The organism is Acetobacter sp. KSO5 (assembly GCF_044094635.1).
In the GTDB taxonomy this organism is placed as follows: Bacteria; Pseudomonadota; Alphaproteobacteria; order Acetobacterales; family Acetobacteraceae; genus Acetobacter; species Acetobacter cerevisiae.
In genome coordinates, this window is record NZ_CP172014.1 from 2,653,613 (window position 1) to 2,710,160 (window position 56,548).

The 56,548-nt window shown below is 58.9% G+C and carries 54 protein-coding genes (2 of these 54 cut by a window edge); 34 read left to right on the forward strand and 20 right to left on the reverse strand.

Features of this window, described 5'->3' with window-relative positions; all coding sequences use genetic code 11:
* The 9 genes from ACHQGU_RS11970 to ACHQGU_RS12010 all read left to right on the forward strand — a co-directional run.
* On the forward strand, positions 1–4,057 hold the 3' portion of the coding sequence (locus ACHQGU_RS11970; RefSeq protein ID WP_395495157.1) for a phage tail protein. The gene continues 1,538 nt to the left of window position 1, outside the view; only the last 4,057 of its 5,595 coding nucleotides appear in the window; the start codon falls outside the window, past its left edge; it ends in the stop codon at positions 4,055–4,057.
* 12 nt (positions 4,058–4,069) lie between these two features.
* Positions 4,070–5,683: a hypothetical protein gene (locus ACHQGU_RS11975; protein WP_395495158.1), complete on the forward strand. Its 1,614-nt coding sequence runs from the start codon at positions 4,070–4,072 to the stop codon at positions 5,681–5,683.
* Positions 5,683–6,480, forward strand: a complete 798-nt coding sequence (locus ACHQGU_RS11980) for a hypothetical protein (protein ID WP_395495159.1) — start codon at positions 5,683–5,685, stop codon at positions 6,478–6,480. Before ACHQGU_RS11975 ends, ACHQGU_RS11980 begins: the two co-directional genes overlap by 1 nt.
* Positions 6,481–6,507: 27 nt before the next feature.
* Positions 6,508–6,795, forward strand: coding sequence for a hypothetical protein (locus ACHQGU_RS11985; protein WP_395495160.1), 288 nt, complete (start codon positions 6,508–6,510; stop codon positions 6,793–6,795).
* An 89-nt stretch (positions 6,796–6,884) separates the two neighbouring features.
* Entirely contained in the window at positions 6,885–7,442 is a 558-nt protein-coding gene (locus ACHQGU_RS11990) for a lysozyme (protein WP_395495161.1), read from the forward strand.
* Positions 7,439–7,609 carry a hypothetical protein gene (locus ACHQGU_RS11995; protein ID WP_156478001.1) on the forward strand — a complete coding sequence of 57 codons (171 nt, stop codon included), beginning with the start codon at positions 7,439–7,441 and terminating at the stop codon, positions 7,607–7,609. The genes ACHQGU_RS11990 and ACHQGU_RS11995 overlap by 4 nt, the downstream gene beginning before the upstream one ends.
* A gap of 13 nt (positions 7,610–7,622) precedes the next feature.
* Entirely contained in the window at positions 7,623–8,000 is a 378-nt protein-coding gene (locus tag ACHQGU_RS12000) for a hypothetical protein (protein WP_395495162.1), read from the forward strand.
* A gap of 92 nt (positions 8,001–8,092) precedes the next feature.
* On the forward strand, positions 8,093–8,449 hold the full coding sequence (locus ACHQGU_RS12005) for a hypothetical protein (protein WP_395495163.1): 357 nt from the start codon (positions 8,093–8,095) through the stop codon (positions 8,447–8,449).
* Positions 8,450–8,515: 66 nt separating this feature from the next.
* Positions 8,516–8,704, forward strand: a complete 189-nt coding sequence (locus ACHQGU_RS12010; protein WP_395495164.1) for a hypothetical protein — start codon at positions 8,516–8,518, stop codon at positions 8,702–8,704.
* Positions 8,705–8,726: 22 nt separating this feature from the next.
* Here the strand turns inward: ACHQGU_RS12010 and ACHQGU_RS12015 are convergent, their stop codons facing one another.
* Together ACHQGU_RS12015 and ACHQGU_RS12020 are read right to left on the reverse strand one after the other, a co-directional pair.
* Positions 8,727–9,644 carry a hypothetical protein gene (locus ACHQGU_RS12015; protein WP_395495165.1) on the reverse strand — a complete coding sequence of 306 codons (918 nt, stop codon included), beginning with the start codon at positions 9,642–9,644 and terminating at the stop codon, positions 8,727–8,729.
* A gap of 116 nt (positions 9,645–9,760) precedes the next feature.
* Entirely contained in the window at positions 9,761–10,036 is a 276-nt protein-coding gene (locus tag ACHQGU_RS12020; RefSeq protein WP_395495166.1) for a hypothetical protein, read from the reverse strand.
* Between the two features lie 413 nt (positions 10,037–10,449).
* Between ACHQGU_RS12020 and ACHQGU_RS12025 the strand changes: the two genes are divergently transcribed.
* Entirely contained in the window at positions 10,450–10,659 is a 210-nt protein-coding gene (locus ACHQGU_RS12025; RefSeq protein WP_061505948.1) for a molybdopterin-binding protein, read from the forward strand.
* 71 nt (positions 10,660–10,730) lie between these two features.
* On the opposite strand, the gene ACHQGU_RS12030 is transcribed toward ACHQGU_RS12025, so the two are convergent.
* The 3 genes from ACHQGU_RS12030 to ACHQGU_RS12040 form a co-directional block, all read right to left on the reverse strand.
* Positions 10,731–11,774: a glycosyltransferase gene (locus ACHQGU_RS12030; protein ID WP_395495167.1), complete on the reverse strand. Its 1,044-nt coding sequence runs from the start codon at positions 11,772–11,774 to the stop codon at positions 10,731–10,733.
* A 31-nt stretch (positions 11,775–11,805) separates the two neighbouring features.
* The gene (locus tag ACHQGU_RS12035; protein ID WP_395495168.1) at positions 11,806–12,723 is read right to left on the reverse strand and encodes an ELM1/GtrOC1 family putative glycosyltransferase; all 918 of its coding nucleotides are present in this window, start codon (positions 12,721–12,723) and stop codon (positions 11,806–11,808) included.
* A gap of 153 nt (positions 12,724–12,876) precedes the next feature.
* On the reverse strand, positions 12,877–14,205 hold the full coding sequence (locus ACHQGU_RS12040) for a lipopolysaccharide biosynthesis protein (protein ID WP_395496430.1): 1,329 nt from the start codon (positions 14,203–14,205) through the stop codon (positions 12,877–12,879).
* 296 nt (positions 14,206–14,501) lie between these two features.
* On the opposite strand from ACHQGU_RS12040, the gene pqqA reads away from it, so the two are divergent.
* From pqqA to ACHQGU_RS12070, 6 genes are all read left to right on the forward strand, one after another.
* Positions 14,502–14,582, forward strand: a complete 81-nt coding sequence (gene pqqA / locus ACHQGU_RS12045; protein WP_043550231.1) for a pyrroloquinoline quinone precursor peptide PqqA — start codon at positions 14,502–14,504, stop codon at positions 14,580–14,582.
* A 69-nt stretch (positions 14,583–14,651) separates the two neighbouring features.
* Positions 14,652–15,563, forward strand: coding sequence for a pyrroloquinoline quinone biosynthesis protein PqqB (gene pqqB, locus ACHQGU_RS12050; protein ID WP_395495169.1), 912 nt, complete (start codon positions 14,652–14,654; stop codon positions 15,561–15,563).
* Positions 15,560–16,303: a pyrroloquinoline-quinone synthase PqqC gene (pqqC, locus tag ACHQGU_RS12055; protein ID WP_395495170.1), complete on the forward strand. Its 744-nt coding sequence runs from the start codon at positions 15,560–15,562 to the stop codon at positions 16,301–16,303. Before pqqB ends, pqqC begins: the two co-directional genes overlap by 4 nt.
* The gene (pqqD, locus tag ACHQGU_RS12060) at positions 16,300–16,590 is read left to right on the forward strand and encodes a pyrroloquinoline quinone biosynthesis peptide chaperone PqqD (protein WP_062141737.1); all 291 of its coding nucleotides are present in this window, start codon (positions 16,300–16,302) and stop codon (positions 16,588–16,590) included. The genes pqqC and pqqD overlap by 4 nt, the downstream gene beginning before the upstream one ends.
* An 11-nt stretch (positions 16,591–16,601) precedes the next feature.
* Complete coding sequence (gene pqqE / locus ACHQGU_RS12065) at positions 16,602–17,693, forward strand: pyrroloquinoline quinone biosynthesis protein PqqE (RefSeq protein WP_395496431.1); 1,092 nt, start codon at positions 16,602–16,604, stop codon at positions 17,691–17,693.
* Positions 17,694–17,882: 189 nt separating this feature from the next.
* Positions 17,883–18,536, forward strand: coding sequence for a DUF2987 domain-containing protein (locus ACHQGU_RS12070; protein WP_395495171.1), 654 nt, complete (start codon positions 17,883–17,885; stop codon positions 18,534–18,536).
* An 81-nt stretch (positions 18,537–18,617) separates the two neighbouring features.
* Here ACHQGU_RS12070 and ACHQGU_RS12075 read toward each other — a convergent pair whose 3' ends face one another.
* Both ACHQGU_RS12075 and ACHQGU_RS12080 read right to left on the reverse strand, forming a co-directional pair.
* Positions 18,618–19,622 carry a ferritin-like domain-containing protein gene (locus ACHQGU_RS12075; RefSeq protein WP_062249332.1) on the reverse strand — a complete coding sequence of 335 codons (1,005 nt, stop codon included), beginning with the start codon at positions 19,620–19,622 and terminating at the stop codon, positions 18,618–18,620.
* Between the two features lie 129 nt (positions 19,623–19,751).
* The gene (locus ACHQGU_RS12080) at positions 19,752–20,435 is read right to left on the reverse strand and encodes an ATP-dependent Clp protease proteolytic subunit (protein WP_179193783.1); all 684 of its coding nucleotides are present in this window, start codon (positions 20,433–20,435) and stop codon (positions 19,752–19,754) included.
* Between the two features lie 188 nt (positions 20,436–20,623).
* On the opposite strand from ACHQGU_RS12080, the gene ACHQGU_RS12085 reads away from it, so the two are divergent.
* The 5 genes from ACHQGU_RS12085 (at position 20,624) to recJ (ending at position 27,291) form a co-directional block, all read left to right on the forward strand.
* A complete protein-coding gene (locus ACHQGU_RS12085) occupies positions 20,624–21,688 on the forward strand; it encodes a hypothetical protein (protein WP_395495172.1) in 1,065 nt (354 codons plus the stop codon).
* A 153-nt stretch (positions 21,689–21,841) separates the two neighbouring features.
* A complete protein-coding gene (locus ACHQGU_RS12090; RefSeq protein WP_062141741.1) occupies positions 21,842–23,071 on the forward strand; it encodes an LL-diaminopimelate aminotransferase in 1,230 nt (409 codons plus the stop codon).
* Positions 23,068–24,384 (forward strand): homoserine dehydrogenase, encoded by a 1,317-nt coding sequence (locus tag ACHQGU_RS12095; RefSeq protein ID WP_395495173.1) that lies wholly within the window; start codon positions 23,068–23,070, stop codon positions 24,382–24,384. The genes ACHQGU_RS12090 and ACHQGU_RS12095 overlap by 4 nt, the downstream gene beginning before the upstream one ends.
* 52 nt (positions 24,385–24,436) lie before the next feature.
* Positions 24,437–25,438: a class II fructose-bisphosphatase gene (glpX, locus tag ACHQGU_RS12100; RefSeq protein WP_062249339.1), complete on the forward strand. Its 1,002-nt coding sequence runs from the start codon at positions 24,437–24,439 to the stop codon at positions 25,436–25,438.
* Between the two features lie 59 nt (positions 25,439–25,497).
* Positions 25,498–27,291, forward strand: a complete 1,794-nt coding sequence (gene recJ / locus ACHQGU_RS12105) for a single-stranded-DNA-specific exonuclease RecJ (RefSeq protein ID WP_395495174.1) — start codon at positions 25,498–25,500, stop codon at positions 27,289–27,291.
* A gap of 27 nt (positions 27,292–27,318) precedes the next feature.
* Here the strand turns inward: recJ and ACHQGU_RS12110 are convergent, their stop codons facing one another.
* From ACHQGU_RS12110 to ACHQGU_RS12120, 3 genes are all read right to left on the reverse strand, one after another.
* Positions 27,319–27,936 carry a GNAT family N-acetyltransferase gene (locus ACHQGU_RS12110; protein WP_395495175.1) on the reverse strand — a complete coding sequence of 206 codons (618 nt, stop codon included), beginning with the start codon at positions 27,934–27,936 and terminating at the stop codon, positions 27,319–27,321.
* A 17-nt stretch (positions 27,937–27,953) separates the two neighbouring features.
* On the reverse strand, positions 27,954–28,841 hold the full coding sequence (gene rpoH, locus ACHQGU_RS12115; protein WP_043550246.1) for an RNA polymerase sigma factor RpoH: 888 nt from the start codon (positions 28,839–28,841) through the stop codon (positions 27,954–27,956).
* A 401-nt stretch (positions 28,842–29,242) separates the two neighbouring features.
* Positions 29,243–30,217, reverse strand: coding sequence for an RluA family pseudouridine synthase (locus ACHQGU_RS12120; protein ID WP_395496432.1), 975 nt, complete (start codon positions 30,215–30,217; stop codon positions 29,243–29,245).
* A 200-nt stretch (positions 30,218–30,417) separates the two neighbouring features.
* Here ACHQGU_RS12120 and ACHQGU_RS12125 point away from each other — a divergent pair, with 200 nt between their 5' ends.
* Together ACHQGU_RS12125 and ACHQGU_RS12130 are read left to right on the forward strand one after the other, a co-directional pair.
* Entirely contained in the window at positions 30,418–31,506 is a 1,089-nt protein-coding gene (locus tag ACHQGU_RS12125) for a FecCD family ABC transporter permease (RefSeq protein WP_395495176.1), read from the forward strand.
* Positions 31,503–32,318 carry an ABC transporter ATP-binding protein gene (locus tag ACHQGU_RS12130; protein ID WP_395495177.1) on the forward strand — a complete coding sequence of 272 codons (816 nt, stop codon included), beginning with the start codon at positions 31,503–31,505 and terminating at the stop codon, positions 32,316–32,318. Before ACHQGU_RS12125 ends, ACHQGU_RS12130 begins: the two co-directional genes overlap by 4 nt.
* Before the next feature lie 10 nt (positions 32,319–32,328).
* Here the strand turns inward: ACHQGU_RS12130 and ACHQGU_RS12135 are convergent, their stop codons facing one another.
* On the reverse strand, positions 32,329–33,792 hold the full coding sequence (locus ACHQGU_RS12135) for a YdiU family protein (protein WP_395495178.1): 1,464 nt from the start codon (positions 33,790–33,792) through the stop codon (positions 32,329–32,331).
* Positions 33,793–34,005: 213 nt separating this feature from the next.
* Between ACHQGU_RS12135 and ACHQGU_RS12140 the strand changes: the two genes are divergently transcribed.
* The 6 genes from ACHQGU_RS12140 (at position 34,006) to ACHQGU_RS12165 (ending at position 39,811) form a co-directional block, all read left to right on the forward strand.
* Positions 34,006–35,103, forward strand: a complete 1,098-nt coding sequence (locus ACHQGU_RS12140) for a branched-chain amino acid aminotransferase (protein ID WP_395495179.1) — start codon at positions 34,006–34,008, stop codon at positions 35,101–35,103.
* Between the two features lie 199 nt (positions 35,104–35,302).
* The gene (locus tag ACHQGU_RS12145; RefSeq protein ID WP_395495180.1) at positions 35,303–36,610 is read left to right on the forward strand and encodes a DUF1800 family protein; all 1,308 of its coding nucleotides are present in this window, start codon (positions 35,303–35,305) and stop codon (positions 36,608–36,610) included.
* A 3-nt stretch (positions 36,611–36,613) separates the two neighbouring features.
* Positions 36,614–37,822 (forward strand): DUF1501 domain-containing protein, encoded by a 1,209-nt coding sequence (locus tag ACHQGU_RS12150; protein ID WP_395495181.1) that lies wholly within the window; start codon positions 36,614–36,616, stop codon positions 37,820–37,822.
* 196 nt (positions 37,823–38,018) lie between these two features.
* On the forward strand, positions 38,019–38,423 hold the full coding sequence (locus ACHQGU_RS12155; protein WP_395495182.1) for a PadR family transcriptional regulator: 405 nt from the start codon (positions 38,019–38,021) through the stop codon (positions 38,421–38,423).
* Complete coding sequence (locus ACHQGU_RS12160) at positions 38,420–38,992, forward strand: DUF1700 domain-containing protein (protein WP_395495183.1); 573 nt, start codon at positions 38,420–38,422, stop codon at positions 38,990–38,992. Before ACHQGU_RS12155 ends, ACHQGU_RS12160 begins: the two co-directional genes overlap by 4 nt.
* Before the next feature lie 27 nt (positions 38,993–39,019).
* Entirely contained in the window at positions 39,020–39,811 is a 792-nt protein-coding gene (locus tag ACHQGU_RS12165; RefSeq protein ID WP_395495184.1) for a GIN domain-containing protein, read from the forward strand.
* A gap of 75 nt (positions 39,812–39,886) precedes the next feature.
* Here the strand turns inward: ACHQGU_RS12165 and ACHQGU_RS12170 are convergent, their stop codons facing one another.
* Positions 39,887–40,219, reverse strand: coding sequence for a multidrug efflux SMR transporter (locus ACHQGU_RS12170; protein WP_062141754.1), 333 nt, complete (start codon positions 40,217–40,219; stop codon positions 39,887–39,889).
* 254 nt (positions 40,220–40,473) lie between these two features.
* On the opposite strand from ACHQGU_RS12170, the gene ACHQGU_RS12175 reads away from it, so the two are divergent.
* The 5 genes from ACHQGU_RS12175 (at position 40,474) to ACHQGU_RS12195 (ending at position 48,376) form a co-directional block, all read left to right on the forward strand.
* Positions 40,474–41,889, forward strand: a complete 1,416-nt coding sequence (locus tag ACHQGU_RS12175; protein WP_395495185.1) for a TolC family protein — start codon at positions 40,474–40,476, stop codon at positions 41,887–41,889.
* A 95-nt stretch (positions 41,890–41,984) separates the two neighbouring features.
* The gene (locus ACHQGU_RS12180; protein WP_395495186.1) at positions 41,985–43,145 is read left to right on the forward strand and encodes an efflux RND transporter periplasmic adaptor subunit; all 1,161 of its coding nucleotides are present in this window, start codon (positions 41,985–41,987) and stop codon (positions 43,143–43,145) included.
* On the forward strand, positions 43,135–46,239 hold the full coding sequence (locus ACHQGU_RS12185) for an efflux RND transporter permease subunit (RefSeq protein ID WP_395495187.1): 3,105 nt from the start codon (positions 43,135–43,137) through the stop codon (positions 46,237–46,239). The genes ACHQGU_RS12180 and ACHQGU_RS12185 overlap by 11 nt, the downstream gene beginning before the upstream one ends.
* Positions 46,227–46,895: a response regulator transcription factor gene (locus ACHQGU_RS12190; protein WP_062141757.1), complete on the forward strand. Its 669-nt coding sequence runs from the start codon at positions 46,227–46,229 to the stop codon at positions 46,893–46,895. Before ACHQGU_RS12185 ends, ACHQGU_RS12190 begins: the two co-directional genes overlap by 13 nt.
* The gene (locus ACHQGU_RS12195) at positions 46,892–48,376 is read left to right on the forward strand and encodes a sensor histidine kinase (protein ID WP_395495188.1); all 1,485 of its coding nucleotides are present in this window, start codon (positions 46,892–46,894) and stop codon (positions 48,374–48,376) included. The genes ACHQGU_RS12190 and ACHQGU_RS12195 overlap by 4 nt, the downstream gene beginning before the upstream one ends.
* An 11-nt stretch (positions 48,377–48,387) precedes the next feature.
* On the opposite strand, the gene serS is transcribed toward ACHQGU_RS12195, so the two are convergent.
* From serS to ACHQGU_RS12235, 8 genes are all read right to left on the reverse strand, one after another.
* Positions 48,388–49,656, reverse strand: a complete 1,269-nt coding sequence (serS, locus tag ACHQGU_RS12200; RefSeq protein ID WP_215754574.1) for a serine--tRNA ligase — start codon at positions 49,654–49,656, stop codon at positions 48,388–48,390.
* 3 nt (positions 49,657–49,659) lie between these two features.
* Entirely contained in the window at positions 49,660–50,487 is an 828-nt protein-coding gene (gene tatC, locus ACHQGU_RS12205) for a twin-arginine translocase subunit TatC (protein ID WP_395495189.1), read from the reverse strand.
* Positions 50,484–51,161, reverse strand: a complete 678-nt coding sequence (gene tatB, locus ACHQGU_RS12210; protein ID WP_395495190.1) for a Sec-independent protein translocase protein TatB — start codon at positions 51,159–51,161, stop codon at positions 50,484–50,486. The genes tatC and tatB overlap by 4 nt, the downstream gene beginning before the upstream one ends.
* Positions 51,162–51,293: 132 nt before the next feature.
* Positions 51,294–52,259 (reverse strand): SMC-Scp complex subunit ScpB, encoded by a 966-nt coding sequence (gene scpB, locus ACHQGU_RS12215; protein ID WP_395495191.1) that lies wholly within the window; start codon positions 52,257–52,259, stop codon positions 51,294–51,296.
* Entirely contained in the window at positions 52,256–53,257 is a 1,002-nt protein-coding gene (locus tag ACHQGU_RS12220) for a segregation and condensation protein A (RefSeq protein ID WP_395496433.1), read from the reverse strand. Before ACHQGU_RS12220 ends, scpB begins: the two co-directional genes overlap by 4 nt.
* A gap of 47 nt (positions 53,258–53,304) precedes the next feature.
* Complete coding sequence (locus tag ACHQGU_RS12225) at positions 53,305–54,336, reverse strand: SPOR domain-containing protein (RefSeq protein ID WP_395495192.1); 1,032 nt, start codon at positions 54,334–54,336, stop codon at positions 53,305–53,307.
* Positions 54,336–56,123, reverse strand: coding sequence for an arginine--tRNA ligase (argS, locus tag ACHQGU_RS12230; RefSeq protein ID WP_395495193.1), 1,788 nt, complete (start codon positions 56,121–56,123; stop codon positions 54,336–54,338). Before argS ends, ACHQGU_RS12225 begins: the two co-directional genes overlap by 1 nt.
* Before the next feature lie 39 nt (positions 56,124–56,162).
* On the reverse strand, positions 56,163–56,548 hold the 3' end of the coding sequence (locus tag ACHQGU_RS12235) for a deoxyguanosinetriphosphate triphosphohydrolase (protein WP_395496434.1). It continues 784 nt past the right edge of the window; the window shows 386 of its 1,170 coding nt (coding positions 785–1,170); its start codon lies off the right edge, out of view — the gene reads right to left on this strand; its stop codon occupies positions 56,163–56,165.

Below are 56,548 nucleotides of genomic sequence, written 5' to 3' on the forward strand. Positions count from 1 at the left end.
GGGCGGTCTTGGCCCCTCCATCCAGCGTATCACCGGGCTGCTTTATGGCCCGGTCGGTCTGGCGGCTGCCGCTGCCGGCGCTGGTCTCGCTCTCTATAAAATGGGGGCTTATGCCGAAAGTGAGGAATCAAAGCTCGCTAAGCTGAGCCAGCAGCTGCGCGCTACGCGGTCTGATGCCGCAGACATGGCCGGCACTGTCACGTCCGCTTCCAAAGAGCTGGGCAGTCAGCCCGGCTGGAGCGACGACACGGCCCGCACGGCTGCCACCAGCATCGGCAGCACCTACAATTTTACCGGCACCTCAACGGATATTCAGTCCATTGCGGGCATGGCGCGGGATATTGGCGCCGTATTTGGCTCTCTGGAAGATGGGCTGAAGGCGGTCAACACCGCTATGGAAGATCCGAAGGCCGAGATTGAGGCTCTGTATAAGCAGCATCTGCCCGGTGTGGATCTGGCGCTGGTGGAGCAGGTCAAAAACCTGCAAGCAGCTGGCAAGCAGGGGGAGGCCTATGCCCTGGTCATGGGGGCGCTGACAGCGGCAACCAAAGGAGCTTATGAGCAAGGGCTGACGCCGCTCCAGCAGGCGATGGAGAACCTTAAGAAATCGGCTGATCCGGTGATCGACAAGATCAAGGATTTTTCCGAAGCACTGGGCACCACGCTGTTGAATACGGTCACAACGTATCTCAATATGGCACAGGGGAAAACGACTGATGCCGACTGGCACTATGCGCCGGGAACGGCTCCGGCATCGGCCTCTGGCGACGTCTCCGGAACGTCCCTGACGGTCAACAAGGCCCATCCGGAGATGGTTGGCCTGATGCAGATCAATACGGATTATAAATCTAAGTATGATCCGACAACGCTGGATGGAAATATTGATGAAGGCCTATACCGCCTGAACAATTTCGCGCAGCAGATGAATGGTGATCTCAATAGCGCCGCTGCCCTTTACAACGGTGCAAAGCCGGGGTCGGCTGCGGCCCAGTCTTACCTTAATCTGGTAGGAAAGCAGTCTCTCAGCAATCTGTCTCCGGTGGTATCTGGACACTTCGATACAGAAGGCCAAAAGCTGGGTTACAGTCAGGGACTGGTCAACTTCGCAAAGCTGATCTCTCTGGCTGAAAGCAGCGGCAAACAGTGGCAGGACCAGACATATAGCAACGTCAAGCCAACTTCAGGATCTGCGGCAGATGATCATGCAAAGTCTGCCGCTGTTATTGATGATCAGCGCTCCCTGACGGGTGGGGCTGCAGATGCTGCGGGCAGTTATAGCGCCAGCAGCTGGACAGAAAGCCGCAAGGGAATTGAGGCCTATATTGAGTCTCAGCAAAAGCTGGAAGACTCTCAGAAAAAAGCTGGTGAAGACTGGACGGTAACGGCTGAGCATATCACCACGGCCCGGATTGCCCTGGCTAATACCCTCAGCCCTCAACAGCAGATCACGCAGGGTCTGAAGGATCAGGGGGCAAGTCTTAATTCCCAGACCGGCTACTGGCGCAGCATGGCCGAGGTGGTCGCTCAGTTCGGCACCGAAGCCCGTGGCACCGGGGTCGATCAGACCGCACTCTCTGAGGCGCTGCGGGCCAAACAGCAGCAGCTTGCTGCCGCCTATAATGACGGCACCGTAGCCGTCCAGCGGCAGGCGCAGGCTCAGCAGGCCATTGCATCGGTTGCCGGGGAATCCGCTCAGGATATCCAGCACGCTACCAACTATCAGCAGGCCTATAACGAGGCTCTGGAGGACTTCGACCCCAATTCGCAGCAGTTTGCCGATGCGGTCAAAAAGCGCACCACCGCGCTGAATAGCCTGTCTGATGCGCAACAGAAGGCGCAGCAGGTCCAGCAGAACGCCGCGTTAAAGGATAATCTGTCTCTCATTCAGGCAGAAACTAACAGCATCGGCATGAATTCTGATGCCCGCAAAGTCATGCTGGCGCAGATGCAGGCAGAGCTGGAGAAGCACCGACAATATGGTGCTGTGCTCCCACCGGAGGCGCAGGAATATGTCGATCTGACAACCCAGATTGCGCAGGCCTCTGCCGAGTATGAGCGGCAGCAGCAGGTGCTTCAGGATGTCACGGGCAGCCTGTCTGGCATGGCGGACGAACTGAGCAGCGATATCACGCAGGGCTTTGTCCAGGGCACATCCAGCGGCATGTCTTTCAAGAGCATGCTCAAAGGTGTGGAGACACAGATTGCCTCTCTCCTGGTCAAGTTCGCGCTGATCAATCCGATGCTCAATTCCATTGATGGCGGCACCCGCACCACGCTGACAGACGTGACAAACCTGCTCTCCAGCAGCGGATCGTCCGGCAGTTCGTCTCTGGGTGTTCTGGGGTCTCTGTCCGGCCTGTCGGTCGGGCAGCAGCAGGCCTACCGGAATGAGGTCACGCAGAGTGCGATGCCCAGTTCCGGCTGGGCACCGACCGGGGATGTCATGTCTCTGGCGGGCGTGAAGCAGGCGTCCGCTCTGGATAACCTGTTTTCAGGCAAAGCTGCGGATGGAAGCGGTATTTTCAGCAGTCTGGGCAGCGCTGTGGGCACGATCGGCTCTTATGCCGGGATTGCCGGGGCAGCTGTTGGCATCGGGACGATGATTTACAATGCCTTCAAGGGCCTGTTTGCCAAAAGCCACTATGCCTATACGGACGTGATCGCCACGAATGGTCAGCTTGCCACCGGGGGAACGCGGGTCAAGCGGGCTACCAATGACGTGACGGCCGGACTTGTCCAGGACATTACCACGGTCAATGACGTTCTCGGAGCGGCCGGGATCACTGTGGATGATGGTTCGTTCGGTGCTGTTGGCCATTACAAAAAAGGGAGCAAAACCAGCCAGACGACGCTGGAAGACCTGCTGCCGGACATGAAGCTGAACAGCTCTGACCCGACGCTGAACATGGCCCTGCAACAGCTGATGCCAACGTCTTTTGACAGCGTCAGCACCTACACGCAGGACATTGAAAGCCTGAAAACACTGGCGGATACGCTGGACGGTATGAAAGTCTCCGTCAACCGATTTGATGATGCCAGCCATGTGACCATTGATCACTTCAACGGCTACACGGGGGACATGGCCACGGCCCTGTCCACACTGGACGGCAAGACGCTCAGCACGGACGATCTGCAGAGCAAGTTCGAGGCCATTCAGGAGTTTTTCGGCACCACCATGCCGGGGCTCATGAATGTCACCACGGCCGGATCTGAAAGCCTGCTGCAACAGGTGGCGGACCTGAAGCAGAAATACCAGGACGCGGCCAACACGGCGGCATCTTACGGTGTGGACGCTCAGAACCTGCTGGATAAAGGCAACGCCATTGCCGCCATGATGATCGCCAATGAAAACACGAAACTGGAACAGTCGGACCAGTCCGTGACGGCGCGCTACATGGCTGCAACCGGGGATCAGCAGGGCGCTGACCTGCTCAACCAGCAGGTGAGTTCGGCGCAGGCTATCCAGTCTCTCCAGGAGGAATGGCAGTCCTATCTGGGCGACAACTATGCGGATAACGTGACCTATCAGCAGCAGCTGTCCAACTTGGAGAAAACACAGGCGGCCGAGCGCCTGCAGATCCAGCAGAGCTATGCGGAAAAAGCGGCTGAGGCGACTAGTCAGGCGAACCAGTCTCTGGCCTCTACCTTCAGCAGCCTGACGGAATATGCCAAGGGTCTAAGCACGTCGGATGCGTCGCCACTGTCGGTTGCGGATCAGTACAAGGCAGCCAATGACAATCTGCAAGGGGACTATCAGGCCGCTCTGGGTGGGAACAGCACCGCGCTGGGCTCTGTCCAGAGTGACATGCAGACGTTCCTGTCTCTCAGCAAAACGCTGAACGGCGGGGGTATTGGCTACACGACGGACTATCAGCAGATCGTCACCATGCTTCAGGCCCTGGGCAATCTTGGCACCGGGGATCTGACGGCGGACGCCATGCGCAAGATTGCTGAAGACCAGACGGCCACGCTGGCTGGAAACCAGCAGCTTCTGCTGGCGGCCGTGCGGCAACTTCTCTCTGAAATCCGCTTCCAGAACAGCAAGGCTGCGGCCTGATAAGGGAAAACCATGCAACAGCGTTGCTTTCTGGGGTCACTGGCTTTCGGGCCGGTGGCCTCCCGCACGACCACCTATCTGTCTGATACGGGGTTTGTGGATACGGTCGCGCATATTCCGTATCCGCCGTATCTGTCTGCCTGCCCGGACATGGACCGGGAACTGGATATCACCATTTCCGGCACCGGCCTGACCCAGACTTTCGGGCAGATGACGGTTAATCTGGAGCCGGATGTCGCCACGTCCTGTGACGTCAAAAACTACACGGCCGACATCGCGCTCCATACCGGCCTGCGGACTTACGATCCCGGCCGCGGCTGGTGGCAGGATCCAGCCTTGTCTGACTGTGTGCCGCTTTTTGCCGGCGGTGCCTCAGCATGGCGCACCGGAGACACGCAGGGCACACTAACGCTCTCCGGGCCTGCGGCGCTCAGCCGGTCGCTGCCGCTCAAAACTTACGCCGGCACGGGCGGGGTGGAAGGTGGCACGACGCTGACGGGCAAGGCCAAGCCGAAGCTGCGGGGCTACGCTTACAATATCACGCCTGTCTGTGTGGATAGCGTCAATCAGATCTACCAGATTTCAGATGCGCCGGTGCAGATCGTCAACGTCTCCGGAACGCCCATCCCGAATATAACGGTGATGGAGGGCGGCGTGCCTGGCGCATGGTCCAGCAGTTCAACAGCCGGCAGCTGGTCCTACGCAGGCACTGTGTCGGATATCACCGCCACAGATCCGGCAGCCGGGCATTACGTGGTCGAGACCGGCCAACGCGGCACCTTTTTCCGGCTGGGCGGCACGCCTGTCTATACCATCACGGCGAGCGCCACCGGCCTGTTTCCGGATGGCACACACGTCTCCAGGCTGCACGATCTGGTGCATCAGGCGCTGGTGCAGGATATCGGCATTCCGGCAGCGTCCATTGCATCGGACTGGGCAGACCCGTTTGATGCAGCCGCAGGCAAGGCTGTGGCGAGTGATGCCGGGGCCTACTGGGATGGCAGCAGCAGCTACACCGGGGCCGATATGGTCACGGCACTCCTGCAGGGCACACTGCGCAAACTGACCTATGACCGGGACGGCACCCTGCGGCTGATTGGCATCACGCCCACGTTCCTGACGCTGGTGCCCAACCTGTGGGGCAAGCTGGCCGTGCGGCCGGAAGAAGTGATTGAGATCCGGCAGACAGATCTGCCCTCAGAACTGGTCCTGCCGCTGACCTGCGGGCGCTGCACCTATGCCCGGAATTATACCGTTCTGACGGGCAGCAACGTCAGCCCCAGCGCCATCAGTGCGACCATCAGCACCGAGCGGTCCGCCGTAACCGTGGGCACAGACGCCCCGACGCTGGAGGTTGTCAGCCCGCCAGATGTGCTGACGGCCTTCCAGAGTGCTGCGGCCGCGCAGGTGGTGGCGGACGTAATCAACAGACTTTGGACCTATCCGGACAGGCGGCTGTTTTATGTCACCGTGCCGTTTGCCCGGATCTCCGATTACAAGATAGGCTCTGAGATGATGCTTTTTGCCAATGTGGACGGCCTGCGCGACGGGGTCGGCGGTCTGGTCGTGGGGGAATCCTATCGCGGTTCCAGCCCTGACGAAATCACCTTCACGGTGCTGGTCTGATGGCAAACTGCGCGTTCGGGCTGAATAATCTGCTCAAGATAGCATCCCTGACAGGGTCAGCCTCTTATTACGGGCTGGCGCAGTTTGGCGTCAGTCAGGTGGCGACGGACCAGGGCAATAACACAGCCGCATTCTGGTCCGTGGGTGATACCAACAAAACGGCATGGTTTCAGGCCGGATGGTGGCCTGCCCAGCAGATGCAGGCCTTTTTTGTGGGGCGGACCAATCTTGGGCAGGGTGCCACATGGCAGATCGTCGCCTCAAATGGCGGCAATCAGGTCTATTCGGCATCAGGCAGCTTTGCCACGCTGAGTGGGGTTGGCCCGGCCCAGCTGGTGCATGTGGCTCCGACACCCATCACGGCCGATACGGTCAAAATCACCGTGACGTCCAATGGCACCGTGCCAGAGAGTTACATTGCTATCGCGCTGGCCTATGTCGGGCCGATCTGGCAGCCGGTGCGCAATATGAGCACCAAATCGACCACCGGCATGGATACCGGGCAGACGATCAATACCGGCATGGCGGGGGCTGAGTTTGTGACGACCGGCTACATGCGGCGCAAGGCAGCCGTGGACCATGAATCGCTGGATCTGGCGGACGTGCCAGTGCTGGAGCAAATCGCCTGGCTGGCGGCCAGTGGAACCAACGTGCTCTTTGTGCCGGACCCGGCAGCTGATCCGCCCACGCTGAACATGCGCACCCTGTACGGGCGCATCCAGCGCGGCGACCTGACAAACCCTTACGGGGCAGCGCTGCGGCAGCAGACCTCATTCACCATCACAGAGCGGCTTTGAGCCGCTTTTTTTATGCCTGGGAAAGCAATGCCTGACACAATTTACCCTCCCCCGCAGGACTACATCACGCGGGGGGAGTTTGGTGCGCTGGACTCTCACGTACGCGATTTGCAGGCCGATATGGTCCTGGTTAAAGCCAGCCAGTCAGGCACGCAGACCGACATCAAGAGTATTGATAAGCGGCTGGATGATATCGCGATCAAGCTCAAGGAGCTGATCGGCTGGCGCTCGTTTCTGCTCACTGGTGGTATTGGTGTTGGCTGGGGATTTGCCCAGAGCATCATGCACCTGCTTGGGCTGGGTTCTGCTCCATAGTTTTTATCAGCCGATAAAGCCGAAAACCAGTTTTCAGCCAAACCCAAACGGGCCGCCACGTGCGGCCTTTTTTGCATCTGGAATCCCTAATGAATGACTCCATCACAATCGCGGCGGGTCTCGCCCGCGAATATGAGGGCCTGCGCCTCAAGCCTTATATTTGTCCGGCGGGTTACTGGACCATCGGCTACGGCAACCGCTGCCTGGCCAACGGGTCCGCCGTCACTGCCCATACGCCTGCCATTACAACAGTGCAGGCTGAGTCTCTGCTTATGCTGACCCTGGCAGGACTACGCTACAAACTGCGGCAACTCGTCCATGTGACCCTAACCCCCAATAAAGAGGGTGCGCTGCTGGACTGGCAGTTTAACCTGGGCACATCGGCCATTGCCGGGTCCAGCCTCATCCGTCTGCTCAACAGCGGGCAGGATATTGCTGCCGGTGAGCAACTCCTGCTCTGGGATCATGCCCATAAGAATGGCCACCTGATTACCCTGCCCGGCCTGACAGCCCGCAGGCATGCGGAGTGGCTGGTTTATACCGGGGCAACCAGCGGGCATGTGCCGGCTTCTCCGGCTCCAACTACTCCACCATCAGCAGATCAGCTCAACGCGGCAGAAATGAGCCGTATTAAGGAGACTGCATGACCGAAAAAGAAGGTCTGTCAGACCGCGATATTGAACGCCTGACAGACAAGCTGCTGGCGCGTCTGCTCCCGCAGCTGGCGCGCATGATCGCCCATCACCCTGATGCGCTGATTATTGAGCGCGTGGATATCAACACCCTGCCCGCCTCCCTGCGTGGCGGCCAGTAACAGAAAGAAGGCCATGAACCTTTCCAAAGTCGGCGCATATCTGCGTCAGCCGACCACCCTCTTTGCTGGTGGCATCATCCTTGGCACTGGCGTTGCCTCATGGTTTGGCGTGTTGCCGGACGGCGCTGCTGTCGGTCTGCTGGCAGTCTGTTTGCCGCTCCTGGCGAGCGACAGCAGCGGGCAGACTGTCTCGACAGAATCCACGCTGCTCAACCGTATTGCCGGTGAGCGGGATGATCTGCTCAAGGTTGTCCATGCCCTCAGCACGCATAAAGACATCGGGCCGGCCGCCACGCAGATCATTGCGGATACCGTGCCCGGTGGTGCGCTGCTGGCCACTGCGGCCTCTGTCCTGGCGTCTCAGTCCAGCACAGCAGCTAAGCCGTCCTGAATGGTAGGGCCGGCACTCCCGGCCTCATACGTCCTGCCGTTCCTTTTTTCTGCCGCCCGCTGAGGCGGCTTTTTTTTATGGGAAATGCCCAGATGAAAACCAAATCTCTCCTGCGTAGCGCACTGGCTGGTACGCTGCTTCTGTCCTGCGTCAGCCTGGCTGCCTGCAAAAATGACGCGAATGCCTCGGCTGAGGTCAAGCGCCAGCAGACGGTGCTTGCGCTGGGTGCCTCCTATGATGCCGCTGCGGATCTCGCTGTGGCTTATGAGCGCAACCCGGCAGCAGATCCGGCTGTGGTGTCCAAAGTTAAAGACGGATTCCAGATTGCACACGACAAAATCAAGCCGCTCCAGACCGCAGCTGATGCTGGTGATCCGCTGTCTGAGGCTGAGGTTGAGGCTGCTACGGCAGCGTTTCAGGCTGCGCAGAAGCTGCTGCCGGCCAGCTAATCAGCCGCACTAAGGGTGTCCAGTAATACCGGCATCCTTCTCTTTTCTATTTTTTGGAAGAACGCCATGAACCCCGAATATCTCGCTATCGCCGTCTCCGCCATCGAGCAGCTGGCAGAGGCTGCGCCCAGCATCGTATCCGATATCAAGAGCCTGCTGGCCCCCATCAAAGAGGGCCGCGCCCCCACGCACGAGGAATGGCTGGCAGCTGAGGCTGCGCTTGATGCTGCAAACGCGAAGGTGCAGTCTAACTGACGATTATTGCCTAAGAGATCCATCACTCAAAAATGGATCTCTTATATTGGTATAAAAATGGCAAGCTTACGTGGGGAATATCTATTTCTTCACCATTTTCCTTTGTCATTCTTACAAAAGGGAGAAGTGAGTAAAACCTTACCTCCCTAATATTTGGAAAATGTTTATCGGGAGAATACTTATATAACCTATCATAAGATTTACGTAATGCTTCAAGCATACTCATACAGGTATGCTTATGTGTGGATATACATTCTTTCAAACTCATAGAATTTTTCAAATTTTCAGCTTGTTCAGTCGTAATTCCAAATTTTTCAAAATCATTTGGACCGATCGTCATTTTAAATGCCTCATAATAACTGCCACAACTTGGGATATCCAGAATTGATTGAAAAACATATATGTCAAATTTTCTACATTCTATCTTTAAAATATTTATATCCCTATTATTTATTTTATGTTTATTTTCAACTTTAAAATTTTTATTTGCAGCAATTATACTAAAATAATTTGTATTAAAATATTTGCTGTATGGATTCAAGCGAACTTCTTGTTCTCTTTTAGACTTATAATTTTCTCCGTCCATCGCAGAGCATAACCTTGAATATACATAGCATGCTCCAGAGCCCAGCTTTAATGCTTTCGTCACACCATCTGCTTTTTCATGCTTTTTGCTTCCGTCTTTTTCATTTTCTATAATTTTTTTGTATGTTATTTTACTTTCACCATCCACTCTATATGCATAATGTATAGAAATATGTAGATTCTTTATTATATCATCATTATTTTTTCCAAAATAAACATTATCTTCAAAAATACCATCTCTAGAATCTTTTGGGAATATAATTGTCACATCATCAGAATTTGGTTGGAATACCAATGTGAATAGTTTTTTTCTTTCACCATCAACATCAACAACAACATCTTTTTGATTTGACACTTTAAATTTACTCCTTCTTATTTTCAAAAATATTTGACCTATATCAGATACATAGTGAACTAAAGGTAATAGTTTCTTATGAATCCGATTCTAGGCAATGGGAAATCTAAATTCTGCTAATTAGGCTCAGGACTCATTCTTTGAGGTAGAAGAACCTGTCCCGCAGCGCAGGCGATCACTAGTTGCCCGGATGCCTGCTGGCCAGCCGTGTCCGCTATCAGCACATCACCATCCAGAATCCCGCGCGCGGCGAACGTCGCGCCACGTACGCGAACCGGGTAACGGCTGGGCCTACGCAGATCCAGCACTTCGGATAGGTCAATCGGTCCCTCAATCGCGTCCGCTGCGGGCGATGCGAATCCTGTCGTTCTGTCTCCTGCATATCCTGTCATGCACTGCCTCCATAATGAGAACATAAAGAGAACATTGAGTGTGAGGCAGTCAAGATCAAAGTGATATCTAAGCGCAAAGGGATCTACCCAACGCATCCCTGCTGGAAGGCAAGCGTCAGTTTACAATGGAGGCGTAACTCATTGATATTAAATGGCTCGTTTTTGAAGGCTTTTCCATTCTAACGTATTGTTATGATTGGATTATTCCCCTTCCCTTAGCTCCACCACCCGCCTTTATAACCCACTGATTAAATTGAAGAAAATTGTAAAGAGTGAACACTTTTTACACAAATTTTTCACACCTCCCGCTCTGCGTCTTATCAGGAGTATCTGCCATTCACTAGCAACACCTCCCCGACGAACGGGCAAGCGCTTATAGTCTAAAGAGATAGAAGCCTGAGGAGGATCATCTGATGAAAATTAGCGCACGTAACCAGATTACCGGTAAAATTGTCGCCATTCAGCCAGGGGCCACAACCTCTCATATCAGTCTGGAACTGCCGGGCGGGACGGTCATGATGGCATCCATCACCAATGAAGCCGTGGCAGATCTCGGCCTGAAAATTGGCCAGCAGGCGACAGCACTCATCAAGGCATCTGATGTCATGATTGGTGTTGAATAAACACCTGAATGTTTTTTGACGTCTATCAGCGGCATGTCCCCTCAGGGCCTGCCGCTTTTTTTTCAGGCCAGTTATTGGTCTTTTAAAATCCTGTTTTCAAAGTTGCCTGAAAGACCATCCCGGATTGCGCCGACCAGCAGGCGCCAGCGGCGCACCATTTTAACGGGGTGCTGAAAGTGGTAGAGGACGCCGCGCGGGGTGCGACACAGGACTTTTATAAACAGAAACAGAACCATATTGAGATTATAAATCAGCCTACAATTTCTACTGTTTTGCTCAATAAAAACGCGGTTCCGCAAAGCGAAATAGGGACGAATTATGCCTTGCTGCTCCTGTAGCCAGGGATGAAGGCAAGAAGGGGTCTGTGTCCAGGATTGCTCAAGGTCCCTTAGAACGCTGTCGCGACACATCCACAGCGCCCCTCCGTTACGGGTTATGCGTAATGTATAGTCATAATCATCAAAATAGAGAAAAAAACGTGCATCCGGCAGGCCAATATGCTGCACCCAGTCTTTATGAAACCATAAGCCGCCATAGGCGCCCATTTCCATAGCGCGGCATTCCAGCCCGTCCTTCTTCCAGAGTGCGACCGTTTTTTTCTGAAAAGGAGCCTGAACGGAAAAGCCAAAAAAGGAATTGGGCTGAATGGCGTTGGGTTTGTTGTTTTCAACAAGCTTGATGTAGGTGCGCTTGTCCTGACGAAAGCTGGCCAGACAGCAGGAGGGTTTTCCACCCATAAGCCGCCATGTGCGGGCGAGAGCTTTGAGTGCGTCAGGATGGGGAACGGTGTCATCATCCAGCGCCCAGATATGTTGGGTTTGCGCTCTTTGTGCTGCGGCGGCAAATCCTGCGGCAAACCCTTCCGCCGATCCCCCATTGCGCTCCAGCCGAACAGTCGTCACCTGCTCTGCGCCCCATATGCCCACGCTGGCTTTCAGGTTTTCTGCAACTGCGGGGGCTGTTCCGTTATCCACCAGAACCAGGTGCCCGACACCGGCCTGAAACGCCGCATGCAGAACCTGCTCAACAAAAGCAACCCGATTGCCATAGGTCACAACCACAGCGCAGGTTCCGTTCAGGATCGCCTGTTCTGTGAGGGTTTCTGAATGTGTCACGCTTTTTCCATCGCAGTTGATTGGAGACGCATTACAATAATGCTTTTTTTAGACTAGGGAGCGCCAGAATACGGGTCCGGCATCGCATAAGGTCCTTATCGGCCTGATGCCGCACTGGTGCCCAGCGTAAATCCTGCTCGCTCAGATAAGGGGCGACACAACGGATCGCGCCTGAGCGGATCAGGGCGCGATGCCAGTGTGTGAAGTTGGCCCCACTTCCCAGGATCCCTCGCGTGATGAGCCAATAGCGAAGAGGCCGGAGTCCCAGAGCGTCCACCCCCTGCTGCAATCGGGACATGAGCGTCTGGCGCTGCGGCAAAGGAAACAGCCAGACCGGCGCACAGCTACGCCAGGCCTCTGCCAGCATGGATGCACTATCGGCAGTCACCACAAATCGGTTGCCAGTTTTCAGAAAGCTGCCGAACACATCTTCACCGGGCTGGAAGACATGCAGGATGGCACCGTATGTCTTCACCTGTTCCTGCATCCATGCCACCGCTTCAGGCGGTGTTCGCGGACTGGTGAGGATGTGCAGTGCTTCCTGATTGGCATGCGCCAGTTTGCGGGCAAAAATTAACAGACGGCGGGTTTCCGCAAGCCCCATCCGGAAGTGGCGGGACGGGCCGCCATACATCACAATGGTGCCCGCATGGCGCTGGCATTCCGTGCTCTCAGGTTTTGGTGCGAGCGATGCCCCGTTAAAGGGCCACAAGACTCTCAGAACATTCGGCCCCGGAGGATAATCATCCTGCGGCAGCGGAATAATCAGATCCAGATCCTTGGCGGGAACATGGCTAGGGCGGCCGATATGCACCACCAATGGCCTTACGGCGCAGGACGCCCGTAACGCACACGCCGCCTGCACCGCATTCCCAAAAGACAGAATAAGACGCAGCCCTGCGGTCTCTGGCCACTGGGCTGGCGACGAAAAAGCCGGACCGAGCAGCACTGTCCGGAAGGGGAGCCCCAGCGCCTGCGCCAGCGTCCGACACTGTGCCTGTTCTCCGACCCGCCCTGTATCCAGAATCCAGACTGGCTCGGATAAAACTGATCGGCTCAGGTCACACCTCCGGCTTTTCGCGCTCTGGCTCCCGAACAGGTCTCAGGCTTCGGGTTTGCCCTCAAATGATTTGTTGCGGTTCATAATAAGGTAAGGACCGAGACGTGTCAGCAGAATGGCCAGCTCGCTTAAGAGGGTTGCAAATCCCGCACCGGTCATACCCCATGCGCTGGCCAGCACATAAAGCAACGGGAGCGAGAAACACATCGTCACCATGCGGCCGATCAGAATCTGATGCGCCTTGTTCAGAGACACCAGTAGCGGCTCAAGCGGTACGTCCCACAGGTCCAGAATGGCGGTCACGGTCATCAGCAAAAGCAGCGTGCGGGTGCCTGTCCACGGGACAGTCAGCAGCAGATGCAGCAGCCACGGCCCGACGAACGTAGCCACAACCAGCACCACAGCGGAAAAAATCGCCAGCGCCTGCAAAATACGGTTGGTGACCTGACGGATGGAGGCCCAGTCCCGTTTATCCCGCAATGCCACCAGTTCCGGATACAGAGCTGGCGTGAGCATCTGCGCCGGGCGCGCCATGCCGTCGGAAATCTGCCATGTCACATTGTAAATGGCGGCGTTTTCCGGCCCTAAAACCGCGCCGACAATCAGCACCGTCAGGCGGGAGCCCAGACGTCCGAGCGCCTGATCCAGACTGGTGGAAAAGGTAAAGCGCCAGATCCCTTTAATCGGGCTGAGCCACGGCACATTGACCAGCCGAAACCCTTTCAGCTTGTCAGAACGCGCCATGACCCAGAAGGCCAGTCCATAATCCAGCACAAACGCTACAGCCGTGGAGCAGTACCAAAGCAGCAGAAAAGCCGGCAGCGTCCAGTGCAGGAAAAACCCTGTCACGCACCCTACGAATTTGACGACAGAACTGGCTGTATCCGCCAGAACCGCCAGTTCATACCGGTTGGCCAGCCGCAGGACACCCATGGCGCAGCCCGTGTTCATGAACAGGATGACGGTCATATACCACAGCGGAATATGCCCATAGGCGGCCGCCCAACCGGAAAGATGCGCCAGCCAGATACTGGAGAAAAGCGCTACGGCCAGCCCCATGAGCGCGCCAAGCGCATCCAGCATGGTGCAATGGCGGAAGAGAGTCTGAAACGGTTTTTTCTCGGCAGCTTTGTAAAGAGAGGTGCCGTATTGCAGTAAAGGTTGCCAGGCCTGAAAGCGTGTCGCCACCGCGCAGGACATGACGAAGGAACTCATCAGCAGCAGGATGCCGTAATCCTCCAGCCCGAGCGTACGGACGGCCAGAGCGGTGCTGGCCAGCGCAAGCACGGCCATGGCGCCTCTGCCTGTCAGCAGATAGCCCGTGTTCCGAAACACCCGTCTGAATAACGCCTTGATCTGACTATTCATCAGCCTTCACGCTTCCTTCTCCCGCCTGAAATAGCCTGCGCACGGCACATCATGCCGGGCCGTGTTTAGAAGCCATGCGGCGGAAATAGCAAATCGTCGCGTTTTGGTGTGCCGTCTGTTCAGGAAGCATCCCTGTTCACACTCCCGTGAAAAGGATGAAAAAGACCTCATATTTCTGTGTGCAGGGTTGCACCCTTCTGGCTTTTGCTCACACTCGTTTCTGCGCGGCCAGCCTCCCTCTGGCTCTTTTGCCAGAACAGGAGGCCGCCTGATACATGACCCATTAACGGAGAGTTCTCATGGCCTGGACCACACCGAAAATCACCGAAATCCCGCTTGGCGCTGAAATCAACAGCTACGTTTGCGGCCAGAAGAAATAAGCCTTTCTGCCGCCAGCGCGACCTGCATCAGGTTCGCGCTGGCGGCATTTTTGTTTTAAAAAGCCGCGTATGCTTGATCTTCTTGTTCTAGGCGCTGCCGCAGGTGGCGGCTTTCCTCAGTGGAACTCCAACGCCCCCGGTTGCCAGCGCGCCCGCGCCGGAGACCCAAACGCCCCGGCCCGCACGCAGGCGTCCCTCGCCGTCAGCGGGGATGGTGAGCACTGGTTTATCCTCAATGCCTCGCCCGATCTGCGCGCGCAGATCAACCAGACCCCTGCCCTGCACCCCAAAGACGGTTTGCGTTCTACCCCCATTGCCGGTGTGGTGCTGACGAGTGGCGAGATTGACGCCATTACCGGGCTGCTGACCATGCGGGAACGGCAGGCTTACGGACTCTATGCCACCGCCTCTGTTCTGGCCCAGCTGGACGCCAACCCGATTTTTGATGCGCTGGACCGCACATTGGTGCCACGTCAGACCATGGTGCTTGATCAGCCGCTCTCTCTAATGCCCGGCAATCTGAGCATCACGCCATTTTCCGTCCCCGGTAAAGTCCCGCTTTATGCTGAGCGTGGGGAAAACCCGGCTGAGATCATGAATAACGGAGAAACCATTGGGCTGGACATGACGGATGGCCAGCATCGCGCTCTCTTTATTCCCGGCTGCGCCATGATGACCGATGCCCTGCGTGACCGCCTGAACGGGGCCGATGTGGTATTTTTTGACGGCACGCTCTGGACGGACGACGAGATGGTCCGCGCCGGACTTGGAGCCAAGACAGGCCGCCGTATGGGCCATATGTCCATTGCGGATGAGCCGGATGGTACGATTGCCGCCTTCCGCCCGCTGAACGTAGGCCGCAAGGTGCTCATCCACATCAACAATTCCAACCCCATTCTGTTAGCCGACACGCCTGAACGCAGGCAGGTTGAAGAGGCAGGCTGGGATGTCGCCTATGATGGCATGAGGATAACACTATGACAGACCGGCTGCTTTCCCCCGACGAACTGGAAGCTGCCTTACGGGCTATTGGTGCGGAACGGTATCACAACCTGCACCCTTTCCACCGTGCCTTGCATGATGGAAAGCTGAACAAGGGGCAGGTGCAGGCCTGGGCTCTGAACCGCTATTATTATCAGGCCAGCATTCCCACCAAGGACGCCACACTGCTTGCCCGCCTGCCCACCGCAGAGCTGCGGCGGGAATGGCGGCGGCGGCTGATTGACCATGACGGCACTGAACCCGGCACAGGCGGCGTAGCCCGCTGGCTGAAGCTGACCGATGGTTTGGGGCTTGACCGTGCGTATGTGGAATCGCTGGACGGCCTGCTCCCCGGTACGCGCTTTGCCGTGGAAGCTTATGTGCATTTTGTGCGAGACCGCTCCATTCTGGAGGCCATTGCGTCCTCTCTGACAGAGCTGTTCTCCCCCACCATCATCAGTGAACGTGTGTCCGGCATGCTACGGAACTATGCGTTTATTACGGAAGAAACGCTGGCCTATTTCGCCCCGCGCCTGACGCAGGCCCCGCAGGATTCGGCCTTTGCGCTGGCTTATGTGAAGGAACATGCCCGCACTGTGGCCGAACAGCAGGCCGTGCTTGGCGCGCTCAAGTTCAAATGCGGCGTTCTGTGGTCCATGCTGGATGCGCTGGATTACGCCTATGTCACACCCGCCCGCATTCCGCCGGGGGCTTTCCGTCCGGCTGAGGATGCAGCATGACAGCCGCCACCCTTCTGGCGGAAACCTGTATGCCGCGCTTTGCCCGTGGCACACGGCTGCAATATGACCGCGTGCGGGAACAGTGGTTTGTGCAGGCACCAGAGCGTGCGTTTCTGGCCGATGCCGTTGCGGCAGAAATTCTGCAACTGGTGAACGGAAAACGCTCTCTGGCGAAGATTATTGACCAGCTTGCAGACAAGTTTTCTGCCCCGCGTGATGTCATTGCACAGGATGTTTTGAGCATGACGCAGGAACTGGCCGACAAGCAGGTTCTGCTGCTGGCATGACCCGTTCTGCCATGATCAAAGCCCCGCCCCCCATGAGCCTGCTGGCAGAGCTGACGCATCGCTGCCCGCTGCAATGCCCCTATTGCTCCAACCCGCTCCGGCTGGACCCGCGTGCAGGCGAACTGGATACCGCAACATGGATGCGTGTGCTGGATGAAGCGGCGGCCATGGGCGTGTTGCAGGTGCATTTTTCCGGGGGGGAACCCATGGCCCGGCCTGATCTGGCTGATCTGGTCCGTCATGCGGTATCTCTGGGGCTTTATACCAATCTGATTACCTCCGGCGTGCTGCTGAACCGTGACAGTCTGAAAGTGCTTTCTGACGCCGGGCTGGACCACATCCAACTCTCTTTTCAGGATGCGGACGCGCAGGAAGGCGAGCGGATTGGCGGCATGGCAGGCGCTCAGGCCAAAAAGCTGGAAGCGGCTCGCCTGATTGTAGAAGACGGTTTACCGCTAACACTGAATTTTGTGATCCATCGGCAAAATGCAGAACGTGTTCCGGCCATGCTGGATCTGGCCGAGAAACTTGGCGCACGCCGGGTCGAAATTGCGCATACGCAGTATTATGGCTGGGGCCTGCTCAACAGGGACGCCCTCCTGCCGGATCGTGCGCAATTAGAAGCGACGGAACAGGCTGTTGAGGCTGCACGCACCCGGTTTGGCAACCGACTTGCGGTTGATTTTGTAACCCCGGATTATTACGCCGAACGGCCCAAACCCTGCATGGGCGGGTGGGGGCAGCGTTTCCTCAATATTTCGCCCTCCGGCAAAGTGCTGCCATGCCATGCGGCGGAAAGCATTCCGGGGCTGACCTTCCCCTCCGTCGCAGAAGACTCGCTTGAAGCCATCTGGCAGGACTCGCCGCTGTTCAACCTGTATCGCGGCACGGACTGGATGCCCCAGCCGTGCCAGAGTTGTGCCTTTAAAGAAGATGACTGGGGCGGATGCCGCTGTCAGGCTCTGGCATTGGCCGGACAAGCCAACGCGACGGACCCAGTCTGCCACCGCGCCCCGGCGCATGATCGGATTGAGCAGGCAATTGCAGAGCGCCCTGCAACACCACCAGCGTTTCGTTACCGCCGCTATAGTAATACGGTTTAAAAGGCTTTCCCCAAGTCGTAGATTGTCCATGTTTTGGTAAACAAGAAGCAGTATGATTTGGGGTGTCCCTTTTATACTGCGAGGCGGCTTTTAATGCGCAGACTCAGTCTTTTATCGCTCCTGATGACCTGTTGCGGGGCGTACTTCTCCCCAGCATACGCCCAGACATCGCAGCCTGAAAATATAGAAGTGCATGCCACGCGCACAGTACAAGTTCAGACCTACCGCGCCGTCGCGCGCGTCTTCAACCGCTTTAACGCATTCCCTGAACAAGACCGGGCCAATCTTTCGCTCCATGTGCTAGGACGGCTCCAGCCCGAGGATGCGCCGCTAAAAGCCTCCGGCCTGCACCTGCAAACCCAAAACGGCCCCATCCCGCTATTCAATGCGGATAATGATGAACTGACTGTGCCGCTGACGAAGGCCCTATGGGCCGAAAACCCGCCTTTAATGGCCAACCTGACTGCAAATGAATTTATCGGTTTCACCTTCCAGATTGCCGTCGCAACGCCTCAGCCGGACCAGTTCACAGATGCCGAAGCCCGCCATTGGCTAAAGCAACTCAATAACTGCATGGAAGATGTCGTGGGGGTGGTTGTCGCCTTTATGCTGCCGGATGCGCATCGGCTTATTGTTTCGGTCGCCCCGCATAGCCGACTGGAGGCCGTCAAGAATGACCAGTCCCAGCTTCTTCTGGATAACCAGAGCGATACGCCGCAAACCTTTGTATTCAGACCGCAGGACTACCCGCGTGATACGCTCTTCCGCAGCACTAGGGCGTTCAGTCAGGTCCTCATAAAAATCCCGCTTGATCCCCATGCAAGCATGAAGCGGAAAGCGTGAGCCCCTGCAAAAAACTAAAAGGCTCTCTGAGACACGGTTGCGGACAAGAAAGCTGAAGACTCCCTGCCCGCAAAACCTTGATTAGTGCCGGTTGGCGCGTACCAGACCGGAAACAAACTGCCACCCACGCCCGACATCACGAATGACGCGCGCAATGGCAGGAGCCGTGGTGGGGCGCAACAGCCGCGGGTCATAGCCCGCAAAGCGCCTATCATCTTCTTCCAGACACAGATCCATAAATTCCGGCAGGTTCAGATCAACATTGGCAATATCTTTTGCGCCGGTGACCGTGAAGTTGTTGTCCTGCGTATGGACCTCGCCTTTATCATCCACAGAGGTGGCAATGCTCATGCGTTCATAGGCAAGGAATGCCCAGACCGCCCAGACCTTCATCTCAAAGAACGGACGACGCCACCAGGGCATAACCGCCCGGTACCAGGCCAGCCAATTGGCGAACAGCAGAATGTGGCGACACTCTTCCTGCATGACCGGCTCAAACGTATCAATTAGTTCCGGCGGGAAGAAGCCGGAACGCTGGGCCAGTTCAAACAGACCAAACGCAAAGAAGCTATCTACGCACTCGGAGAACCCGGTGACGAGATAGGCCCATTCGACGTCTTTTGGCTCAATATACGGCGGTTCCGGCGCCATCTTGATGCCATAGGCCTCAACCAGCTTGGACAGAACTTCCTTATGCCGGTTTTCTTCCCACGCATTGCGGGAAATGGCGTCCTTAATATCCGGATCTGTCACCAGACGGGCGTAAGCTGCCATACGCAGGCGGGCTTTACCCTCAGTCTGCACTGCAATATCCCAGATCGGCAGGGAAGTGATGCGGTGCAGCGTTTCCGGGTCCAGCTTCGGCCAGTCAATGACGGAAGGCCGATACGGATTGAAGGTTTCGCGGAACATCGCCGCAATTGCCTTCTTATGCGCGTCAGACCCCGGCTTCAGCGGGCCTTTAACAGGGCTGAGCCAGTGCCGGGCTTTATAATCGGCCTCAACCACAGCCTCATTATCGGGCGGCGGGGGCAGATCATCCACACTGTCTGGCAGGCGGGAATAGATATCGCTGAGAGAACCCATGGCAGGAACCCGTTTACTGGGGGCGCTACGCCACCCGCCCCTGCCACAGCAGAAGCGGGCCACGCAGGGCCCGGGACAACAAACTGACTCCTCTCCCTCCGCAGAAGGAGAGAAGCGCGGGTCTTCCGTTTAGTGAATGTCGGAAAGCTTCGAAATGATCTTTGTCACTAGACCATAGTCAATTGCTTCTTTGGCGGACATCCAGTGGTTGCGGTCCGTGTCCTTGACGATTTTTTCGTACGTCTGGCCGGTTTCCCGGGCGAACAGACGGTTCAGACGCTCACGCATCTTGATGATTTCGCGTGCTTCGATGTCGATATCCGTTGCCGGACCGCGCACACCGCCCATCGGCTGATGGAGCAGGAAGCGGGTGTTGGGCAAGCAGAAACGACGGTCTTTCTGGCCAGCCGCAAAAATCAACGCACCGGCAGAGGCCACCCAGCCTGTGCCGATCATGTTGACCGGAGCCACCGAATCGACAAAGCGGATCATGTCATGGATGGTGTCACCACTTTCCACGTGTCCGCCGGGAGAGTTCACATACACATCAATCGGCTTGTCCGACTCACCGGCCAGCGCCAGCAGACGCGCTGTGACGTCCCGGGCCACCTTATCGTTAATCCCGCCAAAAATCAGCACTTTGCGCTGTTTGAACAGCTTGTTCTCCAGCTCCCCTTCCGGGGCAGCCGGGGTTTTGGCGTCTTCTTTTTCCGGTGCGTCCGGGGACTCCGGGTTATCATCATCCAGCCGGATAGGATCGCAGGGGGAAATGCCCGTCATGCCAGTCTCCGCATGTTCTGTGTCTCTGTTCATGTCTCTTATCCTGCTCTGCCTGCGCGCCCATGCCAAGGGGCAATCATGCGAGGGTGATCCCCTATCTCGCCACAACGGCCCGAAGAGGGTAGAGTGCCCCCTGTTTTTCACCCTGCCAGCGGAGCAACCGTCACGTCATGCAGCAAGCGTGCCCAGAACAGGACCGGCCTTTCCGGCACCGTGTTTACATGGCTTTTCAGTCCGGCAGCCCTTTTCGGTCCGGGTTACTGGTGGCGACAGGCGTGCTTTGCCTGACAGGATGCAGCCATAAAGACCCCGTCGATACGACGTTTGAGTGGATGCAGCATATGCGTGGCGGGGTGATTGCCGCACAGCGGCCACCGCCGCCCGGTATTTATGACCCCTACCCCCATGTGGGCCTGACGCCGACCACAACGCCGGAGGTCCCCTCCCCTCAGGCACGGTCTCTGATCACGCAACAGCTGATCCGTGACCGAAACCTGATGTACCGCACAGTGGCGGCCAACGGTACCCTGATGCCCGAAATCCCGCCACCACCCGGCGCTGCTGCATCAGCCACACCAAAAGCCGGTACGGCACCGCAGGCAGGAAACGGCGCTCCGCAACCCGCGACACTCCCTGAAGGCACAGCCGGGGCTATTATGGATGCCGCAGATGCGCCGCCCCAGCAGACTGCGGCCACAGCTGCCTCTGCCGGGAAAAGCGCTCAGTCCGCCATTCCGTCTGCCCCCTCACCTGACGCCGGCGCTCTGACCAAAACCGGGAAAAAGACCGAAGCCAGCAAGCAGGACGCCGAAGTCGCCATGCCGGAAGTCGGGCTGCCTGAGGTGAAATCCACCGCGCAGACGCCCCCCACTCCGGCCAGCGCCATTCCGCAAATTCCGGCAGGGCCGCCCACGCCGCCGTCTTTCCCCGGGTTTGATGTTCCGTCAGACGCCTATGTGCCGGATGCCGTTCGCCCCAATTATGATCTGTCCGACGCCAAAGGCACGGCGATTCATTGCGTGCCGCAGTCCGACCAGATTTCCTCCGGGCAGGATGACGCGTTTGCAAAGCTGGTCGCCAAAACACCGCATGGGCCGTTCTATGTGCGGGGCTTTGGGTCTGCTGCCTCACTTGACCCGCAGGATCAGGCTGACGCCGTGCAGCTTGGACTGCTGCGCGCCCAGAATATTGCCAAAAAGCTGATCAGCCTGAACGTGCCCGCCTCCGCCATTCACATCCGGGGGGATGCATTTGGCATGGGCGCACGCATTGCCACGACGCCCTGATCCCCTTCTCCGTCCTGCCGGTGGGATAATCTCATAGTTGAGAACAGATTATCCCATTGGGGCGGTTGCCTGTTCCATTTCTGCCATTACTATGTTTTTCCCCCGTAATCGTGCGGGGCCTGACCCCTTTCCTAACAAGGGCATTTGAAGTCCATGACCGAAGAATTCCATCGCATCCGTCGCCTGCCGCCTTATGTTTTTGCCTCTGTCAATCAGGCCAAAGCGGCAGCCCGAGCGCGGGGCGAGGATATTATTGACCTCGGCATGGGCAACCCGGACAGTCCCACCCCGCCGCATATTGTGCAGAAACTGGTTGAAACTGTTCAAAACCCGCGGGCGCACGGTTATTCCGTCAGTAAAGGTATTCCGGGCCTGCGTAAGGCTCTGGCCGGATATTATGAGCGCCGCTTTAACGTGAAGCTCAACCCGGATACCGAAGTGATCGCGACACTGGGGTCCAAGGAAGGGCTGGCTAATCTGGCCTCTGCCATTACCAGCCCGGGTGACACCATTCTGGTACCAAACCCGTCCTACCCCATTCATCAGTTCGGCTTTATTATTGCCGGAGCCTCTGTGCGCTCCATTCCCGCCACGCCGGATGACACCATGCTGCGAGCACTGGAGCGGGCTGTGCGCCATTCCGTGCCCAAACCGACAGCCCTGATTGTCAACTTCCCGTCCAACCCCACGGCCTATCTGGCGGATCTGGATTTCTATAAGGAACTGGTAGCGTTTGCCCGGCGGGAAGAAATCTTCATCCTGTCTGACCTTGCTTATGCGGAAATCTACTTCGGGGACCTCGTGCCGCCCTCCATTCTGGCGGTGCCGGGTGCCAAGGATATTGCGGTCGAGTTCACATCGCTCTCCAAAACCTACTGCATGGCCGGCTGGCGTATGGGGTTTGCGGCAGGCAATGAGCGGCTGATTGCCGCCCTTACCCGCATTAAATCCTATCTGGATTATGGGGCTTTTACGCCCATTCAGGTTGCAGCCGTGGCGGCTCTGAACGGCCCGCAGGACTGCGTCGCCGATATCCGTGCCCTGTATAAAGATCGGCGAGATGTGCTGATCCGTGGCCTGCATGCCGGGGGCTGGGATGTGCCCTCACCAGAAGGTTCCATGTTTGCATGGGCCCCCATCCCCGAACCATTCCGGGAACTGGGTAGCGTCGAATTTTCCAAACTTCTGCTGAAAGAAGCTGGTGTGGCCGTGGCCCCCGGCCTTGGGTTTGGTGAGCATGGGGAAGGCTATGTGCGGATCGGGCTGGTGGAAAACACCCAGCGTCTGCGTCAGGCCACCCGTGCCATTCGTGGTTTTCTTTCAGCCCATGGCGTAAAAGCGCCTCCTTCTTCTGCCAGCAAGCCGGAGCCTGTTGAATCGTGACGTCTTCTCCCTCCACTTCCCCCCTTCGTCTTGGTCTCGCTGGTCTCGGCACCGTTGGCGCTGGTGTTATCCGGCTGCTGAACACCAATGCGGATCTGGTCACAGCCCGTGCGGGCCGCCCGCTGAAAGTCACCGCCGTCAGCGCCCGCGACCGCACGCGGGACCGTGGGGTCGATCTGTCCGGCATGCGCTGGTACGATAACGCCACCGATCTGGTCGCCGACCCGGACGTAGACGTGGTGGTCGAACTGATTGGTGGTTCAGAAGGCACTGCGCGCGCCGTGGTGGAAGCCGCCCTTGCTGCCGGAAAGCCGGTGGTGACCGCCAACAAGGCTCTGCTTGCCATTCATGGGCCGGCTCTTGCCCGACTGAGTGCTGAAAAATCTGCACCGCTGCTGTTTGAAGCCGCCGTTGCGGGCGGTATTCCTGCCATTAAAATGGTGCGTGAAGGCCTGGCGGCAGACCGTCTGCTGCGGATTGGCGGCATTCTGAACGGCACCTGCAACTATATCCTGACCGTGATGCGGGAAACCGGGAAGGATTTCGGCACCGTTCTGGCCGATGCGCAGCAGCTGGGTTATGCGGAAGCAGATCCCTCCACCGATATTGACGGTCTGGACGCTGCCCACAAGCTGACCATTCTGGCTGGCCTGGCCTTTGGGCAGCCGGTGGCGTTTGAATCGCTGCATGTGGAAGGTATCCGCCGCATTGGCGCGCTGGACCTCACCTTTGCCCGCACGCTGGGCTATCGCATCAAACTGCTGGGCATGGCCCGCATGGGCGATGCCGGACTTGAAGCCCGCGTAACCCCCTGCCTTGTGCCGGAAAATGCCCCCATCGCGCAGGTGGATGGCGTGTTTAACGCCGTCGTCGCAGAAGGCGCTTTTGCTGGCCGCCTGATGATTGAAGGCCGTGGCGCGGGGGCTGGCCCCACCGCCAGTGCTGTTGCGGCTGACCTTATTGATATTGCCCGCGGACATACCATCCCTGTTTGGGGTGTGCAGGCCACAGATACGCCTCCTTTGCAGGCTAACCCGGTTTCTGCAGGCACTGGTGCGTTCTATCTGCGTTTACTCGTGGAAGATCGACCCGGTGTGATTGCGGACATCACGGCTGTCCTGCGTGATTGCGGCGTTTCTCTCCGCAGCATGTTGCAGCACACGCCGGAGCAGAATGATGCCGATCCTTATGTACCACTGGTACTGGTGACGCATCAGACGTCTGAAGCCGCCATGCAGGATGCTGTCGCGCGGATTGATGGCCTGGATGTGGTGACGGATACGCCGGTGATGATCCGGATTGAAACGGACTGAGCGTCTTATAAAAGCCCAGCCCTGGCCTTAAACAGAGAGGATTATCTCTAGAATGTCTGACGCGATTGAGCCGATTCCGAGTTTTGTGGTTTCTGACCGCAATCTGGCCCTTGAACTGGTCCGTGTAACAGAAGCCGCTGCTCTGGCCTCTGCCCACTGGACAGGCCGTGGCAAGAAAAACGACGCTGACGGTGCTGCTGTTGAAGCCATGCGCACGGCGTTTGATACCGTGGCTATTGATGGCACCGTCGTGATCGGCGAAGGCGAGATGGACGAAGCGCCGATGCTGTATATCGGCGAGAAAGTCGGCTCTGGCGGCCCGGCCATGGATATTGCCGTGGACCCGCTGGAAGGCACCAATCTGTGCGCCAAGGACATGCCCAACGCCATTACTGTTGTGGCACTGGCCGAAAAGGGCAACTTCCTGCACGCACCCGATGTGTACATGGACAAAATCGTAGTCGGCCCCGGCCTGCCCGAAGGCGTGGTGGACCTTGATTCCTCCATTGAAAACAACCTGCGCAATCTGGCCAAAGCCAAGGGTAAAGCAATCCGGGACCTCGTTCTCTGCACGCTGGACCGTGAACGGCATGAAGAACTGATTGCCAAAGCGCGCGAAGCGGGCGCTCGTGTTCGCCTGCTGACTGACGGGGATGTGGCCGGGGCGATTGCCGCGTGTCTGGATACCAGTCAGGTTGATATTTACGCAGGCTCAGGCGGTGCGCCGGAAGGCGTTCTGGCGGCTGCGGCAATCCGCTGCGTCAACGGCCAGATGCAGAGCCGCCTACTGTTTGAAGATGACAGCCAGCGCGAGCGCGCCCAGAAAATGAACCCCGGCAAAAACCCGGACCGCAAGCTTGGCCTGCATGATCTGGCCGCTGGCTCCGTGCTGTTCTCCGCCACGGGTGTAACGTCCGGCACGCTGCTGAAGGGCATCCATCAGTATCCGAACCATGCCGTCACGCATTCTCTGGTCATGCGTTCCAAGTCCGGCACGGTGCGGTTTATTGAAGGCTATCACAACTTCAAAACCAAAACCTGGACCCCGCAATAAGGCGCTCACCCACCAGAATGAACGTTTTATTGCCTGAGAAAATGGACACATTCCCCCCCATGCCAGAGGCCCGCGCGGCCCTTGGCGTGGAAAGCAGCCTGACAGGCCGCCGATGGGTCTGGCGGGACGGGGCGGAAGACCCCGCCCTGCTCCGCATGGGGGCGGCCATTGCCCAGCGGGCAGGCCTTCCGGAAATTGTCGGGCGGCTTTTAGCCCTGCGCGGCATTCCTCTGGAACAGGCTGCCCATTTTCTCGACCCGAAACTCCGCGCCCTGCTTCCTAACCCATCCAGCTTGCAGGATATGGATAAAGCCGCTGCCCGCATGGCGCAGGCGGTCCAGCAGGGTGAGACCATCGGGATTTTCGGGGATTATGACGTGGATGGTGCGTGTGCCTCCGCCATCCTCTCCTCGTTTTTTGAAGAACTCGGCTGCACTGTTCACACACATATTCCCGACCGCATGACGGAGGGCTACGGCCCGAACGTGCCGGCTCTGGAAGGGCTTGTGGCGCAGGGAGCCTCACTGATTATTTGCGTAGACTGCGGCACGGCTGCCGGGTCTGTTCTGGGGGAACTGGCTGGTAAGGCCGACCTGATTGTTCTCGACCACCATAAATCCGAAGATGCCCTGCCCCCTATTCTGGCGACGGTAAACCCGAACCGGCCAGACTGTGCCTCGGGCCTTGGGCATGTCTGCGCCGCAGCTCTCGCGTTTCTGGCGGCCGTTGCCACCAGCCGGAACCTCCGCACTGCGGGGTGGTTTCATGACGCGCAGCCCGCACCGGACCTGATGCGCCAGCTTGATCTGGTTGCCCTTGCCACCGTGTGCGATGTGATGCCGCTGCATGGGCTAAACCGTGCCTTTGTGACGCAGGGCCTGAAAATCATGGCGCGTCGCCAGCGCACCGGCCTGAACGCGCTTATGGAAATTGCCGGTGTGACCAAAGCACCGGATGCCTTTACCTGTGGCTTTGCGCTTGGGCCGCGCATTAATGCGGGTGGCCGTATTGCCGAAGCCGGACTGGGGCTGACCCTGCTCCGTAGCACAGACGCGCATGACGCCCGCACTATGGCGGAGCGTCTGGACGCGGTGAACCGTCGCCGTCAGGGCGTGGAAGCTGAAATTCTGGACCGCGCTATGGCACAGGCAGCCGAACAGCGGGAAGCAGGCCACCCGGTTATTCTGCTGACTGGCAAAGACTGGCACCCCGGCGTGGTCGGCATTGTGGCTGGCCGCATCAAGGAACAGTTTAACCGCCCTGCGCTAGTGGGTGCGGAACAGGAAGACGGCTCCATTAAAGGTTCCGGGCGCTCTGTGCCGGGGCTTGATCTGGGCACTGTGATTATTGCAGCGCGTCAGGCCGGTTTGCTGACCAGCGGTGGTGGCCACGCCATGGCCGCAGGTTTCTCTCTGCCTGCGGAAAATATTGAGCGCTTCCACTCGTTTCTGGATGAACGGCTGGCCGATGCCGCAGTCCTGCCGGATACGGTGGATGTTGCGCTGGATGTCGCACTGTCTGTCTCGGGTGCAACGGTTGAACTCGCAGAAAATCTTGCCATGCTCGCGCCCTTTGGCGCGGGCAATGCGGAGCCGCTCATTGCAATCTCCAATGCACAGATCATCCGCTCAGACCGGATTGGCCGGGATGGCAACACCCTGCGCCTGCTTTTGAAAGGGCAGGATGGTGGCCGCCTGAAAGCCCTTCTGTTTCGTGCTAATGATAATCCTCTGGCTATTGGGCTGGAAGACAGCACGCGTCCTCCGGTCCATCTGGCGGGCTATCTGCGTTCGGAAACATGGAACGGACGGACGGACGCGACCTTCTTCATTCAGGATGCTGCCCGCGCCTGACGGGAGAGCTTCCTTCCTGATAGTTTTTTAGGTTCGCTGATATTTTTCCGTCAGACACCAGTACAGATGGTTGCGCACAGCGGGCCATTCTGCCGCCGTCACGCTATACACGCAGGTATCGCGCAGTGAGCCATCGGGAAGCCGCTGATGGCAGCGTAAAATACCATCCAGTCTGGCCCCCAGCCGCTCAATGGCCCGGCGGCTGCGCTGATTGAGGTAATGCGTGCGGAACTCCACTGCCAGACAGCCCAGCGCTTCAAACGCATAGGAGAGCAGAAGCATCTTGGCTTCCGTATTGACGGCTGTTCTCTGCACACACGCCGCATACCATGTGGAGCCAATTTCCACGCGCGGGCCGGCCTTATCGATATTCATGAAGGTCGTCATACCGACGATGCGGTTATCCGGCAGGCTGACCACCGTATAAGGCAGCATGGTGCCGCGCTGCTGCAAATCCAGACGGCGCTCAACCTCAGCCTGCATGGCCTCCGGTTTTGGCACCGAGGTGCACCAGACTTTCCATTGCTCTCCATCCTGCACAGCTTGCCGCAGCCCCTCCACATGAGTGAGGGACAGGGGCACAAGCTGAACATGCTGGCCGGTCAGGCCAACAGGAGCGTCGGGGAAGGTACGTCGTGTCGTCATAGGAACTCAGGAGGGCCTTAGCCCTCCTTTGCTGCTCCGCGACGAGCTTCGACTTCTTTCTTCATCGCGGCCTGAACTTTTTCAAACGCCCGTACTTCAATCTGGCGCACGCGCTCACGCGAGATACCATACTGATGCGCCAGATCTTCCAGCGTAGACGGCTCATCCGTCAGGCGACGTTCCGTAAAGATGTGCCGCTCACGCTCGTTCAGAGAACTCATGGCATTGGCAAGCAGGGCTTTACGACCAGAAAGCTCTTCGTTTTCCGCGTAGGTTTCTTCCTGATTGACCTGATCATCCACCAGACGATCCTGCCACTCATTATCCTGATCAGCCCGCATGGGGGCGTTCAGGCTGTGGTCGGGCGCGGCCATACGGCGGTTCATGCTCACCACGTCCTGCTCGGACACGCCAAGCGTGGTGGCAATCTTGTTCACCTGTTCGGGCTGAAGATCACCATCATCAATCGCCTGCATCTGCCCTTTCAGGCGGCGCAGGTTGAAGAACAGTTTCTTCTGAGCCGCAGTGGTGCCCATTTTAACCAGAGACCAGCTATGCAGAATGTATTCCTGAATAGCCGCACGGATCCACCACATGGCGTAGGTTGCCAGACGGAAGCCCTTGTCCGGGTCAAACCGGCGCACGGCCTGCATCATGCCGATATTGCCCTCACTGATGAGTTCATTCACCGGCAGGCCATAGCCCCGGTAACCCATAGCGATTTTTGCAACCAGCCGCAGGTGAGATGTCACCAGTTTGTGCGCGGCCTTTACATCGCCCTTGTCCTTCCACAAATGGGAAAGACGAAGTTCTTCTTCCGGAGTGAGAAGGGGATATTTGCGGATATCCTGAAGATATCTTGAAAGATTATTTTCAGGACCAACATTGATGACAGATGAGACCATCGACTGAGCACTCCTCTTAACTGGAAAGCTCCCTGCAGCGCCTCAGGTTCCGTGAAAATCTGATAAGCGTTGCGTAGAGTTAGGCAAGTTTCCGGTTAACAAGCGGATAAAAATTATGTCCTCTTCCCTCGCCCCCCGAATGGGCAGCGCGAAGGAAAAAACACCCGGTCCGACGGCCTTGCGGACATGTCGGAAAGGACGTTGACGGTGCGCCGGAATTACATTTCTGTCAAGAAAATCCCCGCAAACCCGCAGTTTGCTTAGGGCATGACTGCTTTCTGCCTTTCAGGCGAAGAGGCAGACTCGGAACCGGGCGGAAAGGACTGGCATAGTGCCTTTGACGCATGCAGCCCCGGAAAGTTCCCCGTGGGGCGTTTAAAAACGCATCCGGTTTGATAAAGTCAGGCGATCACCGCTTTCTTTGGATTAAGCCCCAGTGCTTCACCCAGAGCCAGCATGTCCTCGGGCATCGGGGCTTCAAACAGCATCTGCTCCCCATTACGAGGGTGAGTAAAACCCAGACGCGCCGCATGCAGGGCCTGCCGGGGGAAATCGAGTGCCGCCGCCCGCGCCGTGGAGGAAAGGGCTTTGGCCGCTGCCGGAATACGCCGCAGATAAACCGGGTCGCCCATCAGCGGGTGACCATTCGCCGCAAAATGCACCCGGATCTGATGCGTGCGCCCCGTAGCCAGACGGCATTGCACCAACGCCGCGCCCATCTCAAAGGCCTGCAAGGTGCGGTAGCGGGTGAGCGCCCATTTGCCACCATGGGTAACAATGGTCATGCGTTTGCGGTCGCGCTTATCCCGCCCAATGTCACCTTCATACTCCCCTTCCGCTGGCTGCGGGCAGCCCCAGCAAAAGGCCAGATAGGCCCGGTCTATCCGTCGGGCGGCAAAATCGGCCGAGAGTGCGAGATGCGCCTGTTCCGTTTTGGCCGCTACCATCAGGCCGGATGTATCCTTGTCCAGCCGGTGCACGATGCCGGGCCGCCGCTCTCCGCCAATGCCTTTCAGGCTTTCCCCGCAATGGGCAATCAGGCCATTCACCAGCGTGCCGGTCTCGTTCCCCGGGGCGGGATGCACCACAAGGCCTGCCGGCTTATTGAGCACAATCAGATCCGCATCTTCATACAGAACGTCAAATTCCACGCGCTCGCCTTGCGGCACAGCAGGTGTGGCGGGGGGAATGGTCAGAACGTAAGTCATACCCGCCCGCACGGTCTCGGCGGGTTCTGTGATAGGGGCGGCATTGCCTGCCAGATACCCCTCTTCAATCAGCGCCTTGACGCGTGAGCGAGACAGCGAACCGGACTGGGCCGCCACAAAACGATCCACACGGTCTCCGGCATGCTCCTCGGCAGCAATAAAAACCAGAGACGTGCCAGAAAGAGTCCCGGCAGGCGTTGAGTCGAGCTGAGGCGTGCCGGTTTGCGTCAAAACTGTTCTACTTTTTTCAGGCGGGGCGGAAAGCGCGAGTAAAAGCCTTTTATCCTCTGTGTCGTCAAGAACGCAGCAGTGCAGTTCGTGCAGTGCGTATGGTTTTATCATACCGCAACGGGTGCTACGCAGGTGGCATGATACCCCTCCGCCCTTCTGGCCCCTCTCAGCCTTCCGGCACGCCGTCTCTGGCGCAGATCAGAGCCGCCTATCAGGCGTTGCTGGCTCGCCGGCTGAGTATTCTGGCCGTTCTGGGCGGCGCTATTTGCCTTTCTGTACTGCTGGATTTCTCGCTGGGGCCCGCCGGACTTTCCCCCGCACAGCTTATCCATACGCTCCTGCACCCTTCCACTGTGCCTGCCAGCCAGCGGATTATCGTCTGGCAGATCCGTCTGCCTTACGCGCTGATGGCGGTCTGTGTGGGAGCGGCCCTCGGGCTTTCCGGTGCTGAAATGCAGACCATTCTGGCCAATCCGCTGGCTAGTCCGTTTACGCTGGGCGTCTCGGCGGCTGCGGCCTTCGGGGCATCGCTTGCCCTCGTATTAGGGCTACATCTTCCGGGGCTGCCTGATACCTGGCTGATTGCGGGCAATGCGTTTGTCTGCGCCATTGGCTCGGTTTTTCTGCTCGATGTGGTCGGGCATTTGCGCCATGCGCGTACCAGCACGGTGGTGCTGTTTGGCATTGCGCTGGTCTTCACATTTCAGGCGCTGGTGTCCCTCATGCAGTTTATGGCTAGTGAGGATGCGTTGCAGGATCTGGTGTTCTGGACCATGGGCAGCCTGACACGCACCACATGGCCCAAACTTGGCCTGCTGGCGGCAATGGGCGCACTTGTCGTGCCGTTCTCTTTCCGGGCGGCATGGAGCCTGACCACCCTGCGCATGGGGGAAGAACGCGCAGCCAGTCTGGGTGTGAATGTGCCGCGCGTGCGCCGGGGCGCGTTGTTACGGGTCAGCCTGCTCTCCGCTCTTGCGGTCTCATTTGTGGGCATTATTGGATTTGTCGGACTCGTGGCACCACATATTGCCCGGAGGTTGCTGGGGGAAGATCACCGCTTCTATCTGCCGGGCAGCATGCTGGCGGGCGCGTTGATTCTCTCACTGTCCTCTGTAACAGCCCGCATACTGATCCCCGGTGTGATTATTCCTACGGGCATTGTCACGGCACTGGTGGGTATTCCGGTTTTCCTCAGCATCGTATTGCGGCAGCGCGGCTTATCATGACGTCGGCCCTCTCTCCTCAGACGGGCTTAAGCGCCACGCATGTCACGGTGCAGTATGGCAGGCGCATCGTGTTGCAGGACGTGACCGCTGGCCCCTTTAGGCCCGGCTCGGTCTGCGCTCTGCTGGGACCGAATGGCAGCGGCAAATCCACCCTGATGCGTGCCATGGCCGGACTGGTACCCTCCTCCGCCTGTGTCACGCTAAATGGTGCTGAACTGTCCGGTATGAGCCTGACAGACCGCACTGCGCGCTGCCTGTATCTGCCACAGGCACTGCCTGCTGCGGTGCATCTCCCGGTTCTGGAAGCCCTGATAGCGGCCCGTAAGACGGCTGACCGTGCCCGCGTTCTTTCGGCCTCTGACGCGCCGGAAGAAGACGCCATTCAGTCTGCGCTGGAAAGCCTCACCCTGTTCGGTATTCCGCAGCTCGCCATGCAGGCTATGGACGAACTCTCCGGCGGTCAGCGGCAACTCGTCGGGCTGGCGCAGGCACTCAGCCGTAAGCCAGACGCTCTGCTCCTGGATGAACCCCTCAGCGCGCTGGACCTGCACCACCAGTTTGCCGTGATGGATATTTTGCGTCGGGAAAGTACTGCCCATCAGCTTGTCACCGTGCTGGTCCTGCATGATCTGAACATTGCCCTGAACATGACGGATTTTGTGACGGTGCTACATGACGGCCAGATGGTTGCCTCCGGCCCGCCTGCTGCGGTGCTGACCCCTGACCTGCTGCGCGAGGTTTATCGCGTCCACGCCCGTGTGGAAGAAGGCGCGGACGGCAGGAAATTTGTCAGCGTGAACGGGATTGCATGAGGCCGTTACCTCAGGTTCCACAAAACGTATAACGCACCCGCTCACTGGCCTGTGCCGGGCGAGCATAGGCCTCTTTGCCCGGTTGGTCGTCATATGGATGGGTGCAAACGGCGAGCAAGTCTTCAAACGGCGCGAAATCACCCTCTTCCACCCCCGCCTTGATCATAGCTTCCACCAGATGATTGCGGGGGATAAAGGCCGGGTTGACCTGCTTCATGGCGTCTACGCGGGTTGAGACGGAAACTTCCCCCTCCTGCGCCAGACGTTGGTGCCAGCGGTCCAGCCACGCCCCAAACCCAGCGAGGGACTCTGGCACAGTCTCCCCGCTTATCGCGCCTTCGGAGCTGAGAGCACGAAAGGTTTGTGTAAAGTCCGCTTCTTGTACCTGCATCGTCTCCAGCAAGCTACGCAGCAGGCCAGTATCCTCTGGCTGCACTGTGGTCAGCCCCAGCTTCGCCCGCAGACCAGCCAGATAAGTTTCCTGAAACCGCCCTTCAAACGTAGCGAGGGCCTGTTGCGCAACGGGCACGGCCTGTTCTTCATCATCCGCCAGTAACGGCAGGAGCGCTTCTGCCAGACGGGTCAGGTTCCACAGGGCCATACTGGGCTGATTGCCGTACGCGTAGCGGCCGCGTTCATCAATAAAGCTGAACACCGTAGAGGTGTCATACTGCTCCATGAAGGCGCAGGGGCCGTAATCAATCGTCTCGCCAGAGATAGCCATGTTGTCGGTATTCATCACGCCGTGGATGAAGCCTTTGAGCATCCACTGCGCGACCAGATCAGCCTGTGCCGCAATCACCTGCTCCAGCAGGGACAGATAAGGAGCCGGAGTCTGGGCTGCATCGGGATAATGGCGGGCTATGGCGTAATCAGCCAGTAGCCGCAGACCCGTAAGGTCCTGACGCGCTGCAAAAAACTGGAACGTCCCTACCCGGATATGGCTGGCGGCCACGCGGGTCATCACAGCACCCGGCAGAGGGGTTTCACGCATTACCTGCTCGCCGGTTACGACTGCGGCCAGAGCGCGGGTTGTGGGGATCCCCATCGCGGCCATGGCCTCGCTCACCACATATTCCCGCAGCACGGGGCCGAGTGCGGCGCGCCCGTCACCCCGGCGCGAATAGGCGGTGCGGCCAGAGCCTTTCAGCTGAATTTCACGCACGTGCCCGCTGGCGTCCGTCACATCCCCCAGTAGCAGCGCCCGGCCATCCCCCAGCTGCGGCACAAAATGCCCGAACTGATGCCCGGCATAGGCCAGCGCAAGCGGCTGCACCCCGGGCGGCATATGAGAACCGGAGAGCATGGCAACACCTTCCGGTCCGGAAAGCCAGGCCGGATCCAGCCCCAGAGATTTGGCGAGCGGCACATTCAGTTTGATCAGCTGAGGTGCCGTCACCGGCGAGAGAGCCGCAGAGGCGTAAAAATGGTCAGGCAACTGGCTGTAGGTTTGCCGCAGGGAAAAGGAGGTCATGCAAAGGCCCTTCATGGTCACAGCCAGTGGGGAAAAATCCGGGTCTGGCGCGCAGGAAACAGCCAGACCGCAAGCGTGAAGCTGATATGGGGACGATGGCCCTGCTCTGGCAACACACTTATGATCATGTTATTTAACCGCCACCATCGCAACAAACCCTGTCAATGCAGGCACAGACACACTGCACAGCAGGCCGCGGAGACGCCAGACGTTATGAGCACCCCTACCAAGACCGCTTTCCAGATTACGCCAAAAGCCGACCGGGTCTCCCCGGAAGAGCGGGCCGTCCTGCTTGCCAACCCCGGTTTTGGCCGCGTCTTTTCCGAACATATGGCCGTTGTCACCTACACGGAAGGCAAGGGCTGGCACACGCCGCAAATCCTGCCCCGCGGGCCGCTGACGCTGGACCCGGCTGCCTCTGTCCTGCACTACGCGCAGGAAATTTTTGAAGGCATGAAGGCTTACCGCGCCCCCAATGGTGAAGCCCTGCTGTTCCGCCCGGATGCCAACGCCCGCCGCTTCCGCCATTCTGCCGAACGTATGGCCATGGCACAGGTGCCGGAAGAGCTGTTTCTGGATGCCGTGACGCAGCTCGTCACCATCGACAAGGACTGGATTCCGGCGGCTGACGTTGGCACGCTGTATATCCGCCCCTTCATGATTGCGACGGAAGCTGCTCTGGGTGTAAAACCTGCTTCTGAGTTCAAATTTCTGGTGATTGCCTGCGCAGCCGGGGAATATTTCTCCAAAGATGCCGGTCCGGTGAGCGTGTGGGTGGAAGAACGCACGGTGCGCGCCTCCCGCGGTGGTACGGGTGAAGCCAAATGCGGTGGCAACTATGCAGCCAGCCTTACAGCCCAGATGGAAGCCAAGGACCATGGCTGCCATCAGGTGCTGTTCCTGGATGCGGTTGAGCGCAAATGGATTGAGGAAATGGGCGGCATGAACATCGTGATGGTGTTTGATGATGGCACCATCCTCACACCCCCGCTGGAAGGCACCATTCTGCGCGGCATTACGCGGGATTCCCTGCTGACGCTGGCGCGGGACAAAGGCCTGACGGTGCGTGAAGAACCCTATGCGATTGACCAGCTTTACGCCGATGCCAAATCCGGCCACCTGAAAGAAGTCTTTGCCTGTGGCACGGCTGCGGTTGTGACACCCATCGGCACGCTGAAAAGCGCTGAAGGCACCTGCGTGATCAATGAGGGCAAAACCGGCGAGGTCACCACGGCCCTTCGTAAAGCCCTGTGCGACATCCAGTATGGCCGCGCGGATGATGCGCATGACTGGGTGAAGCAGGTTTCCTGAATTTCCGCTTCTTAACTGCGCGTTTTTTAATCCCGCCCGGTACGTTTTGTCCGGGCGGGATTTTTCATGAGGGCGCGTCCTTCACTCTCTCCAATCGTCTAGGAACGAACGGGCATCCCTGTCCAGATTTTGCCACATAAAGCGAGCAACCTTTCAATAAGTCCAGCAGTTCCCACTCACGGGACATCGTGAGGATGCCATGCGACTTGTCAGTGCAATCAACAGGTTTGGCTGGGGTCAGCGAGAGGACACACTCGCAGAGGCGTCGCTCCATGACTGGCTTTCACGTCAGTTAGGCCAGCCTGATACAGCGGTCTTTAGAAATGTTGGGCCATGTTCGGAGGGTCTGATTGCCCTGCGGGAACAGCGCCGCACCAAAATGCAGGGCGACCCGCTGGTCACTCCAATTTTTCAGGCAGAAGTGGCCGCTCAACTGGATAACCTGCTTCTGACGGAACAGCCTTTCCGGGAACGGCTGGCGTGGTTCTGGCTCAACCATTTTACGGTCAGCCTTCGTCAGGGCAGCACAAAAGCCGTTCTTGGCGCGTATATGCGTGAAGCAATCCGCCCACATGTCACCGGCCGCTTTTCGGATATGCTTCTGGCCGTCATGCGGCATCCCGCCATGCTGATGTATCTGGACAATGCGTCTTCCATTGGCCCCAACAGCCCGGCGGGGCGCAAAAGCCATCATGGCCTGAACGAAAATCTCGCGCGGGAATGTCTGGAGCTGCACACGCTCTCTCCTGCCGCAGGCTATAGCCAGACAGACGTGACATCCTTCGCCGCGATCCTGACGGGCTGGAGTATCGACATGAAAGCCGAACAGCCCGGCTTTGTATTTCGGGAAAAAGCGCATGAACCGGGTGAGAAAACCGTCATGGGCCAGACATTTCCCGAAGGCGAGGACGGCGGCTTACAGGCTTTGCATTTTCTGGGCACTCATCCTGCAACGTACCGACATATAGCCACCCAGATGGTCGGACACTTTATTTCTGATACGCCTGCACAGCAGGATATCAGCCACATTGCCGCAGTTCTCCAAGATACCGAGGGAGACCTGCGGGAAGCGTCTCTGGCTCTTGCAACGCTGCACGATGCCAACCGGACAGGCAGCAAATTCCGCTCCCCCATGGACTATGCCACCGCCGTTCTCCGGGCCCTCTCATTCGGCGGAGAACCCAGTCAGCCAGCCGATCCGCACTCTCCCGCGCATGTGCTTTACGCAGCCTTCGCCTCTCTCGGCCAACCGTTATGGAAAGCCCCGTTACCCAATGGCTGGAGTGACAATGCTGCAGAATGGAGCGCGCCTGCGGACATGCTGGCCCGTACGGACTGGGCATGGAGAATGGCCGCCCATGCCCGGAATGCAGACCCGATGGAGATTGCCCATATCGCCCTTGGTCCGACGCTGCGCCCTCAGACAGAACTTGCCATGCATCACGCTGGCTCCCGTCAGGACGCGCTGGCCCTGCTTTTTTCTTCACCCGAATTCCAGAGGCGTTGACCCATGATGATCCATCGTCGCACTGCCCTGCTGGGTCTGGCTGCAAGCTGGACGCTCGGGCATTCGTCTCTCGCGGTTGCCGGGTCATCCGGCAGCCCGGATGATCCACGTCTGGTGGTCATTATCCTGCGCGGTGCGCTGGACGGCCTCTCGGCTGTTACACCGTACGGAGATGCTGACCTCAAAACCCATCGGCGGGCTCTTGTTCTTCCTGAACCCGGACAGGAAGGAGGGCTGCTGGATCTGGGGGGCTTCTATGGCCTGCATCCCGCCCTTCAGACACTTCACAGCCTTTATCGTGAAGGCCAGATGCTGCCTGTTCATGCAGTCGCCGGGCATTATCGCAGCCGTTCCCATTTTGAAGCACAGGACTATCTGGAAAGCGGTGCAGATAACCGCCTGAGCAGCGGCTGGCTGAACCGCGCTGTTGCAAGCCTTCAGGGTAAGACAAACAGGCCTGATGGATATGGGCTGGCCATGGGGCTGACTATTCCTCTTCTGTTACGTGGAACGGCCCGGGTTGGAAGTTATGCGCCAGCAGGAAGCCAGCACCCCAGCGAAGATCTTTATCATCAGATTTCTGCTCTGAACGCTTCCGACCCGGTTACAGGACCTGCTTTCAAAAATGCTCTCAGAGCACGAGGCTTTTCAGACGCGGCCATGACGGGGATGCCAACATCTTCCTCGCTCGACAAGCTCCACAAACCCGACGCCTTTACCCAGCTTTCAACAGCTGCTGGACAGATGCTGTCCACCCTTCATGGCCCACGGATTGCCGCCCTGGAAATCGGGGGATGGGATACGCATGCGGCGCAGCTTGGCCGTTTGGGAAGCCCTCTTGCCCAGCTGGATCGCGGGATTAATGCGTTGCATCAAAGTCTGGGAGAGAACTGGAAACGCACAGTCGTGCTTGCCATGACGGAATTTGGCAGAACTGTCCGAATGAACGGAACAGGTGGCACGGACCATGGCACTGGCACAGTCACCTTTCTGGCCGGAGGCGCCGTCGCGGGAGGCAAGGTTGGAGGAACATGGCCGGGCCTGCGCCCCAGCCAGCTTTTTGAAAACAGGGACCTCAGCCCCACAACAGACCTGCGTGCCGTTGCGGCAGGTGTTCTCTGCGATCATCTCCACCTGTCCCCACAGGCCATTGCAACGGTATTCCCCGGCCCGAGAACAGAGCCCATGAAAGGCCTGATTGCCTCGGCCTGAAGGATCTTCTTTCAGACGACTGATCCGAAGCTTGCTCGGGGCGTCATGCGAACCCTGAGGCTGGAGAAAACTTTTCATAAACCACTACCTTGCAATAAATGGTTCTGGTTTGTATTGAATAGCTATCGACAGCCACCAGCGAGTCGTCTGCGTCTGCCAAACGCCGGCAGCAGACCCCTCCGGAACAGGAAAAACCGTGGAACCCAACCTTGTTCAGTTCAAGAAAGGCGTGCTGGAGCTGTGTGTGCTTGCCCTTCTCTCCCGGGCAGATTCATACGGTTATGACATTGCCAGCCGCTTGTCTGAGGCCATTGATATGGGGGAAGGCACCATCTATCCGCTCATGCGGCGGATGCAGAAAGATGGTCTTGTCTCAACCTATTTTGTGGAATCATCCTCAGGGCCGCCTCGTAAATATTATGCGCTGACAGAACATGGCCGCCAGAGCCTGAACAGCCAGCGCACGGCATGGACTGCCTTCACAAAAGCCGTCCGCGCCATTCTGGGGTCTGATGACACAGCACCCGCCGCTTCCACCGAACCCTCTCCTCCCCCCACCACTCTGACGGTGCAGAAAACCGTAAGGAACACAAAGGCATGAACAGCAGACAGATGTTCCTGGACCAGTTGCGCGCAGGATTGAAAGGCCTGCCGCGCTCTGTCGTTGAGGATATTCTTACCGAATATACCGCGCATTTTGACGAAGGTCGTGCTGCCGGGCGTTCTGACGGTGAGATTGCCGCAGCACTGGGTGACCCTGCCCGACTGGCGCGGGAAGTACGGGCCGAAACCGGTGTGCGCCGGTGGGAAGATGAACGCAGCCTGAGCAACGCGCTGGGCGCGATTGTGGGTATCCTTGGGCTCGCAGCACTCGATCTTCTGGTCGTCCTGCCTGTGCTGATGACGATAGGCTCCGTGGACCTCGCGTTCTTCATTGTCGGGATCTGCATCTGTCTGGCAGGCAGCCTGATGCTGCCTTTCGCGCTGATCAACATACTGCCGGGGTTTGATGGAGACTGGCTTCAGGGCCTGCTGATCAGCCTTGGCATGGCCAGTGGCGGGGCTTCGATTGTGGCGGTGTGTGCCCTGTTTACCATCGGCACGCTTAATCTGCTCATCCGCTATGGCCGCGCCCATTACCGCCTGATTGCCAAAGCCAATCCCTCCTGATCCGCCTGTTCTTCAAGGAATTTCATCATGATCCGTGGCATTACAATGATCGCGCTGGGTGGCGCAGCCCTTTCCGCTCTTTGCTTTGGTGCGGCAGCATCCCGCGGGCCGGTCCTCTTCCCGGCAACAAAATGGACCGTTGACTGGACGGACACCGGAGCCGCAGGCCCGACCCAAACGCGCACGCTGGACTGGCAGGGCAGCAACGCCCTGACCCTCAATCTTCCTGCACAGATTATCTACAAGCAGGGAGACAAGCCCGGCATAACCGTCAGTGGGTCTGAAAAACTGGTAGAGCGTGTCACCCTGAAGGATAACACGCTGGATATGGCAGAAAATAAAAGTCACCATGTCCATTGGCGGAGTAGTTCACTGATCGTCACCATTACGGCCCCGGCTCTGAATACACTCACACTGAACGGGTTTGGCTCTCTGGATTTGCAGAATTACCAGCAGCCGCATCTGGACCTCACCATCAATGGGGCTGCCAGCGTGAAAGCCCATGGCCATACGGACAGCCTTAAACTGGTTATTGATGGCGCAGCCTCTGTCAATCTGTCCGACATGACGCTCTCTGACCTTGATCTCTCCATGGACGGAGCCGGGTCTGTCAAAGCCGGACCGACGGGGCGCGTTAAAGTATCCATAGATGGGGCGGGGTCCGTAAAACTCACCAACACGCCGCAATCTCTGACACAGCAGATCGACGGGATTGGCTCGGTCTCACTCCCGCACGGCACAGCAAAACCTGCGCTCAAAACCGCTCCGCAGTCCGATAAGGACAGTGACGGCGGGGAGAATGAGGATTTGTCTTTCTGAGAACAGAAGGCATCGTGCATCACGACGCAACAGGCTGGCACCCGGTGTCAGCCTGTTTTTTTATGGCTTGTGGGTTCAGACAGACTTTGAGAGCAGGTTGATCACCAGCACCCCGGCCATGATCAGCGCAATACCTGCAAGAGCTGGCAGGTCCAGTGACTGTTTGAAAACCGTCGCGCCGATAAGGGACACCAGCACGATCCCCACACCGGACCAGATGGCATAAACCACCCCGACCGGAATGGTCTTGATGGGGAGGGACAGGAAGTAGAACGCCACCCCATAGCCCAGCAGACTGATGATACCGGGCAGGCGTTTTTCAAAACCATGCGACGCGGTCAGGCAGGAGGTTGCAAACACCTCGGCAACAATGGCTACTGCCAGATAGAGATAAGGTTTACCGGGCACGCGTGACCTCACCAGACAAAGAAGATAAAGCGCACAACGCGCCGTGCGAACCCTGCCAGACAGCAGGGAAAACAGGCAAGAGCATAGCCTGAAAGGAATGCGCCTCTCACGGCGTGTTCAGCTTCCTGTCAGGTTCAGGCTCTATGCAGGAGTTCCTCCTCACCTGGCGCGTACCATGCCAGAGGGAGAAACCATGTTCAGACCAGGGTGTATGGTAGTTGATGAAGCCCTCTCGCTGTTGCTTAGTTTTGCTGATGGCACTCAGCACTCCATATCCGGCCTATGCTCAGAGTGTTTCCTCCTCACTCAGCGCGGACACATCCCCTCGTGACCGCCTCTCCTTCCCCGATGCCCTTACCATGGCATGGGCGCAGGACCCGCTCCGTTCGGAACTAGGCACCAACCGCCGCTCTGCCGAATCCCGGGCCAGAGCTGCCGGAAGCTGGTTTGCCGGCGGCCCGTCCCTCTCCGGTTCCTATTTTGATGACCACGCCGTAGGCTCCAACCTTGGCTATACAACCTATGAAGGCGGCGTGAGTGTACCGCTCTGGCTGCCGGGGCAAGGCAATGCCACCCGCAAGCTGGCCCGTGCTGATGCAGAGGCCGCCGCTGAACGGAGCAGTGCTGAGCATATGGCCCTTGCCGTCCGCCTTCTGGATGCGTCCGCTGCCGTATTGCTGGCGCATAAACGCGTCACCACCACGCAGGCGCTGTCCAGCGCTGCCGCACGCCTGAGTGCCAATGTCGCCCGCGCAGCCCACACGGGCGAGATGACACAGGCCGACCAGCAGATGGCGGAAGCCGCCCTCGCCTCTGCCCAGACGGACGCTGCCATGGCGCAGGAAGAAGCCCAGACGGCCACCGCCAGACTGGTCGCCTTGCTGGGGGCTCCGGTGGTGCCCGACCTTCTGGCCTTTTCCGCACCACAAAGCGCTGAGCAGAAACTTGTGGCCCACACAGTGGAAGACAATGACCCGCGCGTACGGACAGCGCAGAAAGAAACCGCCGCTGCCCGTGCCGATCTGGTTCTGGCCCGTCGTTCCTTCATGCCCAATCCGGAGATTGGCGTTGGGGCGATTCATGAAAAACAATATGGCAGCCCTTGGGATAACCGCGTGGGCGTAAACTTCACCATGCCTCTGCCCAGTGCCGTGCATAATGCGCCCCTGCTGGCCGAAGCCCGCAACCGCGTGGCGGCCGCAGAAACGCAGGAGACACTGGCCCGCCGCATGGTGCGGCAGGAACTGGTGCAAATCCGCGCTCGCCTCGCATCCGCCTCTGCGGCGCTCAAAAGTGCACAGACCGCCGCCCAGCAACTGGACCGCCGCGCGGATCTGATGGAACGCTCATGGAAGTTGCAGGAAAACTCGCTGGATGATGCGCTCCGGGCAAGGCAGGCGGCCTATACAGCGGATCTGGTGAGAGATCGGGCGGAAATCCTGTGGCACAGCGCCATTCTTCGCGCCCTGATTGCAGCTGGCGCGATACCCGGGCTTGAGCAAACCCCTTCCGCACTGCCCCGGCAACCTTCCGCACTGGTTGTGCCTACAACAGCAGAAACCGACAGCATGAATGATGCCGCCCCTCCGCACACACGGCAACCGGGGGAAGCGCTCCGTATCCCGGAGATGGTCTCCTCCCCCCGCAGCAGTGGCGCACCAATGCCATGAGCAGGCATCCGCATACTCCCCGCACCCATGTTCCTGCCACAAGAACATCCCTGCTTTACAACAGATCATTTTTTCAAAAATCGAAATTTTCACTTATGAAATCTCTTGCCGCTGTTCTGCTCGGCCTGACAGTTGTTCCCGTGCCTGCTCTGGCAGAAGGCACACCTCTGCCGCCCCTCACCCTCTCTGCTGAGGCCATCAGGAACGAGGGGATTCATATAGCCCCTGTCACGCAGGGCACGCTGGCGCATATGCTGCCCGCCATGGCCCGTGTGCTGCCAGATACAACGCGCACCGTCACGCTTCATACCGCAGGCGATGGGAAAGTGCTTTCTGTACTCGTGCTGCCGGGGCAGACCGTAAAAGCGGGTCAGCCTTTGCTGACGTATCAGAACCACACACTCCATCTGGCCCGCCTGCAAAACGCCCAGACACGGGCCGCCCTTGCCGCCGCCAGCGCAGACCGCGCCAATGCTGCGGCGGCGTATGATCGGGCGCGCGCACTGGCAGGCACAACCGTCTCTATTGGAGAAATGCGCCGCCGGCTGGCTGTGCTGAAAGAAACACAGAACACCGTTGCAACCCATGAAGCGGAACTGGGCGTGCTGGCCCATCGCCTGCAGGAAGAATACACCTCGCCTACGGAAACACATGGTTCGGATGAAACCTCGACTATCATTTCCCCTCTGGATGGAACAATCACGCAGGTTGAGACAGCAGTCGCTGCGGATGTCGCCCCACCCGTGCCACTGCTGACTGTAAGTGACACCGCCCATGTCTGGGTTGTTTCAGATGTGCCGCCACAGGATGCACAACGCATTGTGCGGGGCGGCAGACAGGAAACCTTTTTCGCATCCTCGGGCGACACACCACACTCCCCGCCCCTGCTCTCCACCATTGAAACCATTGATACCGCGACCGACCCGACAAGCGGGCTGGTGCGGGTCCTCAGCCGCGTTGCCAATCCTGCCGGACAGTTGCGCCCCGGAACGATGCTGAACAGCCTTTTGCAAACGACACAGACAGGCTCAGGCCTTATTGTGCCGGCGCAGTCTGTTCAGACTCTTGGAGACCAGACAGTCGTTTTTGTGCAAACCGCGCCAGACCATTTTCAGCCGACCCCCGTGCGCATCGGCATGGAGGAAAATGACAAAACTCTTATTCTCTCAGGCCTGAAAAATGGCGATCAGGTTGTAAGTGATGGCAGTCTGGCGCTGAAAGCCATGGTGCTTCTGCCCGGTATGGATGCGGACTAAGCCCGTGCGGACATTTTTTGAAAAACTGAATCAGGCCCGCTTTCTGCTGCTGGCCTTTCTGGTGCTGCTCATGGCGGGGGGCTGTGTTGTTTTGTCGGGCCTGCCGGTGGAGGCTGTGCCCGACATTTCCCCCCAGCAGGTTCTGGTCTCTGCCGTGGCGCCCGGTCTGGCGACGGAAGAAGTTGAAAAACTGATTACCTTTCCTGTGGAAAGCAGCATGGCGGGTATTCCAGGCGTGAAGGATTTACGCTCAGTCTCCCGCTCCGGGGTCTCGGTTGTTTATGTCCAGTTTGAGGATGGCTCCGACATCAATCTGGACCGCACCCGTGTGAACGAACGCATGGCGCAGGCCCGCACACTGCTGAGCGTGCCCGGTGTCACCCTGAACATGGGACCGCTGACCACCGGCATGGGGGAAATTTTCCAGTTCCAGCTTAAAGGCCCCGGTCTGTCACTGATGGACCTTAACCGCCTGATGAACTGGACCGTGGCCCCGCAGCTCAAGCTGGTGCCGGGTGTAGCGGAGGTCAATATTGGCGGCGGTGCTGAAGAAACGTGGGAGGTTACGCTCGACCCACCCCGTCTGCTCGCTTATGGCCTCTCCGTAGGCGATGTGTATCGCGCCATAGATGCCAGCAACGCAGCTGCGGGCGGCGGCTGGATTGAGCATCATGCCGAACAGCAGGTTGTCGCCGGACGCGGACTTTTGCGTTCCCTTAAGGATTTTGGAGCAATTACCGTCAAAACCGGACCGGGAGGCACGGCCATACGCCTGCGGGATCTGGGCCGCATTAACACAGGACCACGCACCCGTCTGGGAGCCGTGACGCGCGACGGAAAAGGGGAAATCGTCACCGGCGTGGTGATGATGGAAAAAGGCGGGAGTTCCGATGCCACGCTGGCGGGCATCCGGGCGGCTCTGCCTGCCATCACGCAATCCCTCCCTGCGGGTGTGACGCTGGCCCCTTATTACAACCGCGCCATGCTCACCAACCGCACCATTGCGACAGTGCGGGAAAATCTTCTGATTGGCGCAGCACTTGTTGTGGCCGTGCTGCTTGCAGTTATTGGTAATTTGCGGGCATCGCTGCTGATTGCGTCCGTTATTCCATTCGCGCTGGTCTGTGCCATGACGGGCATGTGGGTGTTTGGCATTTCTGCCAATCTGCTCAGTCTGGGTGCCATTGATTTCGGCATGATTGTGGATAGCTCTCTGGTGGTCGTGGAGCATGTGCTCAGCCGTCGGCTGAAGGAACCAAATCTGCCATTTGGAACATTGGTGCGTTCCTCCGCAGAACAGATTGTGCGGCCAGTCAGTTTTGCCATTCTGGTCATCATCATGGTCTATCTGCCTGTGCTGACGCTGGAAGGCATTGAGGGCCGAATGTTCCGACCCATGGCGCAAACCGTTATCATGGCGCTGGCGGCCTCCCTCCTCTACTGTCTGGTATGGATCCCCATCCTGTGCGTTTCCGTGCTGCGCAACACGCATGTGCCGCATGAAACCCGGCTGATGGCATGGTTGCGCAGGCATTATCTGCCCCTGTTCTCACGCTGTGTACGCAGGCCCCGGCTGCTTGTTGGCGGCAGTCTTGGCATATGTCTTCTGGCCGCCGGGCTGGCCATGATGCTGGGCAGCGAGTTTGTGCCCCAGTTGGAAGAAGGCGCGCTGACACTCACAGCCACGCGCCTGCCCAGCACCGCGCTGCAAACCGTTCTGGCGTCCGTCAAACAGCAGGAGCGGCTGATTAAAAGTTTTCCGGAAGTGGAAACGGTCGTCAGCAACACCGGCACCGGCGCGATCCCGACGGACCCGATGGGGCAGAACGAAACCGACAGCTTTATTTTGCTTAAAGAACCCCGTACCGGGCGCTCTCAGGCAGAGCTGGTCGCCGCCATGAACAAGACCCTGCAGCAGAACCTGCCCGATGCCCTCTATTCCTGGAGCCAGCCGGTGCAAATGCGGATGGATGATCTGCTCTCCGGCGTGCGCACCCAGATTGCTGTGTCTGTTTACGGGGATGATCTGCCAACGCTCTCCCGCCTGAGCGGGCAGGTGGTTAAAGCCCTCAACAGTGTGCGGGGGGCTGCTGATGTGATGGCAGCGGATGAGGGCACAATTCCGTTCCTGCATATCGACGTAAACCGGGAAAACGCAGGCCGACTGAACGTGCGCGTGCAGGATATTCTGGATCTGGTGGAAGCCATCGGGGGCCATATCGGGCGACCTGCAACGGCCAACAATGCCATTATCGCCACACAGGCTCAGCTGGACCCGGCACAAACACGCACCCTTGCCGCAATTGGTGCCCTGCGGGTGCCACAGGCGGACGGGCGCGGGACTGTCCTGCTCTCTCAGGTCGCGGATATTCGGCAGCAGGATGGTCCGCCACGCATTAGCCGGGATGGCATCCGTCGGCGTGTGATCATTCAGGCCAATGTGCGCGGGCGAGATCTGGCTTCTTACGTCGCCGAAGCCCAGAAGGTTGTGCAACGCACCGTCACCCTCCCGCATGGCTATACTATCCGCTGGGATGGACAATTCCGAAACCTTCAGTCTGCGTCAAAAAGGCTGGGTATTGTTGTGCCTGTCGCCCTCACGCTGATCTTCCTGCTGCTCGTTGCCGCCCTTGGCACGGTGCGACTGGCCCTTCTGGTGTTCTGCAATCTGCCACTGGCAGCCTCTGGGGGGATTTTTGCGCTGGTACTGCGCGGGCTTCCCTTCAGCATTTCTGCTGGCATTGGGTTTATTGCGCTCTTTGGCGTCGCGGTGCTGAATGGCGTGGTGCAGGTCAGCACCGCCGAGCAGATCCGCCGCCGGGGCGTGGGGGCGGCCCGCGCCGGTTTTACAGCCGCCAGAGAACGCTTCCGGCCTGTCATGGCCACGGCGCTTGTGGCCAGTCTGGGCTTTTTCCCCATGGCGTTTTCCGCCTCTGCCGGGGCGGAAGTGGAGCGCCCGCTGGCCAGTGTGGTGATTGGCGGGCTGGTAACCTCCACCCTGCTCACATTGTTTGTTTTGCCTCTGCTCTATGCGCGTTTTATGAAACAGAAGACCCGCCCAAAAGAGGACACTGAGCCCGCATGCGTATCCTGATTATGGAAGATGAACCCCATCTGGGTGCTGCCGTGCAGGAACGGGTAAGGCAGGCGGGACATACGGTGGACTGGTTTACCACGCTGGAAGATGGCCGCGCCGCTCTGGCGACTGTGCAGTATGATGTGCTGCTGCTTGACCTTGGTCTGCCTGATGGCAGCGGCCGCACCCTGCTGCGGGAAATCCGCCAGACCAGTTCCCCTCTGGCCGTACTGATTACCACGGCGGAAGATCAGGTGAGCGACCGCATTGCCGGTTTGTCCGACGGGGCCGATGATTATCTGGCCAAACCATATGATCTGGATGAACTGGTCGCCCGGATTGCCGCCGTGGGCCGCCGCTACCGCCCGCTGGTCGATAACCGGCTGAAAGTGGGTGATATCGACATTGATCTGGAACGCTTGCGCCTGACGCGGGACGGACAGGTGATTGACCTGACAGCGCGGGAATGGGCACTGGTAGAGCTGCTGGCCCGCCGCCCGGGTGCAATCTGCTCGCGCGAGCGGATAGAAGATGCGCTGTATAATCTGGGAGAAGAAGTTGGTAGTAATACCATAGAAGTCTTCGTCAGCCGCGTACGCAAAAAACTGGGCGCGGACATTATCCGCACCGTACGCGGACGCGGCTACTGCCTTGAGCAACCAGCAACTTCATGACCTCGTCCCCGGACAAACCTGTACGCCCCTGGCGGCTGGCAACGCGGCTGATCCGTGGGGTAACGGGGGTGGTGATTGGTTGTCTTGCGATTGTCGCTCTGATGACAGCCGGCTTTACAAAATACGAGATTACAGAACGCCTGGATGACTCCCTGCAGGAAGTAGGAGAGCGGCTGCAATTTGCCGTTCTGGCCCTGAACCAGCAGGGACCGGGGCATGATGTGGCGCATCTGTCCGATATCAAACCCACATCGCTGGCCTATCAGATTACGGATACCTCAGGCCATGTCCTGCTACGATCTTCCAATGCACCCGCAGTCCGTTTTTCCGTACCCCTTTCCAGCGGGTTTTACATGCTGCCGCAGTTCCGTGTGTATGTAACACCCGCTGCGCAGGTGGACCGCTTTATTCTGGTGGGGGAACCCCGCCTGCACCGCACACAAGCCACAAATAAAGCCATTCTGATTGCCGTGCTGCCCATTATTGGCTCAGTGCCCTGCATCTGGCTTCTGGTCATCTGGATTGTGCGCCGGGGGCTGCGGCCGCTGGTCCGCCTGCAGGATGAAATCCGGGAACGTGGCAGCGGCAACCTCAAACCGGTGCCGGAACTGGCCTTGCCTGTGGAGCTCTCCACCATTCAGGTCGCCGTCAATTCTCTTTTAGAGCGTTTGCAAAAAGCACTCTCTGCAGAACGGGCTTTTGCCGCCAATGCCGCGCATGAACTCCGCAACCCGATTGCCGCCCTGCTGGCACAGGCGCAGATGCTGCGTTCCACAGCCTTACGCAAACCCTCTGGCGCTGCCAATGCAAACCCAGAAAGTGATGCCGCTCAGGATGCTGCAAATACCACGCAACGGCTGGATGCACTCATCAGCCAGATCCATCGCCTGAGCCGAACAGTTGAAAAACTGCTGCAACTGTCACGCGCTGTTGCAGGCACGGCGTTGCGGCGAGATCGGTTTGACCTGCTTCCCGTACTGCATGTAGTGGCGGATGAACTGGACCGGCCTGACCACGCCTGCCCACGTATTGTGATTGAAACGGGTGACCTGACACAGCTGGAGGTTCTGGGGGATCTGGATGCAGCAGGCATCCTGTTCCGCAATCTGCTGGAAAATGCTTTGCGCCATAGCCCGCAGGGGTCTGCCGTGCAGGTGCATGTCACCGCCAGCTCCGCTCTTCCAGCGTGCTGTGTGGCTAACACCTCGGCTGCCGCTGATCAGGCACAAGCCTATGAACACAGCGCCTGCGTCACGATTCAAAACACCTGCCCGCCTCTGGGCCCGGATCTGCTCAATCGTCTGACGGACCCGTTTGTGCGCGGCAATCCCAGCACGGAAGGCAGCGGGCTGGGGCTGGCCATTGCACGGACCATCGCCCGGCAAATGGCCATTCGGATGGACTTATTTTCCCCCATCCCCGGACAGGACGATGGGTTTATGGTGCAGCTGACATTCCAGAAAGCCCCTCCCCGCGCCTGACAGAAAGGCCTTTAGCCAATCCGTTCGAGGCCGCCCATGTAAGGCCGCAGGACGTCTGGCACCGTGATGGAACCATCTTCATTCTGGCCGTTTTCCATCACCGCAATTAGCGTACGGCCTACTGCCAGACCGGAGCCGTTCAGCGTATGCACAAACACCGGAGCCCCACCACCCTGCGGGCGGAAACGGGCATTCATGCGGCGTGCCTGAAAATCGCGCGTGTTGGAGCAGGACGAAATTTCACGCCATGCGGCCTGACCCGGCAGCCATGCTTCCAGATCAAACGTCTTGGCGGCCCCAAACCCGGTATCGCCCGCACACAGCAGCACCCGGCGATACGGCACGCCCAGCTTTTCCAGAATTTTTTCAGCACAGCGCGTCATGCGCTCATGCTCTGCTTCACTCTCTTCCGGCGTGGTGACGGACACCATTTCCACTTTTTCAAACTGGTGCTGGCGCAGCATGCCGCGCACGTCACGCCCGGCAGACCCGGCCTCACTACGGAAGCACTGACTCAGCGCCGTCATCCGGCGGGGCAGCGTGAGAGCATCCAGAATGTCTCCCGCGACAGAGGCCGTCAGCGGGACTTCTGCCGTGGGGATCAGCCAGCGGCCATCTTCTGTGCGGAAAGACTGATCGGCAAACTTGGGCAGCTTGTCCGTGCCATACATGGCGGCATCATTCACCAGCACCGGCACCTGTGTTTCTTCGTAGCCGTTCTCATCCGTATGCTGATCCAGCATGAACTGGCCCAGTGCACGGGCCATACGAGCCAGTGCACCACGCAGCACCACAAACCGGGCACCGGAAAGTTTGGAGGCCGTGGCGAAGTCCATCAGGCCCAGCGCTTCCCCCAGCTCAAAATGCTGGCGCGCGGTAAAGCTGAACTCACGCGGCGTGCCCCAGACATGCTGGACCACATTCGCCGTTTCATCCGGGCCATCGGGCACGGAGGGGTCAAGCCGGTTGGGCAGGCTGGCCAGAATTTCGGCGCTCTGGCCTTCCAGATCGGCCACACGCCGTTCCAGTATTTCCATCTCGGCGCGGATTTCAATACCTTCGGCTTCCAGCGCGCTGCTATCACCACCGGTGCGCTTCATGCCGCCAATTTCACGCGCCAGCGCCTTCCGGCGGGCCTGTTTTTCCTGCAGGGCCGTCTGCGCCTGACGCCGTTCTTCATCCCATGAGACAAGCTTCTGCGCGACAGGGTCGATCCCGCGGCGAGCGAGATCGGCATCAAAAGCGGCAGGGTCTGCGCGCAGAGCGCGGATATCATGCATGGATCAGGAAGCCTCTTCCTCTGGAGTGGTCTCTTCGGACAGCGGGTCCGGCTTGGTCTTGGGTTCAACAAGCCGGGCTGCCACAATGGAAATTTCGTAAAGAAGGACAAGCGGCACCGCCAGCCCTATCTGGGTAATCACATCCGGCGGCATCAGAATGGCGGCGATGACAAACGCCCCCACAATGGCATACCGACGAAAGCGCTTGAGCATATCGGCGGTCACAATCCCCACCCGCGCCAGCAGGGTGAGCACCACCGGCAGTTCAAACGCGACCCCAAACGCCATGATCAGCTTCATGACCAGTGAGAGATATTCAGACACCTTGGCCTGAAGCTCAATCTGCACGCCGCCAGAACTGCCCGGCGTCTGGAAGGACAGGAAGAACCGCCACGCGATGGGGAAAATGAAGTAATACGCCAGCGCCGCACCCAGCAGGAACAGGATGGGCGTTGCAATCAGAAACGGGGCAAAGGCCCGCTTTTCCGACCGGTACAAACCGGGGGCGATAAAAATCCACGCCTGAATGGCAATAATGGGGAAGGACATAAATGCCGCCCCGAAAAAGGCCACGCGGATATAGGTGAAAAAGGCCTCGTACAGCGCTGTGTAGATCAGATGCGGCTGCTCACCCTGCTGCCGCATGATCTCGCCCAGAGGCCGGGCCAGAAAGAGATAAATGTCACCTGCAAAATGGTAACACAGCGCAAAACACACCAGAAAGGCCGCGCCGGACCATAAAAGGCGGCGGCGCAGTTCAAGCAGATGGTCAATCAGCGGCATGGGCTGATCGTGGATCGGATCATCCTGCAGGGGTTCGTTCTCCTTCATAGCCCGCGCCCGGTCTCCATGCCTTCAAGCGCCTGCGCAGGGTGCTCACCAACTGACTGACCCGGCACGGCTGGCCCCGGCGCCACCCGGCGTTGCCCGTGCATCAGCCGCACGGGGGGCAGAATGGCAGGCGGGAAAAGCTGCGCGCGTTCCTTGACAATACGCCGCACATGATTGGGCGGCAGTTCCGGCGGAGCATCCACCACCTCATCTTCTACCAGCGGGTTAAGATCATCCAGCGCGACACCACTCGCCGCAGAAGGCGGCAGGCTGGGCAGACCAACGCTGCGTTCTTCCAGCATGGCAGTCGAGCCACCTGTCGTGCCGGCAACAGCGGTGGGACGCGGCGGCGTATCCAGTCCGCGCGGACCTGCGGGGCGGACACCGGGCGGCTCATCAAAAGACCGCGCCAGTGTGCCATCCCCATCAATGGCTTTCATGATGCGGCCGCGTACGTTCAGGTTCCGCAGATCCCGCACATGGTCGCGCACTTCCGTCAGGTCCGCCTCGCGCACCATTTCATCCACGTGCGACTGAAACTCGCTCGCCAACTTACGTGCTTTTTTGACAAACCCGGCCAGCCCCCGGATGGCCACAGGCAGATCCTTCGGACCAATGACGACCAGCGCCACCGCTCCTATCAGCGCAATTTCCGACCAGGCAAAATCAAACATCCGCAGGACCACCCATCAGCATGAAGCGGGAGAACGAGCCTCTCCACTCATGCGTCTCTCTTGCACGCGTACCCCTGCCCCATGCCAGTATGCCGGAGAGGGCAGGATTTACGCGCAGACGCCGCAGATCTATCACGACCGCCCCGGCTCGGAAACAGTTGCCGCTCCGGCATCTGCCTCCGGCTGGGCGGATACGTCATCAGGCTGAGCTTCCGCCGCCGGTTCCAGTTCTGGCTGAACAGGGGCAGCCTCTCCCTCTGCGGGAGTTAAACCAGGGTCCGTTTCAACCGGATCGCCTTCTATACCGTCACCGGAAGGAACAACCTCACCCGCATCTACCAAATGCTCTTCAGGCGCTTCCGGCTCTGAGATGGTATGCTCTGTTGCATCCTGTGCGGGCTTTCTGCCAGAGGTCAGCGTATCCGGCACGTCCACCAGAAGTTCCTCGCGCCGGGGCAGGTCAGACAGAGCACGCAGGCCGAAATGCCGCAGGAAATCAGGCGTTGTGCCCCACAGCACCGGGCGGCCCGGCACTTCCTTGCGTCCGCGCGGGACAATCAGAGACGCCTCAATCAACGTATCCAGCACATTCTGGCCGAGGCTGACCCCGCGAATTTCTTCAATTTCCACACGGGTACAGGGCTGGTGATAGGCAATAATCGCCAACGTCTCCATGACCGCACGCGGCAGGCGACGGGGTTTTTCCAGCACGCGGGTTAGAGCAGGAGCCAGATCTGGCGCTGTGCGGAACTGCCAGCCACCGGCCACTTCCACCGGCATGACGCCACGCCCTTCATACCGCGCCACCAGCGCCCCCATGACAGCTGCCACAAAAGCTCCAAGGTCTTCCACCCCATCTGGCACCAGTTGCCGGAGTTCCAGCAATTCCGCCAGACGCCGAAGACTGACCGGTTCGGTACCCGCAAAAATCAGAGCTTCCGCCAGACGCACGGCGTCATCCGGCACGGCAAACAGCACATCTACGCCTTGCGGCTCTATACCAGACAGAGCGGCTATAATCTCCGGCGTATCGGCCACCGCCTGTGACGGCTGCGATACCTGCGAAGCGTGCGGGATCGTCTCAGATTCTTCGCTCATGGGGTCTCCCTGCCTGTGCGCCGCGTCCTGCGTCCGGGCCTGTCATCATGCGCGGCTGGCGTAGCACTTCCCTCCGCTGCTTCAATGTCCTTCACCCGCCTGCTAGCCGTTGCGGCGTCATCCGTATGGTCGGTATCCTCGTCCATCGAAACGTCTTGCTCCTCATGCGGCCGCAGCATGATTTTGCCGAAGGTTTCATCCTGCCGCAGTTCCAGCCGACCGCTTTTGGCCAGTTCCAATCCCGCAATCAGGGTGCCTGCCACGGCGGCCCGCCGCTGGCGCATGGCCTCCTCCCCCACGCCCTCTTCCGGCAACTGCTCCGGTAAAAAGGCATCCAGACTGTTCCAGCCCGGCGGGGTTTTGCCCAGCAAGCGAGTCAGACGGGCAAGCGCATCCTGCACCGTCCAGAACCGGATAGTGCGGGGTGCATAAATCCGCTTCCGGGCGGTACGCCGCATGGCCGCCATATAGGCGCGCATGAGTTGCGGCATATCCAGCGCCAGACCGGAGCGGTCAATTTCAATCAGGGTTTCGCCCTCACCCCGGGCGAACACATCGCGCCCAAGCCGAGGCCGGGCATCCAGCCAGCGGGCAAGTTCCGTCATGCAGGCCAGCTCAATCAGCCGTTCCTGCAAAAGCTCGGCGGCGTCTTCCCCCTCCGCCGCCAGTTCATCTTCCGCAGGTAGCAGCAGGCGGGATTTCAGCCAGGCCAGCCAGGCCGCCATAACCAGCCAGTCTGCCGCCAGCTCCAGCCGCACTTTGCGGGCAGATTCCACAACAGCGAGATACTGTTCCACCAGTTGCAGGATGGAAATGCGGGACAGATCAACCTTCTGCGCCCGCGCCAGATCCAGCAACAGATCAAGCGGGCCTTCAAACCCGTCCAGTGACAGGAGGGGGACACGCGGCACACCGCCATCCCCGCCAGCGTCCGCGCCTACCGGAACAGCAACGCCAGAAGCCTCTGCCGGGTCTGGCAGAGGCTCTGACGTTTCCATCTCTGGCACGCTCTCAGGCGGCTGCGCGGCATCCATTCTGTCTGCCCTTAATGGACCTGTGTACAGCCCAGCCCGCGTTCCCGCACGGCACTACAGAAGCTGCGCGTTTCCGCGACCGAGGCAAAGCCCCCTACCCGCAGGCGATAGAATACAGCGTTATCCCGCTGTACTTTTTCGATTACCGGTGAGCGGTCTGCAAACAGGGTCGGGTAGCGCGTTTTCAGGCGGCTCCATTCCTGCTGTGCCTGTGCTTCGTTCTGAAGTGCCGCCAGCTGAACGCGGAACTTCCCGCTGGTGCCCGCACTGGCCGCCGGGGCTGCCTCTTCCGTTTTACGAGCGGGTTCAGCGTCTTCCGCAGGCGCAACCTTTTTCGGTGCAGGTTTAGGAACGACCTTGCCAGGCACGGGAGCAACGGGCGCTGCTGCCGGTGCGCTGGCCGCGGCATCGCCGGAAGCGGAGTCATCCGCAACACCAGTGCCTGATTCAGGCAGGCTTTCCGGCTGCTGAGGGGCATCGGTTTGTGCAGACGTGCCCGCAGGAGCAGACGCGTCACCTTCCGGCGCAGCCCCATCCGCTCCGGCGGAAGGACCTTTGGCCTGATCGGCAGATGCGACGTCACCGGGGGCGGAACCTTCCGTGGCTGCCGTTTTGGCTGCCTGCTGGCCATATTGTGCGGCCAGCGCCCCCGGATTAGGCTTTTCCGGCGCAGGCACCGGATGCGCCTGCCCGTCATCAGCCTCCGGCGCGCTCAGGCCATCCACCTGCATCCCGCCCGGATCAACCGGCTTGGTCTTCATAGCAACCGGCGGCGGCCCGAGCACGGGCACCCCGCTCTGGTGGTGACCCATCAGCGCCCAGCCACCAATGCCCAGCACCAGCAGACCACCCAGCCCCGCAGCCCCGTAAACCAGCCGACGGGTTCCGGTATCACTGCTCAGAAACTGAGAAATCACGCCTGCCCCGACGCCGCCCGCAGGGGCAGCCGGACGGCGCGGAGGCGGCACATCATAATCCGTGCTCATGCGTTCCCGCGCACGGTTGATGCGCTCGTCAAAAGACCCTTTGTCGTTTTCGCTCATTAACGCATCTCCTCCACAGGCTCTACGCCCATGACAGCCAGCCCGGACCGAATCACGGTTGCAGTTGCCGCAACCAGTGCCAGCCGCGCCCGCGTGGCATCAGGCGCATCGGGCTGGAGAAAGCGCAGAGACGCATCATCCCGCCCACGGTTCCACAGCGCGTGGAAATCACCCGCCAGGTCCGCCAGATAGAAGGCCACGCGATGCGGTTCCCGCGCAAGTGCCGCGGCTTCCACCAGACGCGGCCATTCTGCCATACGGCGCACGAGCGCCATTTCTGCATCGGAATTCAGGCAATCCAGCGGCACAGCGGCCAGAGCGTCCGGCGTAATGGCCCCGTAAGAGCCTTCTTCCTGCGCGGCCCGCAGCACGGAGCGGCAGCGTGCATGCGCATACTGCACGTAAAAGACCGGGTTATCGCGCTTCTGCGCCACAACCAGATCCAGATCGAACTCCATCTGTGCATCGCTTTTGCGGGTCAGCATGGTGAAGCGCACGGCATCCTTGCCCACTTCATCAATCAGGTCCCGCAGCGTGACGAAGGTGCCTGCCCGCTTGGACATTTTCACCGGCTGGCCATCACGCAGAATATGCACGATCTGGCACAGCACCACTTCCAGCGGCACGGTGTCGTTCGTCACGGCACGTACGGCCGCCTTCATGCGTTTGACGTAACCGCCATGATCCGCGCCCCACACATCCACCATCATCTGCGCACCACGGGCCACCTTGTCTGCATGGTAGCCAATATCATTGGCGAAGTAGGTGTTGGTGCCGTCCGACTTGCGCATCGGGCGATCCACATCATCGCCAAACTGTGTGGAGCGGAACAGGAGCTGTTCGCGCTCTTCCCAGTCATCGGGCAGCTTGCCTTTGGGGGGCTCCAGCACACCCTCGTACAGCAGGCCCTGCTTTTCAAGCTTTTCGATAGCGGCATCTGTCACGCCATCGCGCAGCACCTGTGCCTCAGACGTAAAGACATTCTGGTGCACGCCAAGGGCTGCCAGATCATCTTTAATGGCCAGCAGCATCTGCGCCACGGCAAAGTCGCGCACCGTGTCCAGCCATGTCAGTTCCGGAGCCGGATTTGCACCGGGTTCCGCCAGATTATCGCCGTACTGAGCGACCAGCGCTTCACCCACCGGGATCAGATATTCGCCACGATATTGCAGGCCGGTCGGGGTCAGAGCATCAAATGCCTCTTCCGTCACGGTGGTACCCAGAGCCTGCAGGTAGCGCCAGTAAACCGCCCATGCCAGCGCCTTCACCTGTGCGCCGGCATCGTTGATGTAAAATTCCTTGGTAACGTCAAAGCCTGCCTTGGCCATCAGGTTGGCAAGCGCATCACCCACCACGGCACCACGGCAATGACCCACATGCATCGGGCCGGTGGGGTTGGCGGACACATATTCCACATTCACCCGCACACCCGCGCCAGACTGCGACTCGCCATAGGCTTCCCCAGCCTTCAGCACGGCAGGCAGGGTAGCGCGCAGCACGTCCGGGGTGAGTGTGATGTTTACAAAGCCCGGACCGGCAGCGGCCACGCGGGCAACGCCTTCAACTTTCTCCAGTGCGGCGACGAGGTCCGTGGCAATGTCGGCAGGCTTGCGGCGGGCCGGTTTGGCCAGCAGCAGGGCCGCATTGGTTGCCATATCCCCATGCGAGGGGTCACGCGCCGGGGTGACTTCCACACGGGCCAGCGTTTCTTCCGACACATCAGGCAGCATCGCCCGAACGGCGGCCAGAACGTGGTGACGATAACGCTGGAACAAACAGTCTGACATTACACTCAAGATCCCAAAGAAAGCGGTAGAACCGCGTTTTCAGCCTGCTATGGACAGATCAGTCAACCGGCGATGTTCTTCCATCGCGTAGCGATCCGTCATGGAGGCGACATAATCGGCCACTGTACGCCGCAATCCGGCCTCGTCTCCCGCCAGAGCGGGTTCGCGCCAGCCATCGGGCAGCAACTTGGGCGACTCCACCAGAATGGTAAACAGTTCGGACGTCACATGCTTGGCCTTGTAGGTCATGCGGTTGACGCGCCAGTGGCGGTAAAGCTTGGCAAACAGGAACTTCCTGATGCTCTTGTTGGCCTCTGCCATCTCCGGGCTGAAGGCCACAACGGGTTCCGATGCTGCCCGAATCTCTTCCACACTCTGCGGAGCCAGATCGGCCAGCCGCTTACGGGTGCAAACCAGCACATCGG

What these genes read in the sequence shown, in the direction of transcription:
- ACHQGU_RS12080 (WP_179193783.1), bottom strand. Translation starts at nt 20,435, where the DNA reads ATGAACAGAGACACAGAACATGCGGAGACTGGCATGACGGGCATTTCC.
- ACHQGU_RS12010 (WP_395495164.1), top strand. Translation starts at nt 8,516, where the DNA reads ATGAACCCCGAATATCTCGCTATCGCCGTCTCCGCCATCGAGCAGCTG.
- ACHQGU_RS12025 (WP_061505948.1), top strand. Translation starts at nt 10,450, where the DNA reads ATGAAAATTAGCGCACGTAACCAGATTACCGGTAAAATTGTCGCCATT.
- glpX (WP_062249339.1), top strand. Translation starts at nt 24,437, where the DNA reads ATGTCTGACGCGATTGAGCCGATTCCGAGTTTTGTGGTTTCTGACCGC.
- serS (WP_215754574.1), bottom strand. Translation starts at nt 49,656, where the DNA reads ATGCATGATATCCGCGCTCTGCGCGCAGACCCTGCCGCTTTTGATGCC.
- ACHQGU_RS12135 (WP_395495178.1), bottom strand. Translation starts at nt 33,792, where the DNA reads ATGACCTCCTTTTCCCTGCGGCAAACCTACAGCCAGTTGCCTGACCAT.
- ACHQGU_RS12130 (WP_395495177.1), top strand. Translation starts at nt 31,503, where the DNA reads ATGACGTCGGCCCTCTCTCCTCAGACGGGCTTAAGCGCCACGCATGTC.
- ACHQGU_RS12160 (WP_395495183.1), top strand. Translation starts at nt 38,420, where the DNA reads ATGAACAGCAGACAGATGTTCCTGGACCAGTTGCGCGCAGGATTGAAA.
- ACHQGU_RS11990 (WP_395495161.1), top strand. Translation starts at nt 6,885, where the DNA reads ATGAATGACTCCATCACAATCGCGGCGGGTCTCGCCCGCGAATATGAG.
- ACHQGU_RS12075 (WP_062249332.1), bottom strand. Translation starts at nt 19,622, where the DNA reads ATGGGTTCTCTCAGCGATATCTATTCCCGCCTGCCAGACAGTGTGGAT.
- argS (WP_395495193.1), bottom strand. Translation starts at nt 56,123, where the DNA reads ATGTCAGACTGTTTGTTCCAGCGTTATCGTCACCACGTTCTGGCCGCC.
- pqqC (WP_395495170.1), top strand. Translation starts at nt 15,560, where the DNA reads ATGACAGACCGGCTGCTTTCCCCCGACGAACTGGAAGCTGCCTTACGG.
- ACHQGU_RS12005 (WP_395495163.1), top strand. Translation starts at nt 8,093, where the DNA reads ATGAAAACCAAATCTCTCCTGCGTAGCGCACTGGCTGGTACGCTGCTT.
- ACHQGU_RS12150 (WP_395495181.1), top strand. Translation starts at nt 36,614, where the DNA reads ATGATGATCCATCGTCGCACTGCCCTGCTGGGTCTGGCTGCAAGCTGG.
- ACHQGU_RS12140 (WP_395495179.1), top strand. Translation starts at nt 34,006, where the DNA reads ATGAGCACCCCTACCAAGACCGCTTTCCAGATTACGCCAAAAGCCGAC.
- ACHQGU_RS12175 (WP_395495185.1), top strand. Translation starts at nt 40,474, where the DNA reads ATGGCACTCAGCACTCCATATCCGGCCTATGCTCAGAGTGTTTCCTCC.
- recJ (WP_395495174.1), top strand. Translation starts at nt 25,498, where the DNA reads ATGCCAGAGGCCCGCGCGGCCCTTGGCGTGGAAAGCAGCCTGACAGGC.
- ACHQGU_RS12085 (WP_395495172.1), top strand. Translation starts at nt 20,624, where the DNA reads ATGGCTTTTCAGTCCGGCAGCCCTTTTCGGTCCGGGTTACTGGTGGCG.
- ACHQGU_RS12125 (WP_395495176.1), top strand. Translation starts at nt 30,418, where the DNA reads ATGATACCCCTCCGCCCTTCTGGCCCCTCTCAGCCTTCCGGCACGCCG.
- ACHQGU_RS11995 (WP_156478001.1), top strand. Translation starts at nt 7,439, where the DNA reads ATGACCGAAAAAGAAGGTCTGTCAGACCGCGATATTGAACGCCTGACA.
- tatC (WP_395495189.1), bottom strand. Translation starts at nt 50,487, where the DNA reads ATGAAGGAGAACGAACCCCTGCAGGATGATCCGATCCACGATCAGCCC.
- pqqD (WP_062141737.1), top strand. Translation starts at nt 16,300, where the DNA reads ATGACAGCCGCCACCCTTCTGGCGGAAACCTGTATGCCGCGCTTTGCC.
- ACHQGU_RS12165 (WP_395495184.1), top strand. Translation starts at nt 39,020, where the DNA reads ATGATCCGTGGCATTACAATGATCGCGCTGGGTGGCGCAGCCCTTTCC.
- ACHQGU_RS12185 (WP_395495187.1), top strand. Translation starts at nt 43,135, where the DNA reads ATGCGGACTAAGCCCGTGCGGACATTTTTTGAAAAACTGAATCAGGCC.
- scpB (WP_395495191.1), bottom strand. Translation starts at nt 52,259, where the DNA reads ATGAGCGAAGAATCTGAGACGATCCCGCACGCTTCGCAGGTATCGCAG.
- ACHQGU_RS11980 (WP_395495159.1), top strand. Translation starts at nt 5,683, where the DNA reads ATGGCAAACTGCGCGTTCGGGCTGAATAATCTGCTCAAGATAGCATCC.
- tatB (WP_395495190.1), bottom strand. Translation starts at nt 51,161, where the DNA reads ATGTTTGATTTTGCCTGGTCGGAAATTGCGCTGATAGGAGCGGTGGCG.
- ACHQGU_RS11975 (WP_395495158.1), top strand. Translation starts at nt 4,070, where the DNA reads ATGCAACAGCGTTGCTTTCTGGGGTCACTGGCTTTCGGGCCGGTGGCC.
- pqqE (WP_395496431.1), top strand. Translation starts at nt 16,602, where the DNA reads ATGATCAAAGCCCCGCCCCCCATGAGCCTGCTGGCAGAGCTGACGCAT.
- ACHQGU_RS12180 (WP_395495186.1), top strand. Translation starts at nt 41,985, where the DNA reads ATGAAATCTCTTGCCGCTGTTCTGCTCGGCCTGACAGTTGTTCCCGTG.
- pqqB (WP_395495169.1), top strand. Translation starts at nt 14,652, where the DNA reads ATGCTTGATCTTCTTGTTCTAGGCGCTGCCGCAGGTGGCGGCTTTCCT.
- ACHQGU_RS12020 (WP_395495166.1), bottom strand. Translation starts at nt 10,036, where the DNA reads ATGACAGGATATGCAGGAGACAGAACGACAGGATTCGCATCGCCCGCA.
- ACHQGU_RS12090 (WP_062141741.1), top strand. Translation starts at nt 21,842, where the DNA reads ATGACCGAAGAATTCCATCGCATCCGTCGCCTGCCGCCTTATGTTTTT.
- ACHQGU_RS12145 (WP_395495180.1), top strand. Translation starts at nt 35,303, where the DNA reads ATGCGACTTGTCAGTGCAATCAACAGGTTTGGCTGGGGTCAGCGAGAG.
- ACHQGU_RS12225 (WP_395495192.1), bottom strand. Translation starts at nt 54,336, where the DNA reads ATGAGCGAAAACGACAAAGGGTCTTTTGACGAGCGCATCAACCGTGCG.
- ACHQGU_RS12220 (WP_395496433.1), bottom strand. Translation starts at nt 53,257, where the DNA reads ATGGAAACGTCAGAGCCTCTGCCAGACCCGGCAGAGGCTTCTGGCGTT.
- pqqA (WP_043550231.1), top strand. Translation starts at nt 14,502, where the DNA reads ATGGCCTGGACCACACCGAAAATCACCGAAATCCCGCTTGGCGCTGAA.
- ACHQGU_RS11985 (WP_395495160.1), top strand. Translation starts at nt 6,508, where the DNA reads ATGCCTGACACAATTTACCCTCCCCCGCAGGACTACATCACGCGGGGG.
- ACHQGU_RS12190 (WP_062141757.1), top strand. Translation starts at nt 46,227, where the DNA reads ATGCGTATCCTGATTATGGAAGATGAACCCCATCTGGGTGCTGCCGTG.
- ACHQGU_RS12000 (WP_395495162.1), top strand. Translation starts at nt 7,623, where the DNA reads ATGAACCTTTCCAAAGTCGGCGCATATCTGCGTCAGCCGACCACCCTC.
- rpoH (WP_043550246.1), bottom strand. Translation starts at nt 28,841, where the DNA reads ATGGTCTCATCTGTCATCAATGTTGGTCCTGAAAATAATCTTTCAAGA.
- ACHQGU_RS12195 (WP_395495188.1), top strand. Translation starts at nt 46,892, where the DNA reads ATGACCTCGTCCCCGGACAAACCTGTACGCCCCTGGCGGCTGGCAACG.
- ACHQGU_RS12110 (WP_395495175.1), bottom strand. Translation starts at nt 27,936, where the DNA reads ATGACGACACGACGTACCTTCCCCGACGCTCCTGTTGGCCTGACCGGC.